At 60.2% G+C, this 57,671-nt stretch carries 46 protein-coding genes and 2 pseudogenes (1 of these 48 running past the window's edge); 17 read left to right on the top strand and 31 right to left on the bottom strand.

What is annotated here, in order from left to right:
- The 10 genes from BBB56_RS19475 to BBB56_RS19430 form a co-directional block, all read right to left on the bottom strand.
- On the bottom strand, window positions 1–956 hold the 5' portion of the coding sequence (locus tag BBB56_RS19475) for a 6-phosphofructokinase (protein WP_123802579.1). It extends 25 nt beyond the left edge of the window; only the first 956 of its 981 coding nucleotides appear in the window; its start codon is at window positions 954–956; the stop codon falls past the left edge of the window.
- Between the two features lie 471 nt (window positions 957–1,427).
- On the bottom strand, window positions 1,428–2,012 hold the full coding sequence (locus tag BBB56_RS19470; protein ID WP_123802578.1) for a YceI family protein: 585 nt from the start codon (window positions 2,010–2,012) through the stop codon (window positions 1,428–1,430).
- Window positions 2,013–2,307: 295 nt separating this feature from the next.
- On the bottom strand, window positions 2,308–4,593 hold the full coding sequence (pqqF, locus tag BBB56_RS19465; protein ID WP_123802577.1) for a pyrroloquinoline quinone biosynthesis protein PqqF: 2,286 nt from the start codon (window positions 4,591–4,593) through the stop codon (window positions 2,308–2,310).
- A gap of 2 nt (window positions 4,594–4,595) precedes the next feature.
- The gene (gene pqqE / locus BBB56_RS19460) at window positions 4,596–5,738 is read right to left on the bottom strand and encodes a pyrroloquinoline quinone biosynthesis protein PqqE (RefSeq protein ID WP_123802576.1); all 1,143 of its coding nucleotides are present in this window, start codon (window positions 5,736–5,738) and stop codon (window positions 4,596–4,598) included.
- Complete coding sequence (gene pqqD / locus BBB56_RS19455) at window positions 5,725–6,003, bottom strand: pyrroloquinoline quinone biosynthesis peptide chaperone PqqD (RefSeq protein ID WP_123802575.1); 279 nt, start codon at window positions 6,001–6,003, stop codon at window positions 5,725–5,727. Before pqqD ends, pqqE begins: the two co-directional genes overlap by 14 nt.
- A gap of 4 nt (window positions 6,004–6,007) precedes the next feature.
- Complete coding sequence (pqqC, locus tag BBB56_RS19450) at window positions 6,008–6,763, bottom strand: pyrroloquinoline-quinone synthase PqqC (protein ID WP_123802574.1); 756 nt, start codon at window positions 6,761–6,763, stop codon at window positions 6,008–6,010.
- 3 nt (window positions 6,764–6,766) lie between these two features.
- On the bottom strand, window positions 6,767–7,684 hold the full coding sequence (gene pqqB / locus BBB56_RS19445) for a pyrroloquinoline quinone biosynthesis protein PqqB (RefSeq protein WP_123802573.1): 918 nt from the start codon (window positions 7,682–7,684) through the stop codon (window positions 6,767–6,769).
- Between the two features lie 53 nt (window positions 7,685–7,737).
- Entirely contained in the window at window positions 7,738–7,809 is a 72-nt protein-coding gene (gene pqqA / locus BBB56_RS19440; RefSeq protein ID WP_010617686.1) for a pyrroloquinoline quinone precursor peptide PqqA, read from the bottom strand.
- Between the two features lie 148 nt (window positions 7,810–7,957).
- Window positions 7,958–8,977: a dipeptidase gene (locus BBB56_RS19435; protein WP_123802572.1), complete on the bottom strand. Its 1,020-nt coding sequence runs from the start codon at window positions 8,975–8,977 to the stop codon at window positions 7,958–7,960.
- Window positions 8,978–9,285: 308 nt separating this feature from the next.
- Complete coding sequence (locus tag BBB56_RS19430; RefSeq protein WP_123802571.1) at window positions 9,286–10,218, bottom strand: ABC transporter substrate-binding protein; 933 nt, start codon at window positions 10,216–10,218, stop codon at window positions 9,286–9,288.
- Window positions 10,219–10,402: 184 nt separating this feature from the next.
- Between BBB56_RS19430 and leuA the strand changes: the two genes are divergently transcribed.
- Window positions 10,403–12,115, top strand: a complete 1,713-nt coding sequence (gene leuA, locus BBB56_RS19425) for a 2-isopropylmalate synthase (RefSeq protein ID WP_123802570.1) — start codon at window positions 10,403–10,405, stop codon at window positions 12,113–12,115.
- On the opposite strand, the gene BBB56_RS19420 is transcribed toward leuA, so the two are convergent.
- Together BBB56_RS19420 and BBB56_RS19415 are read right to left on the bottom strand one after the other, a co-directional pair.
- On the bottom strand, window positions 12,036–12,818 hold the full coding sequence (locus tag BBB56_RS19420) for an AraC family transcriptional regulator (protein WP_123802569.1): 783 nt from the start codon (window positions 12,816–12,818) through the stop codon (window positions 12,036–12,038). The genes leuA and BBB56_RS19420 overlap by 80 nt on opposite strands.
- A gap of 2 nt (window positions 12,819–12,820) precedes the next feature.
- Window positions 12,821–13,684 carry an NAD(P)-dependent oxidoreductase gene (locus BBB56_RS19415; protein ID WP_123802568.1) on the bottom strand — a complete coding sequence of 288 codons (864 nt, stop codon included), beginning with the start codon at window positions 13,682–13,684 and terminating at the stop codon, window positions 12,821–12,823.
- A 250-nt stretch (window positions 13,685–13,934) separates the two neighbouring features.
- On the opposite strand from BBB56_RS19415, the gene pqqU reads away from it, so the two are divergent.
- On the top strand, window positions 13,935–16,043 hold the full coding sequence (gene pqqU / locus BBB56_RS19410; RefSeq protein ID WP_199756268.1) for a TonB-dependent receptor PqqU: 2,109 nt from the start codon (window positions 13,935–13,937) through the stop codon (window positions 16,041–16,043).
- Window positions 16,044–16,074: 31 nt separating this feature from the next.
- Here the strand turns inward: pqqU and BBB56_RS19405 are convergent, their stop codons facing one another.
- From BBB56_RS19405 to BBB56_RS19390, 4 genes are all read right to left on the bottom strand, one after another.
- Window positions 16,075–17,136, bottom strand: a complete 1,062-nt coding sequence (locus BBB56_RS19405; RefSeq protein WP_123802567.1) for an AbrB family transcriptional regulator — start codon at window positions 17,134–17,136, stop codon at window positions 16,075–16,077.
- Between the two features lies 1 nt (window position 17,137).
- Window positions 17,138–17,695, bottom strand: a complete 558-nt coding sequence (locus tag BBB56_RS19400) for an isochorismatase family protein (protein ID WP_123802566.1) — start codon at window positions 17,693–17,695, stop codon at window positions 17,138–17,140.
- 12 nt (window positions 17,696–17,707) lie between these two features.
- Window positions 17,708–18,139 carry a MarR family winged helix-turn-helix transcriptional regulator gene (locus BBB56_RS19395; protein WP_123802565.1) on the bottom strand — a complete coding sequence of 144 codons (432 nt, stop codon included), beginning with the start codon at window positions 18,137–18,139 and terminating at the stop codon, window positions 17,708–17,710.
- A 79-nt stretch (window positions 18,140–18,218) separates the two neighbouring features.
- Window positions 18,219–18,764 carry a helix-turn-helix domain-containing protein gene (locus BBB56_RS19390; RefSeq protein WP_123802564.1) on the bottom strand — a complete coding sequence of 182 codons (546 nt, stop codon included), beginning with the start codon at window positions 18,762–18,764 and terminating at the stop codon, window positions 18,219–18,221.
- A gap of 91 nt (window positions 18,765–18,855) precedes the next feature.
- On the opposite strand from BBB56_RS19390, the gene BBB56_RS19385 reads away from it, so the two are divergent.
- The 4 genes from BBB56_RS19385 (at window position 18,856) to BBB56_RS19370 (ending at window position 26,788) form a co-directional block, all read left to right on the top strand.
- Window positions 18,856–20,031 (top strand): benzoate/H(+) symporter BenE family transporter, encoded by a 1,176-nt coding sequence (locus tag BBB56_RS19385; protein WP_123802563.1) that lies wholly within the window; start codon window positions 18,856–18,858, stop codon window positions 20,029–20,031.
- 162 nt (window positions 20,032–20,193) lie between these two features.
- The gene (locus BBB56_RS23540) at window positions 20,194–21,450 is read left to right on the top strand and encodes an SrfA family protein (protein ID WP_158673949.1); all 1,257 of its coding nucleotides are present in this window, start codon (window positions 20,194–20,196) and stop codon (window positions 21,448–21,450) included.
- 2 nt (window positions 21,451–21,452) lie between these two features.
- Window positions 21,453–24,416, top strand: a complete 2,964-nt coding sequence (locus BBB56_RS19375; protein ID WP_123802562.1) for a virulence factor SrfB — start codon at window positions 21,453–21,455, stop codon at window positions 24,414–24,416.
- Entirely contained in the window at window positions 24,413–26,788 is a 2,376-nt protein-coding gene (locus tag BBB56_RS19370; RefSeq protein WP_123802561.1) for a virulence factor SrfC family protein, read from the top strand. The genes BBB56_RS19375 and BBB56_RS19370 overlap by 4 nt, the downstream gene beginning before the upstream one ends.
- Here the strand turns inward: BBB56_RS19370 and BBB56_RS19365 are convergent.
- From BBB56_RS19365 to BBB56_RS19355, 3 genes are all read right to left on the bottom strand, one after another.
- Window positions 26,785–27,054: a barstar family protein gene (locus BBB56_RS19365; protein ID WP_123802560.1), complete on the bottom strand. Its 270-nt coding sequence runs from the start codon at window positions 27,052–27,054 to the stop codon at window positions 26,785–26,787. The two genes, BBB56_RS19370 and BBB56_RS19365, sit on opposite strands and share 4 nt — an antisense overlap.
- A gap of 2 nt (window positions 27,055–27,056) precedes the next feature.
- A complete protein-coding gene (locus BBB56_RS19360) occupies window positions 27,057–27,491 on the bottom strand; it encodes a ribonuclease domain-containing protein (protein ID WP_123802559.1) in 435 nt (144 codons plus the stop codon).
- Between the two features lie 86 nt (window positions 27,492–27,577).
- Complete coding sequence (locus BBB56_RS19355) at window positions 27,578–27,922, bottom strand: helix-turn-helix domain-containing protein (RefSeq protein WP_081137479.1); 345 nt, start codon at window positions 27,920–27,922, stop codon at window positions 27,578–27,580.
- Between the two features lie 309 nt (window positions 27,923–28,231).
- Between BBB56_RS19355 and BBB56_RS19350 the strand changes: the two genes are divergently transcribed.
- The 3 genes from BBB56_RS19350 to BBB56_RS19340 all read left to right on the top strand — a co-directional run bounded on the left by BBB56_RS19350 (window position 28,232) and on the right by BBB56_RS19340 (window position 33,164).
- Entirely contained in the window at window positions 28,232–29,392 is a 1,161-nt protein-coding gene (locus tag BBB56_RS19350; protein WP_123802558.1) for an efflux RND transporter periplasmic adaptor subunit, read from the top strand.
- Between the two features lie 17 nt (window positions 29,393–29,409).
- Window positions 29,410–32,562, top strand: coding sequence for a multidrug efflux RND transporter permease subunit OqxB (oqxB, locus tag BBB56_RS19345; RefSeq protein WP_123802557.1), 3,153 nt, complete (start codon window positions 29,410–29,412; stop codon window positions 32,560–32,562).
- A 269-nt stretch (window positions 32,563–32,831) separates the two neighbouring features.
- Complete coding sequence (locus BBB56_RS19340) at window positions 32,832–33,164, top strand: TFIIB-type zinc ribbon-containing protein (RefSeq protein WP_123802556.1); 333 nt, start codon at window positions 32,832–32,834, stop codon at window positions 33,162–33,164.
- Window positions 33,165–33,214: 50 nt separating this feature from the next.
- Here BBB56_RS19340 and BBB56_RS19335 read toward each other — a convergent pair whose 3' ends face one another.
- The gene (locus BBB56_RS19335; RefSeq protein ID WP_123802555.1) at window positions 33,215–33,703 is read right to left on the bottom strand and encodes an RrF2 family transcriptional regulator; all 489 of its coding nucleotides are present in this window, start codon (window positions 33,701–33,703) and stop codon (window positions 33,215–33,217) included.
- Between the two features lie 190 nt (window positions 33,704–33,893).
- The gene (locus BBB56_RS19330; RefSeq protein ID WP_123802554.1) at window positions 33,894–35,069 is read right to left on the bottom strand and encodes an MFS transporter; all 1,176 of its coding nucleotides are present in this window, start codon (window positions 35,067–35,069) and stop codon (window positions 33,894–33,896) included.
- Window positions 35,070–35,325: 256 nt separating this feature from the next.
- On the opposite strand from BBB56_RS19330, the gene tus reads away from it, so the two are divergent.
- On the top strand, window positions 35,326–36,252 hold the full coding sequence (gene tus / locus BBB56_RS19325) for a DNA replication terminus site-binding protein (RefSeq protein WP_233593068.1): 927 nt from the start codon (window positions 35,326–35,328) through the stop codon (window positions 36,250–36,252).
- Window positions 36,253–36,303: 51 nt separating this feature from the next.
- Here the strand turns inward: tus and fumC are convergent, their stop codons facing one another.
- Window positions 36,304–37,701 (bottom strand): class II fumarate hydratase, encoded by a 1,398-nt coding sequence (gene fumC, locus BBB56_RS19320; protein WP_123802552.1) that lies wholly within the window; start codon window positions 37,699–37,701, stop codon window positions 36,304–36,306.
- Between the two features lie 192 nt (window positions 37,702–37,893).
- Here fumC and manA point away from each other — a divergent pair, with 192 nt between their 5' ends.
- On the top strand, window positions 37,894–39,069 hold the full coding sequence (gene manA / locus BBB56_RS19315) for a mannose-6-phosphate isomerase (protein ID WP_123802551.1): 1,176 nt from the start codon (window positions 37,894–37,896) through the stop codon (window positions 39,067–39,069).
- Window positions 39,070–39,201: 132 nt separating this feature from the next.
- The gene (locus tag BBB56_RS19310) at window positions 39,202–40,701 is read left to right on the top strand and encodes a YdgA family protein (RefSeq protein WP_123802550.1); all 1,500 of its coding nucleotides are present in this window, start codon (window positions 39,202–39,204) and stop codon (window positions 40,699–40,701) included.
- Between the two features lie 309 nt (window positions 40,702–41,010).
- On the opposite strand, the gene malI is transcribed toward BBB56_RS19310, so the two are convergent.
- Window positions 41,011–42,045, bottom strand: coding sequence for a Mal regulon transcriptional regulator MalI (gene malI, locus BBB56_RS19305; protein WP_123802549.1), 1,035 nt, complete (start codon window positions 42,043–42,045; stop codon window positions 41,011–41,013).
- A gap of 153 nt (window positions 42,046–42,198) precedes the next feature.
- Between malI and BBB56_RS23825 the strand changes: the two are divergent.
- Together BBB56_RS23825 and BBB56_RS19290 are read left to right on the top strand one after the other, a co-directional pair.
- A pseudogene (locus BBB56_RS23825) lies at window positions 42,199–42,518 on the top strand (PTS sugar transporter subunit IIBC); the annotation flags it as partial.
- Window positions 42,519–44,236: 1,718 nt separating this feature from the next.
- Complete coding sequence (locus BBB56_RS19290; RefSeq protein ID WP_123802548.1) at window positions 44,237–44,551, top strand: DUF5862 family protein; 315 nt, start codon at window positions 44,237–44,239, stop codon at window positions 44,549–44,551.
- A gap of 112 nt (window positions 44,552–44,663) precedes the next feature.
- On the opposite strand, the pseudogene BBB56_RS23820 reads toward BBB56_RS19290, so the two are convergent.
- A pseudogene (locus BBB56_RS23820) lies at window positions 44,664–44,851 on the bottom strand (glutathione-dependent disulfide-bond oxidoreductase); the annotation flags it as partial.
- 557 nt (window positions 44,852–45,408) lie between these two features.
- Between BBB56_RS23820 and add the strand changes: the two are divergent.
- Window positions 45,409–46,407, top strand: coding sequence for an adenosine deaminase (gene add / locus BBB56_RS19275; RefSeq protein ID WP_123802547.1), 999 nt, complete (start codon window positions 45,409–45,411; stop codon window positions 46,405–46,407).
- A gap of 60 nt (window positions 46,408–46,467) precedes the next feature.
- On the opposite strand, the gene BBB56_RS19270 is transcribed toward add, so the two are convergent.
- The 5 genes from BBB56_RS19270 to BBB56_RS19250 form a co-directional block, all read right to left on the bottom strand.
- The gene (locus tag BBB56_RS19270) at window positions 46,468–47,508 is read right to left on the bottom strand and encodes an oxidoreductase (RefSeq protein ID WP_123802546.1); all 1,041 of its coding nucleotides are present in this window, start codon (window positions 47,506–47,508) and stop codon (window positions 46,468–46,470) included.
- A gap of 77 nt (window positions 47,509–47,585) precedes the next feature.
- Window positions 47,586–48,503 carry an arabinose operon transcriptional regulator AraC gene (gene araC / locus BBB56_RS19265; RefSeq protein ID WP_123802545.1) on the bottom strand — a complete coding sequence of 306 codons (918 nt, stop codon included), beginning with the start codon at window positions 48,501–48,503 and terminating at the stop codon, window positions 47,586–47,588.
- 61 nt (window positions 48,504–48,564) lie between these two features.
- A complete protein-coding gene (gene araH / locus BBB56_RS19260) occupies window positions 48,565–49,551 on the bottom strand; it encodes an L-arabinose ABC transporter permease AraH (RefSeq protein WP_123802544.1) in 987 nt (328 codons plus the stop codon).
- Between the two features lie 14 nt (window positions 49,552–49,565).
- Window positions 49,566–51,086 (bottom strand): L-arabinose ABC transporter ATP-binding protein AraG, encoded by a 1,521-nt coding sequence (gene araG, locus BBB56_RS19255; RefSeq protein WP_123802543.1) that lies wholly within the window; start codon window positions 51,084–51,086, stop codon window positions 49,566–49,568.
- A 62-nt stretch (window positions 51,087–51,148) separates the two neighbouring features.
- The gene (locus BBB56_RS19250; RefSeq protein ID WP_123802542.1) at window positions 51,149–52,132 is read right to left on the bottom strand and encodes an arabinose ABC transporter substrate-binding protein; all 984 of its coding nucleotides are present in this window, start codon (window positions 52,130–52,132) and stop codon (window positions 51,149–51,151) included.
- A 368-nt stretch (window positions 52,133–52,500) separates the two neighbouring features.
- Here BBB56_RS19250 and BBB56_RS19245 point away from each other — a divergent pair, with 368 nt between their 5' ends.
- Entirely contained in the window at window positions 52,501–54,186 is a 1,686-nt protein-coding gene (locus BBB56_RS19245; RefSeq protein WP_123802541.1) for a ribulokinase, read from the top strand.
- Between the two features lie 11 nt (window positions 54,187–54,197).
- A complete protein-coding gene (gene araA, locus BBB56_RS19240; RefSeq protein ID WP_123802540.1) occupies window positions 54,198–55,700 on the top strand; it encodes an L-arabinose isomerase in 1,503 nt (500 codons plus the stop codon).
- Window positions 55,701–56,247: 547 nt separating this feature from the next.
- Here araA and yjfF read toward each other — a convergent pair.
- Together yjfF and BBB56_RS19230 are read right to left on the bottom strand one after the other, a co-directional pair.
- Window positions 56,248–57,234 (bottom strand): galactofuranose ABC transporter, permease protein YjfF, encoded by a 987-nt coding sequence (gene yjfF, locus BBB56_RS19235; protein ID WP_123802539.1) that lies wholly within the window; start codon window positions 57,232–57,234, stop codon window positions 56,248–56,250.
- Window positions 57,231–57,671, bottom strand: a 441-nt coding sequence (locus BBB56_RS19230; RefSeq protein WP_369409919.1) for an ABC transporter permease, incomplete at its 5' end; no start/stop codon positions are given. The genes BBB56_RS19230 and yjfF, both read right to left, overlap by 4 nt.

The following is a 57,671-nucleotide window of genomic DNA, read 5'->3' as shown; positions in this document are numbered from 1 at the left end:
AGTTTGTAATAATGCCCTTCAGTATCGACAAGCCGTTTTTTCATGCTAATAAGATCAATAGGAATAGGTTTATTGCTGCCGTTAATGATCACGGCTTTATTTCGCATGCCCGATTGAATACAACGCACCACTTCGGTCGCCATGATGGCGCCCTGATAAATCTCTTCGCAGGTGGGATCGCCATTACGCAGGCCATAGCCGATAATCGTTTTCCGCACCCGCACGCCGGTAAGAGGCTCCAGCTGTTTGATCAGGGTATCGATAGCCCCCTGAAAACCAGGTGAATACTCCCGCGTGTAGCCTTCCGAGCAGAGGATCACCACGCTGTTCTGTATCTCCAGACGCGCCCGGATGCGTTCGGCAAGCTGCGGTACCGGGATCTGGCACTCCGGGATCAGGGCGAAATCGGCATTACTTTTAATCGCTGACTGAAGCGTCAGCTCGCCGCAAAAGCCGCCCAGCAGTTCCGCCATAAAGATGCGGCCGGTGAGCGCGCGCCCGGTATTGCGCAGCTTCGCCACCTCTTTTAATACCTGCTCGCAGGCAGTGGAAAAACCAATGGTGTAATCGCTGCCGAACACATCGTTATCAATGGTCATGCCGACGCCGAAACAGTTAACGCCAAATTCGCTCAGGGTATGCAGAAATTGCAGCGACCCGTCGCCTCCCGCCATAATTAATGTGTCGATGCGCAACGCTTTCAGCTGCCGCGCAATGCGTTCATATTCACTGCGAATCAGTTTTTTTTCCGTCCGACCGGACTGAATTAGCGGAATAGCGGCCACAGAATAATCAATTAAGTCGCGCCAGGTTATTTCCTGGTGACGATTGTCAAGCAGGCCCGGAATGCCCCCGTTAAATAACACCATTTCTGCCTGAGCCAGCCGCGCGATCTGAAAGATAAAATTATTAATTCCGCTAACGTCGCCACCGCTTATCACCATGCCAATTCTCATTTTGAAAACCTCTTCGGCTTAATCAGCTTTAAGGTTATTGTTTCGGGATAAAGGGCTGGAATTTGCAATGGACATCACAGATTGCGCAGAGATTAATGAATCGAGGAGCTTGACGCCGCTGCTCAGGGAGGGTTATTTGTGAGATAAATCACAGTTAATAAAATGTGGTCGGCAATTATTTTCTTTTTGCTTTCATCGGGTTGGCAGAAAATTTCCTAAAGACGTTACTGCGGCACGCCCGATAATGCATACGCTGTCAGCATTAATACGGAATTGTGATTGCTACCTCACTTTCAGGGTATTAACGCTGACTGCACGCGCAAAGGGTTATTTCACAGGTGATAGTTCAAAGGGTGACTATCAGGCAGAGGCAGGCACATTTAGCGCCGATATTAAGCAGAAATAAGGCGGAGATAAGCGGTATGGCAATAAAAAAACGCTCTCTCCCGATAATGAGAGAGAGCGTCAGGATTATTTCGCGTAGGCTTCGGTAGAAATCGTCAGCGTGACGTCATCGCCAACGGCCGGAACATATTTATCCAGCTTAAAGTCAGAACGCTTAATGGTTCCCGTCGCGTCAAAACCAATGGCCTGTTTTTTCACCATTGGATGCTCGCCCTGCTTGTTCAGCGTCGCGTGCAGCGTTACCGGTTTGGTGATGCCCTTCAGCGTCAGATTACCTTCAACGTCAAACTTATTGTCGCCTTTGGCGACGACTTTGGTGCTGTGGAAAGTCGCAGTCGGGTATTTGGCCGTGTCAAAGTACTCCGCGCCTTTAAATTCTTTGGTCAGCGCCGCAACATGGCTGTCGATCTGCGTAATCGGCAGCGTAACGTCAACGCGCGATGCGGTTGGGTTTTCGCTGTCAAACACCAGCGTGCCTTTAGTGTCTGGAATATCCGCCGTAGGATGAGAAAAACCGAAGTGAGTCCAGGTCACAATCACTGAAGTATGCGCAGGATCAAGCTCGTAGTGCTGAGCGGCAGCCTGAGACAGGGGGGCATAGAGGGCAGTAGCGGCCAGCAGCGGCAGCGCAAGACGTTTAAAATTTTTCACATTAGGTTCCTTTTAAAAACAGCTGAATCCATATGAGTGTCGCTGAAAGGTACGCGCAGATATAGTGAAGAGTTTTGGCCTTAATTTTCAAATAAATTCAGCAATATCCTGGCGTGACTATTGCGCAATAGCCTGATGCGACAGCAACTGGCGTTGCTACGGAAAAATAAGCGGGAAAGCTTACCGCGACCGGGAGCGTCTGTGGCGGCAAAAGTCTGTTTAAAACGATTCTCCGGAGCCTGCGCTGAAAATCCGCGTTGCAGACCTGGCCTGGTACCGGGCGCCTCTTCCGGTCTCAACGGGTGCGCAGCAGGACGCCGCTGTGCCACTCGTTCAGAAGATGCGTCTGCGCCTGATGCAGCGCTGTCTGAGTCAGGGCGGCAACCGACGCCTCGTCGATATCGCGCAGTCCGCCCACCCGGCGCAGCGCCAGCTGCATCGCCGCGACCGCCTCCTGCGGAGCAGCAAGCAGCGCGTGCAGGCGCGCCCGGCAGCTTTCCAGTATTTGCGGGTCGTCCGCTATGCGTAGCTGTTGCAGAAAAGTGTGGCACTGCGCCAGCAGCGCGTCGGGCGCGATGTCAGGCGACTGAAGCGCAAAAAGAATGCCGTCGCGATCGGCACAGCGATGATAGCGGCAGCTGACCACATAGCCGATCTGCTGCTCAACACGCATGCGCTGAAAAAAACGCGGCTCCATCAGCAGCGCCAGGGCGCGCAGCGCCGCCAGCGGGACCGCCGGTGGGCAAGGCAGAAACAGCAGCAGCGCGCTGTCTTTGCCTGGATGATCGACGATCAGCTGTCTGCCCCGCCGTTCGGGCTGTTCAGGGCGACCGGCATCCCAGACTATCGGGGCCAGCCACTGCGCGACTGCGGCATACTGCTTTGCGGTTCCGCCATGCAGCGCGGCGCGCCAGCGGCCTGTCCCGGCGGTTATACTGACAGCCTGCGGCAGCTGGCGCAGCAGCTCGCGAATCGCCACATCGTCCGGCGGCGCGGCGCGCCTGTCTTTTGCCGGAAAACGTAGCGCGTCAGGCAGCGAAGCCAGCCAGGCCTCACAGCCTGAGGGTAGCTGGGCTTCCAGCTGCCAGCTGCCCTGACTTTCCCGCCAGCCCGCTGCGCCCCCCTGATGACGCAAGAGCGCAAAAAGCGGGCGCAGTTGTCGGTCGAGGCCGACCGCCGTCGCCGGGCTGAGCGCGGTGAAAAAGTCGGGCCGCAGCAGTAAGGTAGCGGGCGCGCTGTCGGCGGCGAGATGCAGCAGCGGCGCGCGGGCGTCGGGCGGCGTCAGCGCTGCGGCAGGCTGCGCCAGCGGATGAAACTGCAAGGCAGGCGGCGCGTCCTGAACGGATACCGGCCGCCAGGCGCGCAGCATCAGCCTGAATCCCTGGGTTTCGACCGGTTCGCCCTGCACGCTGGCCGCACTCCACAGCCGCGCCTGCGGCGCGTCAGCCAGCTGTCGCAGCAGCGGCATAAAACCCTCCGCGCCCGCTGGCGGGGCAAATCCAAAGGCGCGTTCGCGCAGCTGATCGAGCGGCATCAGCGCCGCAAATCGCTGCTGCGCTAAATGCAGGTAGTGACGCTGCTGCTGCGGTGACGTAGTTGCCAGCGCTCGCAGCGCATGTGAAAACCAGGCGCAGACGGCGTCAGGATGATCGGTGTCGAACTGCAACGCCAGCCAGCCTCCGGCGCGGTCCAGACAGAGCCATTTCACCTCAAGCTGCTGCGCCCAGCGGCGCTGACGCAGGCTGGCCATCGCGCCGCCAGGCGCTTCGTCCTGCAAAAATTCGCGCAGCAAAGTGACACCGTCACGAATCGCATCGATATCGCCCCTCAGATAAGCGCTGATCCAGAGCTGGCCGTGTCCCTGGGTATGCAGCGCAATATCCGCATCGGCGACGAAACCAGGAGCGGCTGCCTGCGGCTCGCGTTCCCCGCCCTGCGGCAGCGACTGGCTAACGCGCAGCGCCAGCTGCGCCAGTTCGTCCAGCGACTGCGGTCCTTGCAGCCACAGCGATATCTGTCCGGTATGAAAAAATTGCTGGTGAAACTGGTGCAGCGCCTGTTTCAGCGCCCCGCTGTCTGCGCCAAACGCCTGGCGACTGCCAATATGGAAACGCTGAAAAGCAGACGGAGCGCTGACGCGGGTAAAGAGCGCGGCTTCGCGTCGTGACGGCGTATGCTGCTGAATAAGCTGGTATTCGGCATCGATCACGGCCGATTCCTGCGCAATCGCCTCAGGCGTAAACTGCGGCGCGGCCAGCATATCCGCCAGCCGCGTCACCCCCTCGGCCAGCAGACCGGGTTCCACCTCAAAAAACCAGGCGCTGCTGCGCGTCAGCGTCGTGGCGTTCAGCCGTCCGCCCGCCGCCTGCACCCAGGGCATTAGCCGATCGTTTCCCTGATAAGCGGCGCTGTCGCTGAACAGCAGATGTTCCAGCAGATGCGCCAGTCCCGGCCAGCGTTCGGGTTCATCATGGCTACCCGCCGCAACCTGCGCCAGCGCGGCGGCCTGACGCGCGTCCGGCTGATGGATTAGCGTAACGCGCAGGCCATTCGGCAGCCGCAGCTGGCGCTGTTCAGACATGGTTAAAAGGTCCGGGTTTTGTAGATTAGCTGCGAGTTGGCGCGGTTGCGGAACTGCAGCTGACCGATCTTCACGTCGCTACACGCCGCTTCGCGTCGCGCCTCAAGGATCACCTCGTGTTGCGGCGACTTGCTGCACACCGGATCAGCATTGTCCGCGTTGCCGGTCAGCATAAAGGCCTGACAGCGGCAGCCGCCAAAGTCTTTCTCTTTCTCATCACACGAGCGGCAAGGCTCAGGCATCCAGTCGAAGCCGCGATAGCGGTTAAAGCCAAAGGAGTGATACCAGATCTCCTCCAGCGGCTGCTCCAGCACGGAAGGAAAGGCGACCGGCAGCTGGCGCGCGCTGTGACACGGCAGCGCTGTGCCTTCCGGCGTGACGCTGAGAAAAATCGCTCCCCAGCCGCCCATACAGGGCTTGGGCCGCTCTTCATAATAGTCCGGGGTGACGAACAGCAAATTAGTCAGGTTGCCGGTGCCGCTCATACGCTCGCGATAGCGGCTGACCACCGCCTCCGCCTGCGCAATCTGCTCGCGCGTGGGCAACAGCCCCTGACGGTTAAGCTGCGCCCAGCCGTAAAACTGGCAGGTCGCCAGCTCGACGTCATCCGCTTCCAGCTCGATACAGAGATCGATAATCTTGTCGATCTGGTCAATATTGTGACGGTGTAACACAAAGTTCAACACCATCGGATAGCCATGTTTCTTCACCGCGCGCGCCATCTCCAGCTTCTGCTGGAAGGCTTTTTTCGACCCGGCCAGCGCAGCGTTGAGCGTTTCGTCGCTCGCCTGAAAACTGATCTGAATATGATCCAGACCGGCGTCGGCAAAGGCGTCGAGCTTTTTCTCCGTCAGGCCGATGCCGGAGGTGATCAGATTGGTATAGAAGCCGAGGTCGCGCGCCGCGCGGATCAGCTCCGGCAGATCTTTACGCGTCAGCGGTTCGCCGCCGGAAAAACCGAGCTGGACGCTGCCCATAGCGCGCGCCTGGCGAAACACCTCAATCCACTGCTCAGTGGTCAGCTCTTTTTCCTGCTGGGCGAAATCCAGCGGATTCGAGCAGTAGGGACACTGTAGCGGGCAGCGATAGGTCAGCTCCGCCAGCAGCCAGAGCGGCGGATTAACGGCAGGTTTATTCTGGGTCACGAAACTGTATCCACTTTTGTTCATACGCCGCGCGCAGGAAATCTTTTACGTCGTCGCCGACGCCGCCCGCTTCGGGGAAGCGCGCGTCAAGCGTGGCGATAATGGCGCTCACGCTCTCTTTACCGTTCACCAGCTCAAGGATAGCGGCGGCCGTTTCATTCAGCTTCGCCATGCCTTCCGGATAGAGCACCACGTGGCTCTCCTGCGCGGCTTCCCACTGCATGCGATAGCCGCGACGGAAAACAGGAATTGCGTTGTCATTCATGATGTTATACCAGTCTTGTGCTGTGCCAGGCCGCCTGATCGGTGACCGTATGGTAAGGGGGGCGCTTCAGCTCATACGCCATGGTCATGGCGTCCAGCATCGTCCACAAAATATCGAGTTTAAATTGCAGAATTTCCAGCATCCGGTTCTGCTTCTCCACCGTATTGCAAAATTCCAGCGCCAGCGCCAGACCGTGCTCGACGTCGCGGTTCGCCTGGCTCAGACGGCTGCGGAAATAGAAGTAGCCCTCTTCTTTAATCCAGGGATAGTGCTGCGGCCAGCTGTCGAGGCGCGACTGGTGGATCTGCGGCGCGAACAGCTCGGTCAGCGAACTGCACGCCGCTTCCTGCCAGTTGGCGCGGCGCGCAAAATTAACATAGGCATCCACCGCAAAGCGCACGCCCGGCAGCACATGCCGCTCCGACAGCAGCGCGTCGCGCGTCAGCCCGACCGCTTCGCCCAGCTGAAGCCAGGCTTCGATGCCGCCATCCTGACCGTTGCTGCCGTCATGATCCAGAATGCGCTGCACCCACTTGCGGCGCGTGGCGGGATCCGGGCAGTTCGCCATGATCGCCGCGTCTTTCAGCGGAATGCTGGTCTGATAATAGAAGCGGTTCGCCACCCACCCCTGAATTTGCTCGCGCGTCGCGCTGCCGTTGTGCATCGCGATATGGTAAGGATGATGGATATGGTAGTAAGCGCCTTTATCGCGCAGCGCCTGTTCAAACGCCTGCGGCGTCAGCGTCTCGGTTAGTTGCATCACTCAGCCCTGAAGGTGAATCGCCATACCGTCCCAGCTCACTTCAATGCCCTGCTGCGTCAGAAACTGACGCTGGGGCGACTGCTCGTCGAGGATCGGATTGGTGTTGTTAATATGAATAAGGATTTTGCGTTTCGCCGGCAGCGACGCCAGCAGCGCCATCAGCCCCTGCTCGTCAGAGAGCGCCAGATGGCCCATCGCCTTGCCGGTGTTGGTGCCGACGCCGGTGGCCTGTAGCTCGTCATCTTTCCAGACGGTGCCGTCAATCAACAGACAGTCGGCCTTGTGCAGCCAGGGCAGGATCACCGCGTCGGGTTCGCCGAGGCCCGGCGCGTAAAGCAGCGTCTGGCCGCTGGCGGTATGTTCGATAAACAGCGCCACATTGTGGCCCGGCAGCGGCCGGTCGCGATACGGCGAATAGGGCGGCGCATTGCTGAGAATAGGGATAGCGGTAAAGCGCAGCCTCGGACAGACGTCGACGGAGAACGGCTCCAGCGGCGCAATCGGACGGTGCTGTAGCCCGCCGTTCCAGTGTTTCAGCATGGTAAAGACAGGAAAGCCGCTGGTGAGATCGTTATGGACTTCGGGCGTGCACCACACCTGATGCGGACAGCCTTCGCGCAGGCTTAACAGTCCGGTGGTGTGATCGATCTGGCTGTCGGTAAGGATAATCGCGCCGATGGCGGTGCCGCGCAGCACGCCTTTTTTTATCAGTTCTGGCGTATGGGCGATCTGCTGGCTGATGTCCGGCGAGGCGTTGCATAACACCCAGTTTTCGCCGTCGTCGCTGAGAATAATCGAGGATTGCGTTCGCGCGCTGGCCTGAATAGTGCCGTTGCGCACGCCCTGACAGTTGGCGCAGTTACAGTTCCACTGAGGAAACCCACCGCCTGCGGCGGATCCAAGGACTTTGATAAACATAGGGGAAACCCGGCGTTGAAACAAAATGCCCGCGCAGCTGGCGGGCATGGATATTAACGGTTGGAGATGTACAGCGTCACTTCCAGACCGAGACGTAAATCAACAAATTCAGGTTTTTTCCACATAATAGTTTTCCTCTAAGGTGAATGAACAACGCGATACCGGTCAGGTATCATTACGCAAACAATCCAGTGATTATGCACGCAATTTTAAGCGGGCTGATGGTGCGCTAACGGCGTGTCAATATCAACCCGCAAATGTTAAGTAAATGAATCAGGCCTGCCAGATTTTTTGCAACAGGCGCTGCCAGTTGCGCGAGGCGAGTTTTTCCAGCCGATCCTGATCATAGCCCGCATCCCGGAAGGCCGCGAACAGCCGCGGTAATCCGGTCACGTCTTTTAACGCCTCTGGCGTGGAGATGCCGTCAAAATCAGAACCCAGTCCGACACAATCTTCCCCCATGATGGCGCTGAGTCGTTCATAGTGCCTGATGATGTCGCTCAGCGGCGTATCGCCGTCGCGCTTGCCGTCGGCGCGCAGAAAGGCGTTGCCGAAGTTAATGCCGACCATGCCGCCGCTGTCGCGAATGGCGGCAAGCTGCGCATCGGTGAGATTACGCGGCTGGGCGCAGAGCGCATGGGCATTGGAGTGTGTGGCGACCAGCGGCGAGGCAGACAGTTCGGCGGTCTGCCAGAACGCTTTCTCATTCATATGCGACACGTCGATCAGCATATTAAGGGCGTTAGCCTGCTTAATAAGCGCCTTACCCGCCTCCGTCAGCCCCGGACCGCTGTCGGGCGAGCCGGGAAAGCTTCCGGTGACGCCGGTGCCGAAGCGGTTGGGCAGATTCCAGAACGGGCCGATGCTGCGCACGCCCGCGTCGTAAAAGGCCTGAAGCTGTTCCCCTTCGGCATCCAGCGCGTCCGCGCCTTCGATATGCGCGACCAGCGCCAGCACGCCGTCCGCGCGACAGGCGGCAATGTCTGCGGCGCTGCGGCACAGGCGCGCGCGCCCCTGCGGCTCCTCGGCAATGAGTCTGAGAATGCCCAGCTGCTGCCGCATAATCTCCAGCGGCTGATAAGGCGCATCGGCAAGATGCGGCGCGATTTGAGCGATATAGGCCTGCGGCGGCACAAAAATAGCGAACAGGCCGCCGAAAAAACCGCCCTGCTGCATACGCGGAAAATCGAGGTGGCCCTGCGCAATGCCGTTGTAAAAGGCGTCGACCGGCGCGTCACGGTGATTGAGCCACAGATTGAGCAGCAGATCGTTATGGCCGTCAAAAGTTAACATCGGGGAAATAAGCGCTTAAAGAACTCAACATCGCGCTATGCTACGCGCACGTCGGGTAAACGCCAAATCAGATGGCACAAATGGTCACTCCAGGCGCGCCGGGGAACGAGCCAGCGTTGCCGTCCGCGACGATGCCAGCGCGAGGCGTCGCGTTAGCGTCCCTTCGCAAACCAGACGCGCCAGGCTCGTCTCGCATCCCCCTGGCCGCTCCGGCGCGCGCTCCTCTGCTGCTGCGCGCCTTTCCGGAGCGGCACGCTATGCGGGCAAACGCAGCGGCGATGCCTTGCCAGTGACCGCGCGTCACGGCGTTAGCTCCCCTGCGCCACCGTCAGACCGCGATAAAAGGTCGGCTTGACGTTCAGAGGTTGCTGGATCAGACCATATTTCTGATAAAAGTCTGCGGTTTCCTGCTGCTGCCGCACCGTGGCGTCATCGATGCTCTGCCAGTGCGACTGACGACGCGAGAAGGATTTTTCCGCCGCCGCGGGCGGAAAGCCGATAATCTTCGCCAGCGTCTGCGCATAGTCGCTGACGTGACTGTTCGCCCAGCGATCCGCCGCCGCCAGCCGGTTAACGTAATCCTGAAGCGCGGCGCGTTTCTCGTTGTCGCTGATAGCCGCGTCAGTGGCGGCGAGGAAGCTGTTGCCTGTCGCCAGCCCGACGCCGTTTACCAGCACGCGTCCCGTCTGCGTCACCTCCGCCAGCGCCGTATAGGGGTCCCAGGTGGCCCAGGCGTCCACTGAGTTATTGGTCAGAGCGATGCGCGCATCGGCAGGTTGCAGGAAACGCCAGCGCACATCCTTATCGCTTAAACCGGCCTGCTCCAGGGTCTTCAGCGCCTGAAAATGGCCGATGGAGCCGCGCCCGGTGGCGATACTTTTTCCTTTCAGGTCGGCAGCGGTTTTGATCGGAGAATCCGGGCGCACTAGTACCGCCAGCCCGGCGGGAACGGATTTGCTGACGGCCACCGCTTTTACCTGCGACCCGGCGGCCAGCGAAAACAGCAGCGGCGCATCGCCGATAATGCCCGCATCCACCGCGCCCGCGTTGAGCGCCTCCGCCAGCGGCGCGGCGGCGGGAAATTCCGCCCACTCGATGCGGTAGCTCAGGTTGTCAAGCTGATGCGCCGACTCCATTTCGGCGCGCATATTGCCCTTTTGATCGGCAATACGCAGCGTAACGGCCTGCGCGGACGATACGCCGGCCAGCGCCAGCGCAATGCAAACAGCGTGATATTTCATTCGGCTTCCTCTCAGCGCAAAAAAACCAGAGTAAACCGGACGCGGAAAATCGCCGATGCCGATTGCGCATGACCATTGTCGTCGAGCGCATAACGCTGTCGCTTTTGCGTCATCGGTTGTCAGCTTTGCGGGCGCGCAGCGGGCGGGCGACGCGGCAGACTGAACAGATTAATCAGGAGGTTCTATGTTGACGCAACCCGCAGAGAAGTACCGCGCTTTTCCCGTTATCGCCCTGCCCGATCGCCAGTGGCCGGATCGCCAGCTTACTGGCGCGCCGCGCTGGCTCTCAACCGATTTACGCGACGGCAATCAGGCGCTGGCCGAACCCATGGACGCCGAGCGCAAGCTGGCGTTCTGGGATCTGCTGCTGGCCTGCGGCTTTAAAGAGATTGAAGTCGCCTTTCCCGCCGCCTCGCAGACGGATTTTGACTTTGTGCGCCTGCTGATTGAGCAGCGGCGCATCCCTGAGGATGTGACGATCCAGGTGCTGACACAGGCGCGCGAAGCGCTGATCGCCCGGACGTTTGAGGCGTTGCAGGGCGCGCCGCGCGCGATTCTGCACCTGTACAATGCGACGGCGCTGCTGTTTCGCGAAAGAGTATTCGGTCAGAGCAAAGCGGAGATTATTGCGCTGGCCTGCGCGGGCGCGCGTCAGATCCGCGACGGCTGCGCCGCGCGTCCGGAAACGCACTGGACCTTTGAGTATTCGCCAGAAACCTTTTGCTTTACCGAGCCGGACTTTGCGCTGGCGATCTGCGAGGCGGTCGCGGAGGTGTGGCAGCCCTGCGCCGCGCGGCCGATGATCGTTAATCTGCCGGCCACCGTCGAGGTCAATACCCCCAACGTCTATGCCGATCAGATCGAATACTTCTGCCGTCGCTTCAGCCGTCGCGATGCAGTCTGTATCAGCGTGCATCCGCATAACGATCGCGGCACCGGCACCGCCTGCGCCGAACTGGCGCTGCTGGCGGGCGCCGGACGCGTAGAGGGCTGCCTGTTCGGCAACGGCGAGCGCACCGGCAATGTAGATATTGTCACCCTGGCGCTTAATCTCTACAGCCAGGGCATCAGCCCGCAGCTCGACTTCAGCGACATCGGCAAGGTGATCGAGGTGGTCACCCGCTGCAACCAGCTGCCGGTGCATCCCCGCCATCCCTATGCGGGCGAGCTGGTCTTTACCGCCTTTTCCGGCTCGCATCAGGATGCCATTCGCAAGGGCTTCGCTGTCCGCCAGCAGCAGCAGGAGACCATCTGGCAGATGCCCTATCTGCCGCTCGATCCCGCCGACATCGGCTGTAGCTATGAGGCGGTGATCCGCGTCAACAGCCAGTCGGGCAAGAGCGGCGCCGCCTGGCTGCTGGAGCAACATCACGGCCTGACGCTGCCGCGCGCGCTGATGCAGGATTTTAGCCTGCGCGTGCAGCAGGAAACGGACCGTCACGGCAGGGAGATGACGCAGCGCGCTGTCTGGCAGCTTTTTTGTCTGCACTACGGCATAGAACAGCCCGCACTGAAGCTGCTGAAAGCGGAAAGCCGCAGCGACGGCGATCTGACGCAGCTGGAGGCCAGCCTGGCCGTGAACGGCGGCGCGCGCCGCCTGCGCGGCAGCGGCAACGGTCTGCTGTCAGCGGCGGTGGCAGCGCTGCGGCAAGCCACTGGGCGCAGCCTGACGATTGCGGATTATCATGAGTATACGCTGGGCAAACGCAGCGACAGCCGCTCGGTCGCGTATGTGTGCTGCCTGAATGGCCAGGGCGAACGCGCCTGGGGCGTGAGCATCGACAGCGACATCGCCCGCGCCTCGCTCCAGGCGTTGCTTAACGCAGCGTCCGCTTTTCTGCCTGCGGAAAATAGGTTGCCGGCGTCACGCCCAGCAGACGACGAAACATCGCGCTAAAGGCGCTGGGACTGTCATAGCCCAGATCGAGCGCCACGCGCAGCACTGACTCGCCCTGCGCCAGTCGCGTCAGGGCGATGGCCAGACGCGCGCGCCGGACCCAGTCGCTGAAATGCAGTCCGGTCTCACGCAAAAAATGGCGCGCCAGCGTGCGGCCAGAGAGATTTAACCGACGCGCCGCGCCCTCCAGCGTCCAGCTGTCGCCTGGCGACTGCTGGATGGCGCGACAAAGGTGTTGCAGGCGCGCGCTCTGCGGCTCCGGCAGGCTAAAGGGCAGCACGTCCATACTGCGCAGCTCATCCAGAATCAGCTCATAAATGCGCTCGCTGCGGCTGCCGGGGGCATAGATTTCCGGCAGCGGCAGCGACGTTACAATCAGCTCGCGCAGCAGCGGCGAAATCTGCACCACCTGACAACCGGCTGGCAGATCCGCTCGCGCCAGCGGATCGACGAACAGCGTTCGCGCCGCCACTTTACCGGTGATATGAAGCGCGTGGCGGGTAAAGGCAGGCAGCCAGACGCCCCGGCTCGGCGGCACAATCCAGCTGCCCTGCGCGGTATCGACGCGCACTACGCCGCTCAGGGTATGGATCAGCTGCGCGCAGCTGTGGTGATGCCAGGGTTCGCTGTCGCCGTGCGCATAATCATGCGCATAAGGCACCAGCGGCCGGGTGGTAAAATCAAACGCCAGCCGCGCCGACACGATTACGCCTTCAGATACTGATAGACCGACGCCAGATCCTGCTCGCCATAGCCCGCGTCTACCGCCTGCTGCCACAGTTCAGCGATATGCTCCAGCGCGGGAAGCTTCGCGTCGCCCTTTGCGTCCAGCGCCAGCTTCGCGTCTTTCAGCGCCCAGAGCAGATGCATCTGCGGGGTAAAATCGCCGCTGGCGATCGTGGCGAGCTTCACCTTTGCATAGGGCGCAGCCAGCGGGCCGCCATCCAGCACCTGCCACAGATCGTCGGGAGTGAAGCCGAAGGTTTCCGCAAGGCGCGTGCTTTCGGCCAGGCTCTGCATCAGACCAATCAGCCAGCTGTTGACCACCAGCTTCATGCGGGAGGATTTTCCCGCCTCGCCCAGCCACTGCGTGCCTTTGCCGATGGCGGCGAAAACGGTTTCGGCCCCCTGCGCGCGCGTCTGGTCGCCGCTGGCCATCACCAGAATTTGCGCGTTTTCGGCCGGCGCTTTGGTGCCGGAAACCGGGGCGTCGATAAACACCACGTCGGCGCGCTGTTCGGCAAACCAGGCGATCAGCGCATCGGTTTTCTCTACGCCGATGGTGCCCATCTGCGCCACAGTTGCGCCCTGCTTCAGCGCCTCTTTCACCTGATGCAGCGTATGTTCTGTGGTTTCGCCGTCGGACAGCATGGCAATCACCACGTCAGCAGACTCGACCGCCTGCTCCGGCGTGTCGGCCAGGCGCAGGCCTGACTGCAGCAGATCCTCGCCGCGCGCGCGCGTGCGGTTCCAGCCGTAAACGGTAAAGCCCTTTTTCAGCAGGTTGGCGGCAAAAGCGTGTCCCATTGCACCCAGACCTAATACGGCGACTGTTGGTTGTTGACTCATACGTATTCCTTTCTGTTGTCGTGACGGGCTGATATATGCGGCGTGACGCCAGACGCATCCGGCAAACTAAGCGATTAAGACTGAAGGGAAAGTCGGCAAAAATCCAGTGAGGAAAAACATTTTTCGCCCCTGAATTTCGCTTTAATCGACCTTATTATTTACGCTTTTCAAATAATCGTAAAAAACCGTAACATATGCGCACTATGTTCCGTCTGGTTCATTTCTCTCTTTTTACTACGGTCTTTCATTTATGAAAATTGCATCTCTGCGTCAGATCAGCGCGCTGCTGCCCGCGATGCTGCCGCTGCCGCTGCTGGCGGCTGACGACACCGGCAGCACCCTGGTGGTCAGCGCCGCTCCCGCGCCGTCCGGCCTGTCTGAGCTGGATACCCCCGCCGCCGTTAGCGTGGTCAGCGGCGACGACATGCGCCAGGCCGCGCCCCGCGTCAATCTGTCGGAAAACCTGGGCAGCGTGCCGGGGCTGCAAATCCAGAACCGGCAAAATTACGCCCAGGATCTCCAGCTGTCGGTGCGCGGCTTTGGTTCGCGCTCTACCTACGGCGTGCGCGGGCTGCGCATGTACGTTGACGGCATACCCGCCACCATGCCTGACGGCCAGGGGCAAACCTCCAATATCGACATTGGCTCGGTTGACCATATCGACGTGCTACGCGGCCCGTTTTCCGCTCTGTACGGCAACGCCTCAGGCGGCGTGATCAATGTAGAGACCCAGACGGGCCAGCAGCCGCCGACGCTGGAAGCGAGCAGCTGGTACGGCAGCTACGGCAGCTGGCGCAACAGCGTCAAGGCCACCGGGGCGACCGGCGACGGCACCCAGGCGGGCGACGTCAACTACAGCGTCTCCGCCTCGCGCTTTACCACCCACGGCTACCGCGACCACAGCGAAGCGCAGAAGAATCTGGGCAACGCAAAGCTGGGCGTGCGCCTTAACGACGTCAGCACCCTGACGCTGCTGTTTAACAGCGTGCATATTGAGGCGCAGGATCCGGGCGGTCTGACGCCGGATCAGTGGCGCGACAATCCGCGTCAGGTGGTAAGCAACGTGACGCTTTACAACACGCGCAAAACCGTCGATCAGACCCAGGGCGGCCTGCGTTATCAGCGCCAGATAAGCGAAAACGACGATCTGAGCGTGATGATGTATGCCGGTATCCGTGAAACCACGCAGTATCAGTCCATTCCCGCCAGCGTGCAGGCCAACCCGAAGCATCCGGGCGGCGTTATCGACCTGACGCGTCGCTATCAGGGCATCGATACCCGCTGGACCCACCGCGACACCCTGTTCAGCGTGCCGGTGACACTGACCGGAGGACTCGACTACGAAACTATGACCGAGCGGCGCAAAGGCTTCGAGAACTTCACCGCGACCGAATACGGCGAGAAAGGAAATCTGCGCCGCAACGAACGCAACCTGATGTGGAACCTGGACCCCTATCTGCAAACCGCCTGGCAGCTGACCGACAAATGGTCGCTGGACGCCGGTCTGCGCTACAGCACGGTGAACTTCGACTCGAACGACTATTACGTTACCGCCGGCAACGGGGACGACAGCGGCGAGGCGCGCTATCACAAATGGCTGCCCGCCGCCTCGCTCAAATACGCTATCGACAGCGGCTGGAACGCCTACCTCTCTGCCGGGCGCGGCTTTGAAACGCCCACCATTAACGAGCTGTCCTACCGCGCCGACGGTGAAACCGGCCTGAACAGCGACCTGAAGCCGGCAACCAGCGATACCGTTGAAATCGGCAGCAAAAAACGCATCGGCAACGGGCTAATCACCGCCGCGCTGTTCCAGACCGACACCAAAAACGAGATAGTCACCGACACCAGCCTCGGCGGCCGCACCACCTATAAGAACGCCGGAGAAACGCGCCGCCGGGGGCTGGAGCTGGGTATCGATCAGCAGTTTGCCGCCGACTGGCGCGTCAAAGCCGCCTGGACGCTGCTCGACGCGCGCTATCGCAGCAACGCCTGCGGTAACGAGAGCTGCAATGGCAACCGTATTCCCGGCATTGCGCGCAATATGTTTTATACCGGACTGGCGTATGCGCCGGAACAGGGCTTTTATGCCGGCGCGGAGATGCGCTACATGAGCAACATCGCCGCCGACGATGAAAATGACGTTAAAGCCCCCTCCTATACCGTGGCGGCGCTTAACAGCGGCTATAAATGGCAGGTAGAGAACTGGACGCTGGATCTGTTTGGCCGCGTCGATAACCTGTTCGATCGGGAGTATGTCGGCTCGGTGATTGTCAACGAAGGCAACGGCCGCTATTTCGAACCCGCGCCGGGGCGCAATTACAGCGTCGGGCTGACCATGAGCTACGCATTCCAGTAAGCGCGATACCCCGGCCCGACGCCGGGGTTTTTTATTGCCCGCGCCGCGCCATCCAGTTAGCGATCCAGCGCGACAATATCGGGCCAGTAAACATCACCACGATAAAGCGCCCGGTCTGCATCGCCATCACAAAAGGCATGTTGACGTTGCTGGAGGCGGCGATAATAGCCACCGAATCCGCTCCGCCCGGACTGGTAGCCAGATAGGCCGTCAGCGGATCGATTCCGGCGAACTCGACCAGCAAAAAAGCAAAGCCGCCGCAGATAGCCACCAGCGTCAACACCGACAGCAGGACGCGGGGAAAGGCGTGCGCCGCATAGCGGATGATGTCGGCGCTAAAGCGCAGGCCGATGCCCCAGCCCACAAAGGCGTAGGCCAGCGCCAGCAGCCACTTCGGCAGGGTCAGCGTCACCCAACCGACATCCTGAACCACCGAGGCGACAATCAGCGTCATCAGCATCGGGCCGGCGGAAATCCGCAGCAGACGCGCCGCCAGTACGCCTGCGGCAATGGTCAGTAAGGTAAAGAAAAATGAGGCTGGCGCAAAAGGGGCAAACAGATCGAGCGCGGGCGATGCGCCGCCGCTGGCTCCGGTCCACAGGCGCGTGACCAGGGTCGCGACCAGCGCCACCACCATCACGCGCAGATACTGCATAAAGGCGACAAGGCGCACGTCCGCGCCAAAGCTCTCCGCCATCAGGGTCATCGCGGTCGCCGCGCCGGGCGAGGATCCCCAGATCGCCGTCGAGCCTGGCAGCACGCGAAAATAAGCCAGCAGGCCGCCCAGCGCCAGGCTGGCGACAATCACCGAGCCGACGCACAGCACAAACAGCGGCCAGTCGCGGGCAATTTCATGGAATATCGAGGCGGGAATGGCCGAGGCGATCATTGCGCCCACCGTTGCCTGGGCGCAGTTGAACAGCGGCCGCGACAGTTTCAGCGAACGGCCGGAGGCCGCGAAGCCAATGCCGGCAAACATCGGGCCAAGCAGCAGCGCCGCCGGAACATGTATCCATTCCAGCAGCGCCACCAGCGCCGCCGAGCTGAAAATCAGCCCGCTCCAGCGCGCCAGCCCCGCCTGCGTCGTCGCCATCTTAGCGGGCGTTAACCAGCGCCAGCACGTCAGCGGCTGAGCCGGTCTCGCCGAGGCGCGGGAAAATCAGCCCGACGCTGTTGGTGTGGGTGTCGAGGTTAAGATCGGTCATGGCGTCGGTGGCCAGCGTGACGTTGTAACCTAATTCATAGGCCTGGCGCGCGGTGGACTCCACGCCGATGCTGGTGGCGATGCCGCACACCACGACCTGAGTAACGCCGCGCTTTTGCAGTTCGCTGTGCAGGTCAGTGTTGTGGAATGCGCCCCAGGTTTTCTTGGTCACGGTAATATCGCCCGGCTGCGGCGTCATCTCCGGCACCAGCGTGGCCCAGTCGGCGGGCAGTTCCCCGCCGTGGCGCGCCTGCTCGGTACGGCCGGGCGCAGCGCCAGCCACGTTGACCAGCACAACCGGCAGCTGGCGCGCGCGGAAGCCGTCGGCAAGCTGCGCGCACAGGTCGATAACCGGCTGCGGCTCGTGTACGACCGGCAGGCGCACAATGCCGTGTTGCAGATCGATAACAATCAGCGCGGTCTGGGTATCAAGGGTAGTCAGGGCCATAAAAAAATCCTCTCAGGATGCGTGGTCGGCAAGTCGTTGCAGTAAGGGGATCGCGCTGAGCAGCTGCTGCTGTTCGTCGGCGCTGAGCCGGGTGTCAATGGCGCGCACCAGCCAGTCGTCGCGCAGGGCGCGGTTGGCGCTAATCAGCGCGCGGGCCGCTGCGGTGGCCGTGTAGCGCGTTTTGCGTCCGTCGCTGGGATCGGCCTCGCCCTGCACCATGCCCGCCGTCAGCAGGCTGGCGACGGTGGCGCCCATCGACTGCGTGCGTACGCCTTCCGCCGCTGCCAGTTCGGTAACGGTCATTGCGCCGTCGCGCACCAGATAGCCCAGCACTGAGACCTGCGACCAGGTGAGATCGCCCGGCGGCGCCGATTCACGTAGCCGACGGCTTAGTTTGCCGACCAGCATACGCAGCGTGGCAGCCGATTCGTTCAGTTCGCTCATCGCCCTTCTCCTTACATTGCCGTCAGTATAGAGATACGAAGGTAAACTGTGTAGTTTACCTTCGTATCAATTTGTAAGGTCAGGGACGCTTCAGATAGTGGATCAGGCTGTGAAAACGCAGCGGCGTGGCGAGCGGATTGCGGTAGCTGTGCGCCACGTCGGCCTCAAACTGCAACGCCTCGCCCGCCTGCAGGCGACGCCAGACGCCGCGCAGTCCGAGCAGCAGTTCGCCTTCAATAACCACGACCTGTTCAACGCAGCCCGGCTCATGCGGCGAAGAGTCGCTTTGCGCGCCTGCCGCCAGCTCGACCGCCAGCAGATCGAAACGCAGCTGCGCGTCGTAAGGCAGTAACGGCCTGACCGTCATCTGAGCGTTAGGCTGGCTGAAACGCGCCTCTTCACCGGCCGACGTGGCGTTGCTGTGAATAAAAAAGGAAAAAGGAACGTTAAAGCCGGTGGCGATTTTCCACAGCGTCGCCACCGTCGGGCTGGATTCGCCGCGCTCGATCTGGCCGAGCATCGCCTTACTAACGCCCGTGCGCTCAGCGGCCAGCGTCAGGCTCCAGCCGTTCGCCTGGCGCAGCTGTTTCAGCGCGTCGCTGAGGTGCTGATGCAGATTTTCCATTGTGCTCTCCTGAAGTAATGGCGGCAGTTTAGCACTTGAGCGCTATAGCGCACACTGTTAGACTGTGCGCTATAACGCACAAGGGGGTTTTATGCACACCAGTACGGCGCCATCCGCCTTCTCTTTTCCCGTGCTTGTCTCTGGTTTCGTTGCGGTGCTGGTAGGCTACAGCAGCTCGGCGGCGATTATTTTTCAGGCGGCGCAGGCCGCAGGCGCGTCTCCCGCCCAGATCGGCGGCTGGCTGTCGATGCTGGGTATCGCCATGGGCGTCTGTTCGCTGGGGTTATCTCTGTGGACGCGAATGCCGATCCTGTGCGCCTGGTCGACGCCCGGCGCGGCTTTGCTGGCGACCAGTCTGCACGGTCTCTCTCTTCAGGAAACAGTGGGGGTCTTTATCTTCGCCAATGCCCTTATTGTACTGAGCGGCGTCACCGGACTCTTTGCACGACTAATGAATGTTATCCCGCCTGCGCTGGCGTCGGCGATGCTTGCAGGCATCCTGCTGCGTTTCGGGCTGGACGCCTTTGCCGGCCTGCAAAGCGATTTTGCGCTGTGCGGCGCGATGTGTCTTGCCTGGCTGCTGGCCCGGCGCTGGCTGGCGCGCTATGCCATTCTGGCGACGCTGGTAGCAGGCGTGGCGATCGCGCTGGCGCGGCACGCCATCCATTTCCCGGCGAACTACACGAGCTTTGTCATGCCGCAGGGGATCGTGCCGCACTTTAGCTTTACCGCGCTGCTCGGCGTCGGGCTGCCCTTTTTTCTGGTCACGATGGCGTCGCAGAATGCGCCGGGCATCGCCACCTTACAGGCGCATGGCTATCAGCCGCCGGTTTCGGCGCTGATCGGCTGGACCGGCGGCGTCGCTCTGCTGCTGTCGCCGTTCGGCGGTTTTTCGGTCTGCATTGCCGCCATCACCGCCGCCATCTGTATGGGCGAAGACGTTGACGCCGACCCGCGCCGCCGCTGGATGGCCGCCGCGCTGGCAGGCGTTTTTTATCTGCTGGCCGGTCTCTCCGGCGCGCTGATCGCCACGCTGTTTGTGGCGCTGCCCGCGCCGCTGATCGCCACGCTGGCCGGACTGGCGCTGCTGACGACTCTCAGCGGCAGCCTGACGCGCGCGCTGGCGGAGCCGGATACGCGCGATACCGCCGTGATCACCTTTCTAATCACCGCCTCCGGCATTTCTCTGCTCGGCATCGGCGCAGCCTTCTGGGGGCTGGTCGGGGGACTGGCTGCCCATCTGATGCTGACGCCGCGCGCCGCGTAATCCTCTGCGCGCGCGGCAGATTTTATTTTGCAGCGCGCGAAAAAAGCCCTTAATCACCGTTTTTTCCGCCGTTTGATTTGCCCTTGCTCCGCCTAATATCACTCCAATCGCCGATAACACACGATTTTCTGCCTCAGAATCCGACCGATAAGGGCCTTACAGGTGGCAAAAACTTTTCTGCGCAGCGGCACTCTCGACGCCGTGCTGGCGCTGGGTGAAAACGGCCAGCCGGTCTACGCATCCGCCCTGCAAATACGGGAAACCCTGCGTCTGCGTCGTCAGAGCGCGCTGGCAAACTGCCTGGCTATTCCGCAGCCCAACGAACGCGGCGACCGCCTCGACTGGTACGCGCCGTTCAGCGGCAAAGTCAAATCCTGGCTCAGCGCCAGCGACTATGAGCGCCGTCAGGCGCTGGATGAGCTGACGGCGACGCAGCAGGAGATGCAGGCAATCAGCACGCGCGCGCGCGAGGCTGACAATCCCGCGATGCGCCTGTTTGGCGCGCTGCTGGCGAAAAGCCTGCACTTTCCCGATCGTCAGTATGTCTATCTGGTGGATGGCAAACCGGTTATTACCTTCTGGGGCTTTGTCGATGCGCAGGCGCGCCTGAACGACGACGCCTTCGCCTGTCTGCGCGACACGCTGGAAGATCCCCTGCCGACGCTGCTGCCGGAGCCGCTGCCGGAGCCGGTCGTCGTCGAGCCGTCGCTGGAGATGCCGCTTATCGCCGCCGAACCCGAACCGCAGCCTGAACCTGAACCCGAAGCGCCTGCAATCGCGTCCGCCGCGCCGCGCCGCGCGTTTCGCCTGTGGTATCTGGCGCCAGCCGCGCTGGCGGCGGCCGCCGCAGGCGCTTTCTGGCTGCATCAGCCGCAGCCTGCCGCGCCGACGCCAACGGCGCCCGCTGCGGCTGTCGCCCCGCCCGCTGCGCTGATCGCCGCGCAGAAGCTTGCCGCGACCCTGCCCCAGACGCCGGCCAGCGTGGCCTCGCCTGCTGAGGCGCCTGTCCCTGCCGCGCCGCCCGCCGCGCCCGTCACAGCGGAACCGCTGAAGATGAGCATGGACGATGTGCGCAACGGCAGGATCGGCGTGGTGGATGGCCGCTGGCGCGTGGTGATGCAAAACTCTCTGCCGGGCGGCGCGTCGCCGGTGCTGCGCTATGAACTCAGCGCAGGCAAAGGCAGCGCCACGGTGACGCAGGGCAACAGCCTGCGCTGTAGCGCCGACGAGGTCACGGCGGCCATGCTCGGCAGCGGACAGCTGTCGATTCGCAGCCGCTACACCGCAAAATGCAGCGACGGCTCGCGCTACCCTATGCCGCAGCTGGTATGTAAACCGGGAGACGGCGTCGCCGTGTGCGACGCGCTGTTCAGCGATAAAAAATCCTTCCCGATGACGATTAAGCGTGAGAGTAAGTAACCATGTTAGCTCCCCTGATCGATGACAAACAAAAAATCACGCTGATCGAAGACAGCGGCGTGCAGTTTCTCGACTTTGGCCTGCGCATCGCCGCCGGACAGGCGCGCCGTCAGTTTGTGCGCCAGACGGCGAACGGCCCGCTGCTGCGTCTGAACGTAGACGGCAACAGCGGGAAGTTTTTGCTCTATCCGCAGGACGGCGGCGCGCCGGAAGTGGTGCGCCCGGAATCCGACGTGGCGCTGGCCGACTCCCTGAGGCTGCTGGGCGACTGCTGGCTGCCGCTGCCGATGCTGCGCTGCGCCAGCGGACGCCGTTTTATCGGCGGCCCGGAAAACTGGGCGCGCCTGCGCCTGACCGCGCTGCCTCAGGCGGATGCGGCAGGCAATACGCACCGCGTGACGCTGGCGTTTGATACGCGCTGCGTGCCTGAAGAACAAGGCGGCGAACAGCTTGGTCTCCACCCCGCCGACGCGCAAAACGGCGTCGCCTTTTCCCTCGCCTGGCACAACTATGAGCTGGGGGAATTTCTCGATCACACCTGGGTTGACGGCTGGCTGCGCGAAGCCTTTAGCGATCGCGTCGACGATCGCCGCGAGCAGGCTATCGCCCAGGCGCTGCGCGAGTTCGAATATCAGGCGCACTACCTCAATCTGCTGGAGCTGCTCGGCGAGCAGCTCCAGCTTAGCGACATTTACCTTCAGGCGGCGACCCAGCAGACGCCCGCCGTTAACGTGGACATTATTCTCGACGTCGGCAACTCGCATACCTGCGGCATTCTGGTAGAAGATCACCCGGAAGAGAGCAATGGCCTGAAGCAAACCTATGAGCTTCAGCTGCGCGATCTGTCGCAGCCTCACCAGGTCTACAACGAACTGTTCGACAGCCGCCTGGAGTTTGCGCAAGCGCACTTCGGCAAGGCGAACTTTTCGCTGGAGAGCGGCCGCGAAAACGCCTTTATGTGGCCTTCGCTGACGCGCGTGGGGCGTGAAGCCAGCCGCCTGGCGCTTCAGCGCGCCGGTCTGGACGGCAGCACGGGCCTCTCCAGCCCGCGCCGCTATCTGTGGGATGAAGCGCGCTATCAGCCAGGCTGGCGTTTCAACCAGCCGCACGGCAGCAGCGAACCGCAGGCGAACGCCGCGCCCTTTACCTTTTTGCTGAACGATGAAGGCGAGCCGCTGCACGCCCTGCCGCCGGAGGATCGCCTGCCGGTGTTCTCGGCGCACTACAGCCGCAGCTCGCTGATGACCTTTATGCTGTGCGAGCTGCTGGCGCAGGCGCTGATGCAGATGAACAGCGCGGCGCAGCGTCAGCGCATGCCGCAGAGCCACGCGCCGCGTCAGCTGCGCCACGTGATTCTTACGCTGCCGTCGGCGATGCCCAAGCCGGAGCGCGAAATTTTCCGGCGTCGCATGCAGGAGGCGATCGCGCTGGTATGGAAAGCCGAAGGCTGGCACGCCCCTGACGCGCCCTTCAGCGCCGATGCGCCGCCCGCCTGCCGCAAGCCGGTGCCGGACGTGCAGATGGAGTGGGACGAAGCCACCTGCGGCCAGATGGTCTGGCTGTTCAACGAAACCCAGGTTAATTTTGCCGGGCGCGCTCAGGACTTCTTCAGCAGCACCGCGCGTCCGGACCGCCCGCGCGAAGCGGACGAAGTGCCGGGCAAAAGTCTGCGTATCGCCTCGATCGATATCGGCGGCGGCACCACCGATCTGGCCATCACCCACTATCGCCTCGACGACGGCCAGGGCAATAACGTCAAGATCACCCCGCGCCTGCTGTTCCGTGAAGGATTCAAAGTGGCGGGCGACGATATTCTGCTGGACGTGATCCAGCTGTGGATCCTGCCTGCGCTACAGCAGAGCCTGCAAAAAGCGGGTCTCGCGCTGGCCGAGCCGCTGCTGAACAAGCTGTTCGGACACGACAGCCGCCTTGATGGCCAGGCCACGCTGCGCCAGCAGGCCACGCTACAGCTGTTTATTCCACTGGCGCAGGCGGTGCTGGAGCGCTACGAGAACTGGGACCCGCTGGAGAGCCATGCCGAAATCAACGCCCTGTTCGGCGAACTGGTTGAGCATCGTCCGGCCGACGCGGTGCTGGCGTTTATCAACGGTGAAATCCAGCGCGCGCTGGGCGGCGAAAGCCGTTTCGATCTGCTGGCGGTGCCGCTGATCGTCAGCCTGGCGCAGCTGCACGCCGAGTTTATGCAGCATCGCATGGCGATTATTCCGGCGCTGCGTTCGATGTGCGAAGTGGTGTCGCTTTATCAGTGCGACGTGCTGCTGCTGACCGGACGCCCGTCGCGCTTCCCCGGCATTCAGGCGCTGGTGCGCCATCTGCAACCGCTGCCGGGCAGCCGCATTCTTTCGCTGGAGGGCTATCACACCAGCGACTGGTATCCGTTCAACAAACATGGCCGCATCGATAACCCGAAATCCACGGCGGCGGTGGGCGCGATGCTCTGCCTGCTGGCGCTGGACCTGCGCCTCAGCAGCTTCTGGTTCCGCGCGGGCGATTTTGAGCCCTACTCAACCATCCGCTATCTTGGCGTGCTGGATGAGAACCAGGCGCTGACCGACGATAATCTCTGCTACAGCGACATCGATCTCGACGATCAGGGCTTCGCGCTGGATCGCAAAAGCAGCTTCCGCATTCGCGGCAATGTCTGCCTGGGATTCCGTCAGCTGGATAACGATCGCTGGCCCGCCTCGCCGCTCTACAGCCTGACGCTGAACGACGCCCGGCTGGCGCGTAAAGTCGCCGGAGAGAGCGTACTGCGCGTCAAGCTGGCGGTCGCGCCTGGCCCGGCGCTGCCCGGTCCGGAGCGGCTGGTGCTGAGCGACGCGCGGCTGGATGACGGCACGCGCGTGCCGCTGGAGCAGCTGAGCCTGAAGCTGAATACTCTCTCACCGACGGGCAACGCCAACGCCCAGTACTGGATCGACAGCGGAAGCCTGTGTAAACGATGAGAACTGTAAAACCGCGCCAGCCGCAGACGCTGGCAAAACGTCTTGCTCTGTTGCAGGACGCACTAAACGCCAGCCTTAACTGGATTGACGATCATCGCGCCGCGTCTCCTCGCCTGGCGCTGGAGGCGGAAACCGTTACCCGTCAGCTGCGCCGCGCCCGCGCGCAGAGCGATGCGCTGGCGCACCAGGTCGCGCGTCCGGTCACCCTGGCGCTGTTCGGCCAGTCGCAGGCGGGCAAAGCCTGGCTGCTGAGCGAAATGGTCGCCGATGCGCAGGGCCAGATGCTGACGCGCCTCGGCGAGAAAACCCTCAATCTGTTTCAGCATATCAACCCCGGCAATCTCGATTTCGCCACGGCGACCCGCTACGCCCATCAGCGTGAACCGCTGTCCGGGCAGTGGCCGGTTGAGCTGGTGCTGTTGAGCGAGGTCGAAATTTTGCGCCTGGTGCTGAGCTGTCGCATCGCGGGTTCCCAGCCGGAAAGCGCGCAGCTTGACCAGCAGCTGCAACGTTTGCAGCGCCAGCGGCTCGCTACCCCGGCCGGCGGTCTCGACAGCGATGCGCTGGTTACGCTGTGGGCCTGGAGCCGCCGCCATCACGGCCATGATTCACGCCTTGACCGCCACTTCTGGCCGCAGGCGGTGGAACTGGCGCCCGCGCTCAGCGTAGACGATCGGGTGCAGCTGTTTGCCCTGCTGTGGCCCGCGCAGCCGGAGCTGAGCGACGTGCTGCGTCATCTGCTGCATCTGCGCCATCAGCTGCGCAGCGCCAGCCGCGTGCTGGCGCCGCTCAGCCTGCTGGTCGATGACGCGCAGCTGCCCAGTGAACAGCTGATTGCGCCCGCCAGCGAGCAGGATCGCCAGCTGCTGGTGGAAGTGTGTCCCCTTAACGGCAACCGCATCGGCAAGCCTCAGACAGTGCCGCTCGGCTGGCTGGCGCTGCTGACGCTGGAGCTGGTGATCCCGCTCAGCTCGACGCCACGCACCGCCCTGTACGACGATGCCGATATGCTGGATTTGCCCGCGCCGGGCGCGCCCGTCGAGGCGGTGGCGCAGGAGGATCGTCAGCGGCTGGAGCAGCAGGATCCGCTGCGCGCGCTGCTGCTGGAGCAGAAACGCGCCCTGCTCCCCGGCCTGTACGCCGCGCGCCAGGGCATCGATTTAATGCTGATCTGTACCGCCGCCAGCCAGCGTCAGGACGCCGATGTCGCCAGCCGCGCGCTGCGCGAGTGGCAGCTGCATCAGCCGGTGCGGGAAAACGGCGAAAAACCGCGTCTGATCTGGGCCATTACCCCCTACGATGCGCGCCATCAGCAGATCAACGTGGATGAAGCCGTGCAGCGCCAGATAGGTCAGCCCGGCCAGCGCTGGGGATCGATGCTGGCGCTCGATCGCGCCGGGGTGGATCGCATGGCGGAATGGCTTCAGGAAGAGATGCAGCCGGATGCGCGCCGCGAGCGGCTGGTCGGCGAGCTGCGCGCCTTGCAGCACAGCGTGCTGGAGCGTCGACTGCTGCCCTGGACCGAGGCCCAGGCCAGCGACGAGCAGGCTGCCCGCAAGCAAAATATCGCCGACTCGCTGCTGAAGTGTCTGCAACACCGCACAGGCCTGCACGGCGAACTGCTGGAGCGTTTGCAGCCGCCGCGTGACGCGCTGCGTCAGCTCTGGCTCAGCCAGCACGACGCGCCGGCGGCCATGACTGCCCGCCACGCGGACGCCCCCGCACAGCATTTCGGCGTCGGCTTTGAGTTCGATCTGTTTAGCGACGCGCCGCTGACCGAGCCGGCCAGCGTACAGCATCACGTCAGCGCCGCAGGCCAGAGCTTTGCGCGCCAGGTGATGGCGCTGTGGCTCGATCATCTGCGCGAGCTGCCGGAAAACCGCAGCCTGCTGACGTTGCTGAATGTGGATCGCGCCACGCTGGAGTGGCTGGTCGAGGAGCTGATCGCGGCCAGCTTCCGTCTGGATATGCTGGCTAAGCTGGAGCAGGCGCTGCACGAGCCGGACGTTCAGTCCGTCACCCACGCGTCCCGCGCCGACCGTCAGGTTTCCCGCGCGATGACGGTGCTGGGGGATTTTGTCGCCTGGCTGGGCTTTTTACAGCGTGATGAGGCCGAACGGCCGCCGAGCCGCGTCAATCGCGGTCAGCCGATTTTCGCGCGGCCTCCTGCGCCGAGCGTCAACTTCTCCAGCGGAAAACGCCTGACGCGCCTCTCCGCCGCGCCCGCAAATCATACGGCCTACTACATTTATGACTGGCTGGTCGGGCTGAATAGCCTGATCCTGGAGAACAACGGGTACGCCGGCGGTCGTGATGTCGCGCCGGCCGCGCGTGACGCGTTAGCGCTTATCCTGGCCCCGCTGCGCAGCTAATCCCACGTCAGGCGCAGGTCGCCCTCCAGCGCCTGCGCCGCCTCTTCCAGCAGCGCCAGCACGGCGCCAAATTCGTCGCTGTTATGCAGCTCTGCCGCATGACGCAGACGGATGCGCGCCGGCAGCGCCATGCCGCCGGTCAGCCAGTCCCACAGCGCATCCAGGTTATTGCCGAAGGCAAACGGGCAGTGACTCTGCTGCGCCAGCGTCTGATAGAGCGCGTGGCGATCCGTCAGACGGTGAAAATCAAGCGTAATCGTCAGCATGATCAGGGCACCTGCTTAAAGCTGCGGTAGTGATCGGTGGTGATATAGACCAGCCCGTCCGAGGAGTAGACCAGCCGATCGGCCTCGCGGTGGCCGCAGCGATAGTTAACGTCCGCCTCATACCACAAGCGTCCGCTGCGCTGCGGCAGGCGCTTCTCACGGTTGCCAAACCGATCGCCGCCAATCGCCTTGCCCGGCAACACGTCGCACAGATTGCCTTTGGCCGGGTCCCAGCCGCGGCGGCGCGCGTCGTTTTTGCTGATGTAATAAGAGGGCAATTGCTGATTTTGCAGCAGATAACGCGTCACGGCACGCGCATCGGTTAACGAACGGATATCGCTGGCGTCGGACGAAGGTTGAGGGTTCAGATGGGGTTTAATTCCGGCCCAGGCGGCCGCAAGCACGATGATCAGTGCAATCCAGAGTTTTTTCGACATGATGGCATCCCAGACAACAGGACGCTGATGATACCAGCTTTATCGGGCAGATACAGCGCGGGCCAGCATAGCTGGCCCTGCGGGGATCACTGCATCACTTGCATCTGCGCGCCGTGACGACGCCATGCGCCAGGGGCGACGCCATACTGACGTTTAAAGCTGCGGTTAAAGGACTGCTGTGAATCGAAGCCCAGCGAAATCGCGACGTTGAGGATCGGTTCATTGGTGGTGGTCAGTCGATCCGCTGATTTTTTTAGCTTCTTCATGCGAATGTACTCACCCAGCGGATAACCGGTGTGCTCTTTAAACATGCGTTGCAGGTGCCATTTGGAATAGCCTGCGCGCTCCGATACGGTGTCCAGATCCAGACGTGCTTCAATATTGTTATCAATCCAGTCGATTAGATCGTGAATAAATGCGTCGCTCATCATCCCATTCTCTCCCGTCGCCGTTGCGAACAGTATCAGTATCAGTTGCAATTACACTTTAAGGGTGACTGACTTTGCCATTTAATGCAAGTTGAATTGATACATTAAATGCCGCACTCGCCGTAAGGTCATTGTTTATTCCCGCTGCGTCTGCGTCTCGCTCAGCCAAAACCGCACATAAAGTGTATCAGATATTCTTGCAGTTGCCGGATGCACGAGCCTACACTCCTCGCGATAAATTGCAATCTTAAAAGTTGCAAAAATTGGCCCGCGCTTGTGGGCTGTTTTTTAACGCTATGCGGAATAATAAAAATGAACAGACAAACGAAGTGGGTTCGTCAGGGTTCAACCCTTCTGGGCGCGGTGCTGCTGACCAGCATACTGAGCGGATGTGACAGAGGTGTGGCGCAAAACGCCCCGCCGCCGCCGCCTCAGGTCAGCGTCGCCGATGTGGTGGTGAAGCCGGTTAGCCAGTGGGACAGTTTTAACGGACGCATCGAGGCGGTGCAGAGCGTGCAGCTGCGCCCGCGCGTTTCCGGCTATATCGATGCGGTGAACTATCGCGAAGGCGACGAGGTGAAAAAAGGCCAGGTGCTGTTCACCATCGACGACCGCACCTATCGCGCTGCGCTGGAGCAGGCGAAGGCCGAACTGGCGCGCGCGCGCAGCCAGGCCGCGCTGGCGCGCAGCGAGTCGGCGCGCACCGAGAAACTGATCGGCACCCAGGCGATTTCGCGCGAGCAGTGGGAACAGCGCCGCTCCGCCGCCAGCCAGGCGCAGGCCGACGTGCTCGCCGCCGAAGCCGCCGTCGATATGGCGCAGCTTAATCTCGACTTTACCCGCGTGACCGCGCCGATCGACGGACGCGCCAGCCGCGCCATGATCACCGCGGGTAATCTGGTGACGGCCGGTGACAGCGCCAGCGTCCTGACTACGCTGGTGTCGCAGGATCGCATGTATGTCTATTTTGACGTCGATGAAACCACGTTCCTTCACTATCAGGCTATGGCGCGCCAGGGCCAGCAGCGCGGCTCGCTGCCGGTTGAGATCGGCCTTGCCGGTGAAAAGGGCTATCCGCACCGCGGCACCGTCGATTTTACCGACAATCAGCTCGCCGCCAGCACCGGCACTATTCGGATGCGCGCCCTGCTCGATAACCAGCAGCGTCAGTTTACGCCGGGTCTCTTCTCCCGCGTACGCCTGCCGGGCAGCGCGGAGTTTCAGGCGCTGTTGATTGACGATAAAGCCGTCCTGACCGATCAGGATCGTAAGTATGTGTATGTGGTGGACAAAGACGGCAAAGCGCAGCGCCGCGATATTCAGCCAGGCGCGCTGGCCGACGGCTTGCGCATTGTAAAAAGCGGATTGCAGTCAGGCGATCGGGTAATCATTGACGGCCTGCAAAAAGTCTTTATGCCCGGAATGCCGGTAACGGCACAGCAGGTCGCGATGCGCGCGGCTAACGCCAACTAACTGAGGCTACTGCCGCTATGGATTTCTCCCGCTTTTTTATCGACCGGCCTATTTTCGCCGCCGTACTGTCGATTTTAATTTTTGTCACCGGCCTGATCGCCATTCCCCTGTTGCCGATCAGCGAATATCCCGACGTGGTGCCGCCGAGCGTGCAGGTGCGCGCCGAATATCCTGGCGCTAACCCCAAGGTGATCGCCGACTCGGTTGCCACGCCGCTGGAAGAAGCGATCAACGGCGTGGAAAACATGATGTATATGAAGTCGGTTGCCGGTTCTGACGGCGTGCTGGTCACCACCGTGACCTTCCGTCCGGGCACCGATCCCGATCAGGCGCAGGTACAGGTGCAGAACCGCGTCGCGCAGGCGGAAGCGCGCCTGCCGGAGGATGTGCGTCGTCTCGGCATCACCACCCAGAAAATGTCGCCCACGCTGACGCTGGTGGTACATATGTTCTCGCCGCACGGCAAGTATGACTCGCTCTACCTGCGCAACTACGCCACGCTGAAGGTCAAAGATGAGCTGGCCCGCCTGCCGGGCGTGGGTCAGATCCAGATTTTCGGCGCGGGCGAATATGCCATGCGCGTCTGGCTCGATCCCAATAAGGTGGCCGCGCGCGGCCTGACCGCCAGCGATGTCGTGACGGCGATGCAGGAGCAGAACGTACAGGTTTCCGCCGGTCAGCTTGGCGCGGAGCCGCTGAAAAACCAGTCTGATTTTCTGCTGTCGATTAACACCGCAGGTCGTCTTGAGAATGAGCAGCAGTTCGGCAATATCATTCTGAAAACCTCTGCTGACGGCTCGCTGGTGCGGCTGCGCGACGTGGCGCGCATCGAGATGGGTTCAGGCAGCTACGCCCTGCGCTCGCAGCTTAACAATAAAGATGCGGTCGGTATCGGTATCTTCCAGGCGCCGGGCGCCAACGCTATCGATTTGTCCAACGCCGTGCGCGCCAAAATGGACGAGCTGGCAACGCGTTTCCCGGATGATGTGAAGTGGGCCGCGCCTTACGATCCGACCGTGTTTGTGCGCGATTCCATCAGCGCCGTGGTGCACACCCTGCTGGAAGCGGTGGCGCTGGTGGTGCTGGTCGTGATCCTGTTTTTGCAGACCTGGCGCGCCTCGATTATTCCGCTGCTGGCCGTGCCGGTATCGGTGGTCGGGACCTTTAGCGTGCTCTACCTGCTCGGCTTCTCGCTGAACACCCTGAGCCTGTTTGGGCTGGTGCTGGCCATCGGCATCGTTGTGGACGACGCCATTGTCGTGGTGGAAAACGTCGAGCGTAATATTTCGCTGGGGCTGTCGCCGCAGGCGGCGGCGCATCAGGCGATGCGCGAGGTTTCGGGACCCATTATCGCGATCGCGCTGGTTCTGTGCGCGGTGTTTGTGCCGATGGCGTTTCTTTCTGGCGTCACCGGTCAGTTTTACAAACAGTTCGCGGTGACTATCGCGATTTCAACGGTGATTTCCGCCATCAACTCGCTGACGCTCTCTCCTGCGCTGGCGGCGAAGCTGCTGAAGGATCACCACGCGCCCAAAGATATTCCGACGCGCATTATCGACCGCCTGCTCGGCTGGCTGTTCCGTCCGTTTAACCGCTTCTTTAACAGCAGCGCGCACGGCTACGAGGGGCTGGTCGGCAAAACCCTGCGTCGCCGCGGCGCGGTGTTTGCTGTGTATGTGCTGCTGCTGGCGGGCGCGGGCTTTATGTTCCACGCCGTGCCGGGCGGTTTTATCCCGACGCAGGACAAGCTCTATCTGATTGGCGGCGTGAAGATGCCGGAAGGCTCTTCGCTGGAGCGTACCGATGAAATGATCCGCAAAATGAGCGAGATCGGCATGAGCACCGAAGGCGTCGCCTATTCCGTCGCCTTCCCCGGCCTGAATGCGTTGCAGTTCACCAACACGCCGAACACGGGCACGGTGTTCTTCGGGCTGAAGCCATTCAGCGAACGTAAGCACAGCGCTGCGGAGATTAACGCGGAAATCAATGCGAAAATCGCCCAGCTGCAACAGGGTTTCGGCTTCTCCATTATGCCGCCGCCCATCCTCGGTCTGGGCCAGGGCTCCGGCTATTCGCTCTACGTGCAGGATCGCGCAGGACTCGGCTACGGGGCGTTACAGACGGCGATCAACACGCTGTCTGGCGCAGTAATGCAGACGCCGGGTATGCAATATCCGATTTCGTCCTACCAGGCGAATGTGCCGCAGCTCGATGTGCAGGTTGATCGCGATAAAGCGAAGGCTCAGGGCGTGTCGCTGACCGATCTGTTCAGCACGCTGCAAACCTATCTCGGCTCATCCTACGTAAACGATTTCAACCGCTTTGGCCGCACCTGGCGCGTGATGGCGCAGGCCGACGGCGAGTTCCGCGACAGCCTGGAGGATATTGCGAATCTGCGTACCCGCAACGATCGCGGCGAAATGGTGCCGATTGGCAGTATGGTGCATATCACTACCACCTATGGGCCAGATCCGGTGATTCGCTATAACGGCTATCCGGCAGCGGATTTGATTGGCGATGCCGACCCGCGCGTCCTCTCTTCGGCGCAGGCGATGACCCAGCTGGAAGCGATGTCCGGTCAGCTGTTGCCAAACGGCATGAATATCGAATGGACCGATCTCAGCTACCAGCAGGCGACGCAGGGCAACACCGCTTTTATCGTCTTCCCGGTGGCGGTGCTGCTGGCCTTTCTGGTGCTGGCGGCGCTCTATGAGAGCTGGACGCTGCCGCTGGCGGTGATCCTGATCGTGCCGGTGACGATGCTGTCAGCGCTGGTCGGCGTCTGGCTGACCGGCGGCGATAACAACGTGTTCGTTCAGGTGGGTCTGGTGGTGCTGATGGGGCTGGCGTGTAAGAACGCGATTTTAATCGTTGAGTTTGCGCGTGAGCTGGAGATACAGGGTAAAGGCATTGTGGAGGCGGCGCTGGAAGCCTGTCGCCTGCGTTTACGTCCTATCGTGATGACCTCTATCGCCTTTATCGCCGGTACCGTACCGCTGATTCTGGGTGAAGGCGCGGGCGCAGAGGTGCGCGGCGTCACCGGCATCACCGTGTTCGCCGGTATGCTGGGCGTAACGCTGTTTGGTCTGTTCCTGACGCCGGTGTTCTATGTCACGCTGCGTAAGCTGGTAACGCGCAAGGCGCCCAAAGAGGCGTTGCAGACAGCGTAACCGTAACTAACAGAAGGCGGTCAATGACCGCTTTCTGCCAACACATTAACATGTTTTATAAAAAGGCCGCCTTTGCGGCTTTTTTATTCCCGACAGTGCGGCTCGCCTCATTCTATGGGTAAAAACTTCGCTTAGGGTATAACGCCCGCTATTCGCCGCCTGGCGTGCTATAGCAAAAGGAACTATTGAAATCGCCTTTATTTTATGCGATTGATATTTAGGTAAAATATTATAATTGTGGAAGATTTTTTTTATCTAAGGAGAGAGAAATGGCATTAATTAACTGCCCCGAATGCAACGCGCAAATCAGCGATTCCGCCTTTAAATGTCCGTCGTGCGCACACCAGGTGAGAAAGCCGAAGCGAAGCCTGTTTGGCAAAATAGTGAAGGCAGTATTTATTATCTTTAATATTTTTATGCTCTATTCTGTTTTCACAGGAATGGGGGCGAGCGGAGAGGTTATCAATAATGCCGCCTCTGATGCAGAGCGCGCTGGGGCTGCGCTGGGTGCAGGCATGGGGGCGATGATGCTGGGTATCCTGTGGGTGGTAGGCGATATTATCATCGGAATGCTGGTATTCCTGACGCGCCCTAAATCATAGCCGCGCCTCTCGCTAAGCGGGGCGTCAGCAGAGGAAATGACAAAGCCGCATCAGCGGCTTTTTTTACACAGGTCTTCAATCGCTTCAGGCTCCAGCACTGGCGCACATTCGGTTTCGTTGCCCTTCTTCAGCTCTTCGAGGGCATCAGCAACGGTGCGTTTTTCCAGCACTTCCAGCGAAGCCTGCTCGGCTTCATCGGCAATGGATTTAAAGTACCAGCAGAGGTTGGCGCTCACCAGACAGCGCGGCGCAACGTCCGGGCGCGATGCCCAGAGCTTTTTATCTTCAATCACGGAAGTATAAATATCGCGCAGCGTGATCTCGCTGGCCGGACGACCGAGGTGAATTGAACCAGTGCGGCCCAGCGTCGAAACGATAATGCCGTCGCGGGTCAGAGGAACCATCAGCTTGCGGATGAAACTGGGATTCGCTTCAAGACCGTAGGCCAGAATGGCGCTGGTCGAGCGTTTACCCATTTGCTCCGCCATCGCTACGCTAAGAACCATCTGCAAAGCTGTCGGGAAGCGGTAATCAAGCATTTCATTATCCTGAGTTGCGGTGCATCTTATTGTTTTATTGCCGCGTAAGTGAACAATCAGTGAGCAATAAATATAACAAACACTGTTACTTTTTAGAAGCGAGGCTGTCACGCCACGGCACGTATTCATTAAAACCTGAGCGTTAACAGCACAAGCTGTTCAGCCCCGTCAACCCCTGCCCAGGCTGGGCTTACGCGGGTGTTGCCGACAGTTGCCGCTTCAGCAAAATCACCAGCGCCACGTTAAGCAGCGCCAGCGCGCAGAGTAGCCACAGCGTGGCTGCCGGACCCAGCGTTGCGAATACATAGCCGCCAGCCAGCGGCGTCAGCGCCTGTCCGATAAGCGCCGGCCGGGCCATCCGGCCAACCACAACGGCATAGGCTTCTGGTTTGACCATAGCCAGCGGTAAAGTTCCCCGCACAATGGCTCGTAACCCATTTCCCGCGCCGTACAGCACCATGCTCAGCAGCGCAAACTGAGGAAAGAGCGCCAGAAGCAGCAGCCCGATCGCGACCAGCCCGACGGAAAAGAAAGCCGTCCAGATGGGATGACCGCGCTTAAACGCCACGTCGACCAGGCGCGAGCCGACCTGGCAAGGTCCCATAATGGCGCTGATCGCCAGCGCAGAGGCGAGCGTATAGCCGCTGGCCTGAAGCAAGGTAATCAGCTGTACCGAGATGGCCGTCATGATAACCGACGCCAGCGTAAAAATGGCGCACAGCAGCCAAAAGCGCGACGGCGCGAGATCGCTTTGCTGCGCGCTGGCAGACGCGGCGGCTGGCCGAGGGGTTAAAGCCGCGCCGGGCAGCGCATAGTAATAAGCAGGCAGCACCAGCAGCGTCAGCATAGCCGCAATCGCGAAGCAGGCGCCGCGCCATTCAAGCAGATGGATCAGTAACGCGGTGCCGGGCCATACCAGCGTGGTGCAAAAGCCGGAGATAAGCGTAATGCCGGTAATGGCGCTGCGAGCCTGCCCGCCGTAGCGCGTGCCGAGCGTCGCGAAAAGCGCGTCATACAGACCCATCGCCATGCCAACCCCGATAATCACCCACGCGGCAAGAAAGAGCGGCAGCGAGTGGCTGAGACCCATGATAACCAGTCCAGCCGCCATCACCGCCCCGCTCCATGCCAGCAGCACTCTGCCGCCGGTGCGCGCGATGATGCGTCCGCTGAGCGGAGCCAGCAATCCTGAAACCAGGATACCGACAGAGAGCGCGGCATAAATCCACTGCTGCGACCAGCCGGTTTCCGCGCTAATCGGGTTCGCCATAACGGCCATCAGATAGAAGGATCCGCCCCAGGAGAGTATTTGCACCAGCCCCAGCACCACTACGGCGACTACGCCTGGTTTCGTCTGTTGATCCACATTTATCACCGTTTTATACCGATAGCGTGTTTTATAACATGTTATGCAATAAGGGAAAAACCGAAACGCTCAGTGTGATTCACGCGGTGCAGCGGAAATACACAGCAGTCCAGGTAGCCCCTGCTTTTTTGCTGTTACGCTGGCCGGTCGCACGGTTTTATCAGGATTCTCTTTAGGTATGTTGTAACTAATGAGGAAGCTTGCGGCAGCCGCGCCACTCTGCCACATTAGGTATGTTGTAACTATGGAGGCCGCTATGCGTTATGATTTGATTTCTGACCTTCACGACTGCGCCAACAGTCTTGAACGCGCGCTGGGCGAGATGCGCGAAATGATCCTGGCGCAGCCGCTGCTGATCGCGCGCGTATTCTCGCTGCCGCCAGTTGAAAAAGGTCATGAACACGATGCCGTTACCGAAATCGCCGTTGAGCAGCACCTGGGCGAAGCCGCGCGCGATATGGCGCTGGCCCACTTCTGCCGGCTGTTCATGCAACACCAGTCAGAAAAGCTGAGCACCAAAGCCGCCGTGCGCCTGCCCGGCGCAATCTGCATCGAAGCCAGCGGCGAGCAGGAAACTGCCCTGACTGACCAGATTACCCTGGTCAATCAATACAAGGCGCGGCTGGAGCAAATTATCACCGTGGAGTCAGGGCTGCCGAGCGAGGCGCGCTTTGAGTTCGTCCACCAGCACCTGCGCGGGCTGATTACGCTCAATGCCTATCGCACCATTACCCTGCTCCAGGCGCCGGACAGTCTGCGCTTCGGCTGGGCCAACAAGCATGTGATTAAAAATGTGAAGCGCGAAGAGATTATCGCTCAGCTGGAAAAAAGCCTGAGCGCAAACCGCGCGCAGGCCCCCTGGACGCGCGAACAGTGGGCGGAGAAAGTGCAGGAGGAGCTGGAAAGCGTCCGCGCCCTGCCCGCCAGCGCGCGGCTGAAGATTAAACGTCCCGTAAAAGTGCAGCCGATCGCGCGCGTCTGGCGCGCCGATGAGAAAAAACAGACGCAGCTTGCCTGCCCGTCGCCGGTTATCGTGCTGTGCCGCGACCGGACGCAGGTGCCTGTGCTGGGCGAGCTGCTGAACTATAACGCCGACAAGATTCAGCATCGCTATAAGCCAGCGGCTGAGCCGCTTAATCTGCTGATCCCACGGCTGCATCTGTGGGTTGACTGTCCGATTTAAAATAATTAAGGCCAGCAGCGCTGGCCTTATCTGGTCTGGCGAAAGCTTCGCTTACGCCTTCATGCTGCCGACCATCTCTTCAGGACGCACCCAGGCATCAAACTCTTCTGCGGTCAGATAGCCGAGCTTCAGCGCCGAGTCTTTCAGCGTCAGTCCCTCTTTATGGGCTTTTTTGGCGATTTCCGCCGCTTTGTCATAGCCGATGTGGGTATTGAGCGCCGTGACCAGCATCAGTGATTCGTTAAGCAGCTGGCTGATACGGTCGCGGTTCGGCTCAATGCCGATGGCGCAGTGGTGGTTAAAGCTGTCGATACCGTCCGCCAGCAGGCGCACCGACTGCAGGAAGTTGTGGATCACCATCGGGCGGAACACGTTCAGCTCAAAGTTACCCGACGCCCCGCCGATATTGATCGCCACGTCGTTTCCCATCACCTGACAGCAGAGCATGGTCAGCGCTTCGCACTGGGTCGGATTGACCTTGCCCGGCATAATAGAACTGCCTGGCTCGTTCTCTGGAATAGACAGCTCGCCGATGCCGCAGCGCGGCCCTGACGCCAGCCAGCGCACGTCGTTGGCGATTTTCATCAGCGAGGCGGCCAGCCCTTTCAGCGCGCCGTGGGCGTGCACCAGCGCATCCGTCGTCGCCAGCGCTTCGAATTTGTTCGGCGCGGTCACGAACGGCTGCCCTGTCAGGTCAGCCAGCGCCTGCGCCACGCGCACCGCATATTCAGGATGGGTGTTGAGACCCGTGCCTACCGCGGTGCCGCCCAGCGCCAGCTCGGCGACGTGAGGAATGCTCTGTTCAATATGTTTGAGGTTGTGCTCCAGCATCGCGACCCAGCCGGAAATTTCCTGGCCTAACGTTAGCGGCGTCGCGTCCTGTAGGTGAGTACGGCCGATTTTAACGATGTCTTTAAAGGCGCTGGACTTCTCGCTGAGCGTCTGCTTCAGCACCTCAATCTGCGGTATCAGCTTCTCACGCAGTGCGATAACCGCCGCCACATGCATCGCCGTCGGAAAGACGTCATTGGAGCTTTGACTTTTGTTAACGTCGTCGTTGGGATGCACCAGGCGAGACATGCCGCGCTCGCCGCCCAGAATTTCACTGGCGCGATTCGCCAGCACCTCATTCATGTTCATATTGGTCTGGGTGCCGGAGCCGGTCTGCCAGATCGCCAGCGGAAACTCGCCGCTGTGCTGATCCGCCAGCACCTCATCGGCGGCTTTGATAATCGCCTCTGCGCGCTCGGCGGGCAGCAGGCCAAGATCGCGGTTAACAGAGGCGGCGGCGCGCTTGGTCTGCGCGAGCGCATACACCAGTTCGGTGGGCATTTTTTCTGTCGAGATACGGAAGTGTTCCAGCGAGCGCTGCGTTTGCGCGCCCCATAACTTGTCTGCGGGTACATCGATCGGCCCCATGGAATCTTTTTCGATGCGACTGGCTGCCATGTCTACGTCTCCTTTAGCACAGGTTGTGGTGATGGTTGGTCCGGCGTGGGTTGACGCCGGACACGCAAAATTCTCATATACAAGAATTTAACATTATGCGAGCCAGACGCCTTGTTTGCACTTGATATGTATTATTTACCCAAATTTCTGTTTTAATAGGCGTAATAACTTCCCGTGATTTAAGGGTTAATCATGCAAAAGTTGGTCAATTCGATACAGAATTACGCATGGGGCAGCAGAAACGCCTTAACCGAACTTTACGGCGTCGCCAATCCTTCCGGTACGCCGATGGCGGAGCTGTGGATGGGCGCGCATCCAAAAAGTCCATCGCAGATCGCGTTCAGGGGTGAACGCCGGTCACTGCGTGAGGTCATTGATGGCGCGCCGGAGGCGATGCTGGGTTATGCCGTCGCCAAACGCTTCGGCGAATTGCCTTTTCTGTTTAAGGTGCTGTGTGCCGAGCAGCCGCTGTCGATTCAGGTGCATCCCAGCAAAAACGCCGCTGAAGAGGGTTTCTCGCGGGAAAATGCCGCAGGGATTCCGTTAAATGCGGCGGAGCGCAACTACAAAGACGCCAACCATAAGCCGGAGCTGGTCTATGCGCTCACCCCTTTTCAGGCGATGAACGGCTTCCGCGAATTATCTGACATCGTCTCGCTGTTGCAGCCGGTCGCCGGCGCGCATCCGCAGATCGCGCATTTCTTACAGCGCCCCGACAGCGATAATCTGGCGAAACTCTTTGCCAGCCTGCTGTCGCTTCAGGGCGAGGAGAAATCGCTGGCGCTGGATATTCTGCAAGCCGCAGTTAACGCGCGCGAAGGCCAGCCCTGGGAAACCATTAAGGCCATCGCGCAGGTTTATCCCGACGACAGCGGCCTGTTTTCACCTCTGCTGCTGAACGTCATCACGCTACAGCCGGGCGAAGCGATGTTCCTCTATGCGGAAACGCCGCACGCCTATCTGAAGGGCGTGGCGCTGGAGGTGATGGCCAATTCAGACAACGTGCTGCGCGCCGGACTGACGCCGAAGTACATTGATATTCCCGAACTGCTGGCCAACGTGAAGTTTGTGTCAAAACCGGCATCGCAGCTGCTTACCCAGCCGCAACAGCAGGCGCGCGCGCAGGTCTTTCCGATCCCGGTAGACGATTTCGCTTTCGCTATTCATCATCTGGACAACGAACCTCAGCCTCTGGCGCAGGAGAGCGCGGCGATCCTGTTTTGCGTAGAGGGCGAAGCCAGGCTGACGCTGGACCAGCAGCAGCTGACGCTCAAACCAGGCGAATCCTGCTTTGTGCCTGCCAGCGACGGTACGCTGAAAGCCACGGGTAGCGGTCGTCTGGCGCGCGTTTACAATGCGTTGCGCTGATTCGGCTGACGAATCTGGCCCTAACTGCTATCATTTCAATCTATTAGCAAAAAACGCCTGCGGGCGTTTTTCTTCACTCGCCGGGCGTCGGACAGCGGCGTAAACGGACACAAGGATAAGGACGACTCAGCAATGAAAAAGACCAACGTTGCCGTAGGTGTGATTATCGCCCTGGGCGTAATCTGGACCGGCGCGGCATGGTTTACCGGTAAACAGCTGGAAAGCCATATGGATGAACTGGTGCAGAACGCCAATACCCAGATCAACGCTTACGCGCCTGACAGCCGACTGAAAGTCAGCTATCAGGACTATCAGCGCGGCATCTTCAGCAGTAAAGCGAAACTGGTAGTGCAGGCCAGCTCGCAGACCGAAGATAACGCCTTTCTGAAACCGGGCCAGAGCATCATCCTGAATGAAACCATCGATCACGGTCCCTTTCCCTTTGCCCAGCTGCGCCGCGCTAACCTGATACCCAGCATGGCGTCGGTGCATACCGAACTGGAAAATACCGACGCGCTGAAGACCCTTTTCGCTCTGACCGACAATCAGTCCCCGCTGAATGCAGACACCCGCATTGGCTACAGCGGCGCGACCGACACCGCCCTGCACTTTTTGCCGGTTAATTACCTGAATGCGCAAAGCGGCCAGCGTCTTGCCACCAACGGCGGGACGCTGAACATTAGCGCCGACAGCAAAGGCGATAAGGTATCGGTAGACAGCGACATCGACAGCGTGGCCATCACCACGAAGAACGAGATGGGCGTGCCGGTGCTGTTCACCGCCAATGGCGTGAAGCTGAGCGGAAATACCCATCTGACGCCGGAAGGCGTTCGCATCGGCGATCAAAAAGTCGAACTGGAGAAACTCAATGCCAGCCTTAACGGCAAAGATGCGCTGACGCTGCAAAAGCTTAACGGCACCTCGTCGTTTGATAATAAGTCGGGCAAGATCAGCGGCAATATTGATTACCATGTCGATAACGTCAACCTGCAAGGTCACGACTTCGGCGAAGCGAAGCTGAGCATGAAGCTGGCCCAGTTTGATGCCCAGGCGGTGAAAACCTTCTCAGACAACTACAATGCTCAGATGCAGGATTTGCTGAACCAGCAGGGTCTGGCAAACGATCCGATTCGCTATCAGGCAGGGGTCAATGCCATTCTGATGAACAACCTGCCGACGCTGCTCAAAGGTTCGCCGATGGTAAGCATCGCGCCGCTGAGCTGGAAAAACGACAAGGGTGAAAGCACCTTCAACCTTACCGCCAACTTTAACGATCCGGCCACCGTTACCGGGCAGCCGCAAAATCTGGCGGGCATGGTCGATCGCGTGCTGAAATCGCTGTCAGCGAAGCTGGTGATTAATATGCCAATGGCGACCGAGGTGATGCGCAACGTGGGTCTGGCCGAAGGCTATACCAGCGATGACGCGGAAAAACTGGCGGATCAGCAGGTGAAAGGCCTGGCGGCAATGGGACAGATGTTCCGTCTGACCCAGCAGCAGGACAAAAACATTATCACCAGCCTGCAATACAGCGGCGGTCAGGTAAACATGAACGGCGACACCATGGCGCTGGAGCAGTTTATGTCGCGTTATATGCTCGGCCTGCCCACCAGCGAGGGAATGCCGCAGTAAGCGACGGCTCTGAACCCGCAACCCTGAGGCTGGTCACCTGGCGTGACCAGCCATCATCACCCCATCGACTTCTTGCCGACAGGCCCGCAACCCGTTTCATTCGCGTGATGCGTTCAGCCTGCTGCCTGCCGACCCGCCGTCAGCCTCTGCCGCCAGGTGCGCAGCGCGTCTCCTTCGCGCGATACGTCCAGCCCGCAATCCGCTCACCGATCGTCGCCCTGCGCTGCTTAGCCGCCGCGATACCGGGAACAAGCCAACTGTCGCGTTCCAGCCGCCGTCGGTCAGAGAGCGAGGCGGTTCAAAACATCGTCACGGCGTCCCGCTGCTGGCGATAAGCTGCGGCGGCATAATGATATGCTGGCTGGGCGCTTTCGGCGTCTTCAGGCGTAGCAGCATGCGCGCTGCCGCGGCGCGACCGATTTCCCGCGCCGGGCTACAGATAAAAGTCAGCGGCGAATCGCTCAGAGTCATCTGTAACTCATCGCTAAATCCTACCAGCGCCATTTGCTGAGCGTCATCGCTGTCAACCGCGCCTTTACCCAGCGTGCGGCCGCTGCGCAGCAGGGCGAAGTAGCTTCCCAGCGCGGTCGTCGCATCGCTGGCGATAATCGCCGTCAGGCGAGGATAGCGCTGAAGCAGGCGCATGGTTGCGCTGGCCGCCGCATTCTGGCTGCCGTCGCTCTCAATAATCCACTCCGGCTTAAAGGGCAATCCATGCTGCATCAGCGTGGCGCAGTAGCCGCCGATGCGTTCGGCACGCGTCAGCGACGCGCCGCTGCCGCCCAGCCAGGCAATATGCTGATGCCCCTGACGAATCAGCGACTCTGTCGCCATACGCGCGCCCAGCGCATTATCCGGCCGAAAACTGTCCGCGCCTTCAAGGTAGCTGGCGCGCGACGCGCAGATCAGCGGCAGCCCCAGCTCTGAGGCTCGCCTCGCCAGCGCCGTTGCGCTTCCCGCATCGCCGCCCAGCACAATGCCATCCACGCCCTGCGTTACCAGCGAGTCAAAGCAGCGCATCAGATGCTGCCCCTGCTGGCCGCTTTGCGTAAGAAACACCATCTTGCCCTGCGCTTCCAGCGCCTCGCTCAGCCCGGCGGTCATTTCAGCGTAAAACCGCTGGCTCAGATCGCGCACGATCAAACCGATCACGCCGCTGTTGCCCCCGCGCAGGGCTGAGGCAGACCGGTTGCGTACATAGCCCAGCTGTTCAATCGCCTGGTTCACCCGATCGGCAGTCGCTGACGAGATACGCCCTTTGCCTGAGAGCACCAGCGACACGGTGGTGACTGACACGCCGGCAGCGTCGGCGACGTCGTTAATAGTGATTTTTTGCTGCGTCATACATTACATCCGGTTCAAAAGGTCGCTTTGTTTATCATACAGGTAAAACGTTATACCTGTAGCCACTCTCGCGTCTGGCGTGCGAAGACATTGTGAGGAATCGCCCAACGTAATCAGGTAAAACGTTTTATCATTATTTTATCTGTTTTACCGCTGCCTTCTTTTCAAGGGGAAAATTTATCCCCTTCACAGCCTCGCCTGTCGCTCTGGGAGTTTTTCAGAGTCCTGGCAAGCCCTTTGTGTTGCCGGTTGCCCTGCTTTCGTTTTGCGGCCTTATGCCGGGTATCGGCAGCTCGCTGAGCCGCCGCGACGTGTTAACGCTGACTCCGCTGCTGGACCATCCCCCGCAGCAATTCCTGTTGACCTGAATGGCGGCGACGGGCGCTTTCGCCTTTCATTTCCTGCCGGTAATGTTCGCCTTGCGATTCCTCTCTGGCATGACGCGCGGCAATACAGGGGTGGCCGCCTTTGCCTGCGCAGTGTCGATATGAGCAAAGTGAACACGCCGCGCTGAAGGCTAATGGCGCGATTGGCGTGATTCCTCTCAGCCCGGTCACGCTTAAGGAGTCCTGGTTCCGCAGGTTCCTTCAGCAAAAGAAGAGCCAGCGACGCTGATAAATGTGACAGTGTAACATTGAGCGCGCTTATCTGATGTTGACGGCGTTATTGACCAGCGCGGCAGCTACTGCACGCAGTATGATTTTGTCGTGGATCGCTTTGCAGAAGCCGACCTGCTGCCCTTTACCATTTCAGATATGGATTTCGCTCGCGGCCGCCATCCGCGCGGCGCGGCAACAGCGGCTCGATCACAGCGTGTTCGGCTACAGACGCTGGCCGCATAGCGACTTTCTGTCAATGATCGGCCACTGGATGCAGACGCGATTTAACAGCACGCCGGGCCCGCAGTCGCCGGTACAGGTTCCCTGGCGATCTATATGGTGGCGCAGATGCTGCGCCGCTGGGCCGCGCCCGGCGATGAAGTGCTGATCTCCCCTGCCTGTGACGCTTTTACGCCCTGCTGCCCCGCAATCAAGGTCGCGTGCTGGCTCAGCCGCTACAGCTCAGCGCCAGCGCCAGGCGTTGCGACAGGCAGGCGCGAGAGCAGCAGCTTGCCCGCCCGGCCTGTAAGTTGATGCTACTGTGCCGCCCGCACAATCCCTCCGGCAAAGCCTGGACCCGCGCGAGGCTGGAGCAGCCGGCTTATTGTGCAAACGCCCTAAGGTTAAGGGCATCAGCAATGAGAGCCACAGGGACAGGGTTCTGGAGCCTTCTGTTGTGCATTTGCCCTGGAGTGAAGCTGTCGAAACTAATTACGCGCTTTTCACCTCGGCCTCGAAAAGCTTTAACACGCTGGCGCTGACGGGCATCTGCAGAGACCGGATAGCATGGCGCGCATAGCGTTGAATTGATCTGAATAAACGGCGGTGCCAGGCCGCCTGAACGATTTTATTTTTTTGCGGATTGCGAAGCATTTCCGCTGATAATTAATAAATATCCCCTCCCCGCTCCGCACCAATAAAATGCATTTTGAGTTAATATTTAAATAAAGCTGCGTGTAATAGTGTGGGATTTATTTCCTGATAAAAATAGCCATTTGAGGATTTAAATATTAATTTTTAATCATGAAATATTTCCTTTTAATATCTGACTCTCTTGCCCCAGAGAGATAATTGACCACGCCTTTTTCCAAAAATGGATGTTATTACGATTTTTTTAAGCAGGGCGTTACAGTATCTTATCATCCCGTTAAGAGTTATCCCTGTTTAAATAAAGTGACAATAAAATTACATCTTTTAAAAGGTGAATAGTGAGAACGTTAAGGAAGTGCGAAATCAGTGTTGTAAGCGGTGGCGATGCTGCAACTTCTGATGAGGTTAACACCTTTTCGAAGCTATCGTCTGAGGCGCGCTGGATGGGTTGATAACAGGGATAACTGTTGGTGAATGTTAAAGCCGCAGCGCGATATCAGGCATTCTGTTCCAGGCTGGGGTTATTTTGGGTGGGATCATTGATCCAATCACTGGCGCCATAATGGGCGCAATGACAGGCAGAGAGGCCGTCGCCGCATATATGGCTGATACCAGAAAACAATATTTCAGCTAACCAGGCGTCATGCCATATTTTCTTCATTATTTTTTATGAAGTGGTAGTAAGTTGTAATAGTGATATTTTAAATAAAAGGAGTTTAATTATGCGTGAATTGACTTTAATTGAAATGGAAACCGTAAGCGGCGGTGCAGACATGGTCAGCAGTCTGGCTGATGCGTTTGAAGGCGCGGTTTGGGGGCTGCTTGATGGCACGATGACATGCGTCGTGGTTGGCGGTAGCGCCAGCCGTAGTGCCTTCCTGGGGCCTATCGCTCAGGGCATAGGCGTTATTCTGGGCGTTATTCTCGGTCCGGTAATTGGCACTACAATGGGAGCGCTTTGGGGTAAAGACACCGTTAGCGCATTCTGGAGTGATTTCCGCCAAAATTACGGCACTAACGGCACATTGCTGCTCTAATTTTCTAGTGAAGTATTATCCCCTTAGGGATTAAACAGCGTTAATTTACCTTGCGGCCGCGGATCACCGTCGGCCGTTCTGCGATTTACTGCGCCCAGCGCACCACGTTTTGGTAGAGCAGAATATTGCCTGACTCAAACACGCGCAGCGGCGTCACTGATGGTCGCTCAGCGCCGGAATTTTTGAGTTGGGATTGGGCTCAACCAAGCCGCTGCCGAACTGGTCGCCGTCGCCAGGGCGGGTTAGCCAGGCGTCTTACGCGGCCTCTTTTACGCCCCCCAGCAACTCTTCCAGCAGAATGATCGTCAGCGATCCTGCCGATCGACAGGCATGCCTGACGCAGATAAGGCCGCTGACGGTCTCTCCTCACCGGCTATCTTCGCGGTGGCGGCGCATCCAGGCTGGCCGCGCTGCGCGTCTGTCTGCGCGCCAGCCACCAGCAGGTTGGCCAACGGCCAAACCACGCCTTCCCAGTTCTTAACTGTCAGCCGCCGCAGTCCACTTATCTGGCGTGGGTCGGCCTTAACCCGCTGGGTATAGCTGGGTATAGATGAAGACGCGCTGCAAAAACAGCTTATTCAGCAGCAGAAAGTCGCGATGATGCCCGATTCAACCTGTGACGAATCGAGCCGGGGCTTTCTGCGCCTGAACCTGGGCTGACCGCGCAGCAAGCTGGACGACGGTCTGAGCTGTCTCCGTGCGGCGCGCCATGCTCTCAGCGGATAAAACAGGCAGCTGCGGCTGCCCTTTCGCTTAATATCCCGTCAGATGCAGCGCGGGTTGCGCAAACTTCTCGCTATGTTGCGCAAGATGTTTCTATAATGTTCTGCACTTTTATCCCTGTCAGAGAGTGCAGCATGTTTGATCCCAGCCTTCCCGTTACCGATATTCACCGCCACCTTGACGGCAACATCCGCGCGCAAACCATTCTGGACTTAGGCCGCCAGTTTAATCTTGCCCTGCCCGCGTCAACGCTGGATGCGCTGCGTCCCCACGTTCAGGTGGTTGAGAATCAGCCCGACCTGGTGAGCTTTCTGAACAAGCTGGACTGGGGCGTTAAAGTGCTGGGCGATCTTGACGCCTGCCGCCGCGTCGCGCTGGAGAATGTGGAAGATGCGGCTCGCGCCGGCATTCACTATGCCGAGCTGCGCTTTTCGCCGGGCTATATGGCCATGACCCACCATCTGCCGATCGCGGGCGTGGTTGAAGCCGTTATCGACGGTATTAAGGTCGGCTGCCAGAAATATAATATTGATGTGCGCCTGATTGGCATTATGAGCCGCACCTTTGGTGAAGAGGCCTGCCTGCGCGAACTGGAAGGCCTGCTGGCGCACCGCGATCACATCACGGCGGTTGACCTGGCGGGCGATGAGCTGGGCTTCCCCGGCAGCGAGTTCCTCAGCCACTTTAACCAGGCGCGCGATGCCGGTTTCCGCGTTACCGTGCATGCCGGTGAAGCGGCTGGCCCGGAGAGTATCTGGCAGGCGATCCGCGAGCTGGGCGCTGAGCGTATCGGCCACGGCGTCAAAGCGATTGAAGACCGCGCGCTGATGGATTTCCTTGCCGAGCACCGCATCGGCATTGAATCCTGTCTGACCTCCAATATTCAGACCAGCACCGTGTCGTCGCTGGCGCACCATCCGCTGAAGCAGTTTCTGGAGCATGGCATTCTGGCAACCATCAACACGGACGATCCGGCGGTTCAGGGCATCGAGCTGGCGCACGAATACCAGCACGCCGCGCCAGCCGCCGGGCTGAGCGCCGCGCAGATTCGTCAGGCGCAGGAGAACGGTCTGGCTATCGCCTTCCTGAGCGATGCGGAGAGAACCGCGATCCGCAACCGCGTTCAGGCGTAAATAAAGCCGCATCAGCGGCTTTCTCACCAAAAGGTCGGCCTGCGCAGCCGACCTTTTGCGTTATTTCAGCGACAGCGTCTGGCGCTTGTCCGCTGATTGCAGGCCCAGTTCAATCAGTTCCATCACCTGAATCGCCTCTTGCGCCGTGACCGGATTGTTGCCGCGACCGCTAATGGCATCGCGCACGGCCGCATAATAGGCGGGATAGTTGCCCGGCTGGGTCATCAGCGTCTCTTCTTTAACGCCGTCGCCTTCCGCCAGCGTGAGCACGCCGTCGCGCATGTCGTAGCCCCACTCTTCATTCGGCGGGAAATCGCCTGCCTTCAGTCGGTCTTCCTGCGGATCCAGACCATACTTCACGTAGCTGCCGCGCGTGCCGTGTACCACATAACGCGGCGACTCGGCGGCGACCAGCATGCTGGCATGTAAAACGATGCGGCGCTGCGGATAGGTCAGCGTGGCGTGGAAGTAGTCCGTGGTCTGCGCGCCGGGACGCATCTCGGCCATATCGACATTGATGGCCACGGGCGCGCCAAAGAGCTGAAGCGCCTGATCGAGCAGATGGGGTCCCAGATCGTACCAGATGCCGCTGCCCGGACCTTTCATTTCGCGCCAGCGCTGACGAACTTCAGGGCGGAAACGGTCGAAGTGCGATTCGAAATAGCGCACTTCGCCCAGCGTGCCGTCGTTCAGCAGCTGCTTCAGCGTGAGAAAATCGCTGTCCCAGCGGCGGTTGTGAAACACGGAAAGCAGCAGACCTTTGGCTTTCGCCAGCGCATCCAGCTCGCGAGCCTGTGACAACGTCACGGTAAAGGGCTTATCCACTACCACATGCTTACCGGCGTTGAGCGCGGCTTTCGCCAGCGGAAAGTGGGTGTCGTTGGGCGTCGGGATAACAATCAGTTGCAGAGAGGGATCGTCTAATAGCGCCTGAGGATCGGCCACTACCGCTACCTGCGGCCAGTCGGCGTGCACTTTCGCTGCGTCACTACTGGAGACAGCGGCCAGTTCGACGTCTGGCGTACCGGCAATCAGCGGCGCGTGAAACGTCTTACTGGCGAAGCCATACCCCATTAATCCAACACGAAGTTTGTCGCTCATTCTTACTCCTCTTATTCATCTACCCGACAGATTTAAGACTATAGCGCCGGTCTGAACAAGCAGGATTCCCCCGAAAATCAGGAAATAGCACGCTGCGCCATAGGCCAGCCCGGTTCGGCGAGCATTGTATCCTGCGCATCCTGATTGCGACGGCGAAAGTCGCTGGGGCTGATGCCGACCCGTTTACGAAACACGCGCGAGAAATAGAGCTGATCGTCGTAGCCCACCTCGCGTCCTACGCTGGCGATAGGCTCCTGCGTGGTTTGCAGCAGCAGTCTGGCGCGGATAATGCGCTGGTCTTCGCGCCAGCGCAGCAGATTAACGCCCATCTGTTCGCGAAACAGATGCGCCAGCCGCGACGGCGATAAGCAGACATGGCGCGCCACCTCTTCGATTTTGACTTCGCTGGCTAAATGGTTGGTCACATACTGGCAGGCTTCAATAATGCGCGGATCGCGGACCTGCTGATGGCTACGGGGATCTTCCTCCACGGCGCGCAGCAGCAGACGCTCCAGCAGATTCATCGCCAGTTCTTCCGCAAAGCGGCGGCCGGAGTTGTGGGTTTGCTCAATACTGGCGAACAGTCGGTCAAACTCGGCGCGCAGCGTGTCGTTGAGACGTAGCCGCCCGACGCCTTCACGGGCGTCCTGCCACTGTAGCCAGTCGTTCCAGTAGGCGCGCGGTCGAAAGTAAACCCAGCGGTGATGCCATTCCGGGCTGTCCGGGGCGCGGCCATAGTAGTGTGCGGTTTTGGGCTGGAACAGCAGCATATCGCCCGGCAGACAGTCAAACCCCTTTTCGCCGTCAAATACCCGCCCTTTCCCTTTGATGGTGAGATTAAGGATAAAGCCCTTCATCCCCTGGGGGCGGTCAATGAAAAAATCGAGCGGGCCGTCGGCGGAAATCGGCGTCAGCCCGGCGACCAGCCAGGCGTTAAAGGGATAACCGGGCAACAGAGGATTTTGCTGCGCCGCTGTGGATTCACGGTGGTACATAACGTCCTCACGCAGTCAGGATGAATGGGTACGCGGCGCCATGCGCCGCGTCTTGTCGCCGTCAGGCTTTATGCTTTTGTTTATAGCGGTCGAAAATCACCGCCGCTAACAGTATCAGACCACGCACCACGTACTGTGAGAATGGCGAGATATTCAATAAATTCATGGCATTTTCAACGGTTCCCAGGATCAATACGCCCGCGACGACGTAGGAGATCTTGCCAATCCCGCCCTTCAGCGACACGCCGCCCAGCACGCAGGCGGAGATCACCACCAGCTCATAGCCCAGCGAAGTCATCGGCTGACCGCTGGTCATGCGCGAGGCAAGGATGATGCCCGCCGCAGCCGAAACCAGCCCGGAGAGAATAAAGATAATAATGCGGGTGCGAACCACCGGTACGCCCGCCAGTCGCGCCGCCTCCTCATTACCGCCAATAGCCAGCGTGTTTCGACCAAAGGTGGTCTTGTTCAGCAGGAAGCCGAAAATCAGCATAGTGGCGATGGTCAGCCAGATCGGCGCAGGCACGCCGAGCCAGTTAGCGAAGCCGAGGGTAAAGAAGCGCTCGTCTTCAATGCCCACCGCCTTACCGTCTGAGAAGATATAGGCCAGACCGCGCACAATCTGCATGGTCGCCAGCGTGGTGATCAGGGCGTTAATTTTCAGGCGCGCAATGACGAAGCCGTTCACAAAGCCCGTCGCGACCCCTATCAGCAGACCGGCAAACACGCCAATCCACAGACTTTCCGTCATATTGATAACCACGGCGGTAACGACCCCCGCGCAGGCGATTACCGAGGCTATCGACAGGTCAAAGTCGCCGGAGGCAAGGCAAAACAGCATGCCGCACGCCACCATACCGGACATCGACATCGCCAGCCCCAGCCCTTTCATATTGATAAAGGAGCCAAAGTTAGGCACGAAAACGGCGCAGGCGATAAACAGCAGCGCGAACACCACCAGCATGCCGAAGTTATCCCAGATACGCCCAAAGCGCAGGCCGCTGCGCTGCTGAACCGGTGGCGTACCTGATGTTGTGGATGAAGACATAATATTTTCCTCTGTCAGGCCACTGCGGCCGCTTGGGTGGTTTTGGGCATCGCCAGGCTCAGCGTCTGCTGCTCCGTGGCTTCGTCATGCAGCAGTTCGCCAGCGATAGCGCCTTCACGCATCACCACGATGCGATCGGCAAGGCCCATCACCTCTGGCAAATCGCTGGAGGCAAACAGCACCGCAATACCCTTGCTCGCCAGCTGGTAGATCAGGTTATAGATTTCATGTTTCGCGCCGACATCGATACCGCGCGTTGGCTCATCCAGCAGGATCACTTTCATCTCTTCCGACAGCCAGCGGCCCAGAATCGCCTTTTGCTGGTTGCCGCCCGAAAGGTTCATGATCAGCTGTTCCGCATGGGGCGTTTTGATATTGAGCGAACGGATATGGGTGTCCGCGTTCTGCGTTTCCCAGTGATTCTTTATCAGACAGCCTGCGGTGAGATTGTGACGCCGGGCGCTGATATTGATGTTGTCGCGCACCGAGTGCACCGGAATGATGCCTTCGGATTTGCGATCTTCCGGGCAGAGCATCACGCCTGCGCGAATCGCATCGATCGGCTCGCGTAGCTTCAGCACCTCGCCATCAAGCAGAATGCGGCCGCCGCGCAGGCGGGTCGCGCCGAACACGCCTTTCATCAGCTCGCTGCGTCCGGCGCCGACCAGCCCGAACAGGCCGACAATTTCACCGGCGCGCACCTCCAGCGAGATGGGGTGACGCACGCCCTTCGCTTCAACCTTCTCCAGCACCAGGCGCACCGGCCCATGAGGACGCGGCGCATAGCCGTAAATATCGCCGAGGTTGCGTCCCACCATCGCCTGCACCAGATCGTCGTGATGGGTATTGGCCATATCGGTAAAGGTGCGCACAAAGCGCCCGTCTTTAAACACGGTGATGGCGTCGCTCAGGGCGAAGATCTCCTCCATGCGGTGCGACACGTACAGCACCACGCGCCCTTCCGCGCGCAGCTGGCGAATTACCCGGAACAGATTGTCGATCTCGCGCGCCGACAGCGAACTGGTTGGCTCGTCAAAGGCAATGATACGGGCGTTGCGCGCCAGCGCTTTGGCAATCTCCACCATTTGCCACTGGCCGAGCGACAGGTACTTCAGCGGCATATCGGGATCGATGTCCATGCCGAGATTTTTCAGCTGCAGGCCCGCCTCGTAGCGCAGCAGCTTGTGGTTTACCAGACCCCGCTTGTGAGGAATCTGGCCGAGATAGATGTTCTCCGCCACGCTCATCTCAGGCACCAGATGCAGCTCCTGATAAATAATGGCGACGCCGGCGTCCAGCGCGTCGCTGGTGCTCTGGAAACTGACCGGCTGACCCTTGATGCGGATTTCGCCGCCGCTGGGCTGATAGCTGCCGCTGAGGATCTTCAGCAGCGTCGATTTACCCGCGCCGTTCTCGCCCATCAGGGCGTGCACTTCGCCGCCGCGACACGCAAATGAAATATCCTGTAGTGCCTTAACGCCTGGAAAGGTTTTACTGATGCCATGAAACGACAGAAAGGTTGGCTCGCTATTCATGGTGACTCCTCTGGGTTGACCGATAAGGTGCCGCCGCTCACGCAGCGGCACGGTACGCGGGTTTACATCAACCCTTTTTTCGCCAGTTCGGTTTTGAAGTTATCGCGGGTAATCAGCACGACATCAGTTACCTCGGTAAATTTCGGCGGCTCTGTGCCTTTGCTTACCCAGTCATAAAGCATCTGGCTGCTCTTGTAGCCGTGCACATCCGGGCTGGGCAGCAGCGAGCCATAGAAGCCGGTGGCTTTGTCTTTTGACAGCTCGCTTACGGCGTCAACGCCGTTGATGCCAATGCCGATAACGTCAGCGGCCTTGAAGCCCTGGCCTTCGGTGGCGCGTACGCCGCCCAGCACGGTGTTGTCGTTCATGCCGACAATCAGCCAGTGTTTCACTTCCGGATGCTGCACCAGCAGCGAGTTGCCTGCGTCGAACGCGCCGGGAATGTCGTTAGACTTGGTTGGAACCTGATAGATTTGCGCCGCCGGGAAGCCTGCGGCTTTTAAGGCTTCCATAGAGCCGCCGGTGCGGCGACGGGCGGTGTCCAGCTCGTTGGCGGTAATCGCCATCACGCCGGTCTCTTTGACGTTCCAGCCGCGCTTCTGCATCTCTTTATACAGCTCCTGCCCCTGACGCTCGCCGATTTTGGTCGCGGCCATCATCACCAGCGGAACGCTATCCATCGGCTTGCCTTTGGCGTTAACGAACTGGTCATCGACGGCGATAACTTTCAGATCGTAACCGCGCGCTTTGGCCACGATAGCGGAACCGAGTTTGGGATCGGGGGTGCAGATAACAAAGCCTTTCGCGCCGCTGGCGGCCAGGCTGTCGATGGCGTTCAGGGTTTTCTCACCGTCGGGAACGGCAATTTTAATCACTTCAAAGCCTAATTCCTTACCGGCTTTATCGGCGAATTTCCATTCAGTCTGGAACCAGGGCTCTTCCGGCTGCTTGACCAGAAATCCCAGCTTCATGGTGTCCGCGATAGCGGAATGTGACATAACCGCTGCCAGGCCGATGGCCGCGAACGCTTTAGTGAATTTATGCATGATGCTCTCCGGAGCCAGGGTGTTTTTCCCTGCTGTTAACGAATCGGTGTAAACGCTACCAGTCAATTTTGTTTTTTGGGTACGGATGAAAATCAGCGCGTTAGCAAGATGAGTGAACAAAGGCTGTGCAAACGCTGGGCTAGTTGTAGCGGGAAAGAAGAGGAAAAATGTAGAGCGGTATCACACCCTGAAATCACGACAGATTGTTCCATATATTCAGCAATTTTAACCGCCGCTTAACTTTTGCCATGGATCACAAAATCGCTGTCCACGGCAGAAAAGTGCATATTCTCAGCGATCGGTGAATAACGTTTCCTGCGTCGCCGCCACAGGATAAAGCGACGATTATTGATAACAGGAGATGTCCGATGCGTACTGGAGCCATCACTCTGGGCCTCGACTTTGGCAGTGATTCGGTGCGTGCGCTGGCGGTAGACTGCGACAGCGGCAGCGAGCTGAAAACCGCAGTAGTAAACTATCCGCGCTGGCAGCAGGGCTTATACAGCGACCCCCATACCAATCGTTTTCGCCACCACCCGCTTGACTATATTGAGGCGATGGAACAGGCGCTGCTGAGCGTCATCAATGCGTTGACCCCGACCCAGCGTGACAGTGTCACTGGGATTGGCGTTGATACCACCGGCTCCACGCCCGCCCCCATCGATCGCGACGGCAAGGTGCTGGCGCTGCGTCCGGATTTTGCCGACAACCCCAATGCGATGTTTGTGCTGTGGAAAGATCACACCGCCATTGAGGAAGCGGAATCCATCAACCAGCTGTGCCGCAGCGGGCGCTTTACCGACTACAGCCGCTACATTGGCGGCATTTACTCCTCTGAATGGTTCTGGGCGAAAATCCTGCACGTCTCCCGCGCCGATGCGGCGGTTCGCGAGGCCGCCGTCTCCTGGGTTGAGCTGTGCGACTGGGTGCCTGCGCTGCTGAGCGGAACCACCGCCCCCGCCAGCCTGCGTCGCAGCCGCTGCGCCGCCGGGCATAAGGCGCTGTGGCATCCTGAGTGGCAGGGCCTGCCCGATCCCGACTTCCTTAACGCGCTCGATCCGCTGCTGACGCAGCAGCTTGACGCCCCGCTGTTTACCGACACCTGGACCGCCGACGTGCCGGTCGGCACGCTGAGCAGCGAGTGGGCGCAGCGCCTCGGCCTGTCGCAGAACATCACCATCGCCGGCGGCGCCTTTGACTGCCATATGGGCGCGGTTGGCGCGGGCGCGCAGCCCTATACGCTGGTGAAGGTGATCGGCACCTCTACCTGCGACATTCTGATCGCGGACGCTGAGCAGGTCGGCGATCGCGCCATTAAAGGTATCTGCGGTCAGGTGGACGGCAGCGTGATGCCGGGCGCGATTGGCTGTGAAGCGGGTCAGTCGGCGTTCGGCGATATTTACGCCTGGTTTAGCCGCCTGCTCGGCTGGCCGCTGCAACAGGCGGCAGCGCAGCATCCGGAACTTCAGCCGCAGTTAGCTGAGCTACAGCGCAATCTGATCCGCCAGCTGACCGAAGCCTGGGCCGCCGATCCCCAGCTGGATCATCTGCCGGTGGTGCTCGACTGGTTCAACGGTCGCCGCACGCCTGACGCCAACCAGCGCCTGAAAGGCGTTATCACCGATCTTAATCTCGGCACCGACGCCCCTGCGCTGTTCGGCGGTCTTATCGCCGCTACCGCCTTCGGCGCGCGCGCCATTATGGAGTGTTTTGAACAGCAGCAGATTCCGGTGGAGAACATCCTGACGCTGGGCGGTATTGCGCGCAAATCCCCCGCCATCATGCAGGCGTGCTGCGACGTGATGAACCGTCCGCTGGACATTGTCGCCTCGGATGAATGCTGCGCGCTGGGCGCGGCTATCTTCGCCGCGGTCGCCGCCGGGGTCTATGACTCGGTGCCAGAGGCGCAAAAAGCCATGGCCAGCCCTATCGCCGTCACGCTACAGCCTGATGCCGCGCGCGTCGCGCGCTATCAGCAGCTCTATCAACGTTATCAACTCTGGTGCGCGGCGGCAGAACCGCAGTATGCGCCGCGCCCCGTTACCCCTTATTAAGGAGCAGGTTTATGGATCAGTACAACGCTCACAGCGTGTGGTTTGTGATCGGCACACAGCATCTCTACGGCGCGGAAACTCTGCGTCAGGTTGAACAGCACGCCCGCCAGGTGGTGGACGGACTCAACGCCTCGTCGGCCCTGCCGTTAACGCTGGTGATCAAGCCGCTGGTGAAGTCGCCAGACGAGGCGCTGGCCCTGTGCCGCGACGCCAGCCACGACGACAGCTGCGTCGGCATCATTACCTGGCTGCACACCTTCTCGCCCGCCAAAATGTGGATCGGCGGTCTGAGCGTATTAACCAAACCGCTGTTGCAGTTCCATACCCAGTTCAATGCGGAGATCCCGTGGGACAGCATGGATATGGACTTTATGAACCTTAACCAGACCGCTCACGGCGGCCGCGAGTTTGGCTTTATCGGCGCGCGCATGGGTTTGCAACACAGCGTGGTGACCGGCCACTGGCAGGACGCGACCAGCCAGCAGCGTATCGGCAACTGGATGCGCGCCGCCTTCGCCAGACACGCCAGCCGGCAGCTGAAAGTGGCGCGCTTCGGCGACAATATGCGTGAAGTCGCCGTAACCGAAGGCGATAAAGTGGCGGCGCAGATTCAGTTTGGCTATGCCGTAAACGGCTGGGGCGTCGGCGATCTGGTCGAGGTGATCAATCAGGTCAGCGACGGCGATGTCAACGCGCTGGTTGACGAGTACGAGAGCCTCTATCGCTTCAGCGACGTGGCGGCGAGCGGCGGCGAAAAGCGCCAAAATGTGCTGGATGCGGCGCGCATTGAGTTAGGCCTTAAGCGTTTCCTTGACAGCGAAGGCTGCGACGCCTTTACCACTAACTTCCAGACGCTACACGGTATGACGCAGCTTCCCGGCCTGGCGGTTCAGCGTCTGATGGGCCAGGGCTACGGCTTCGCCGGCGAAGGCGACTGGAAAACCGCCGCGCTGCTGCGCATTTTCAAAATCATGGCGGGCGATCGCCCTGGCGGCACCTCCTTTATGGAGGATTACACCTACCACTTCTCGCCGGGCAACGATCTGGTGTTAGGGTCGCATATGCTGGAGGTCTGTCCTTCCATCGCCAGAGAGGAGAAGCCGCTGATTGACGTGCAGTTCCTCGGCATTGGCGGCAAGGCCGACCCGGCGCGCCTGATTTTCTCTACCCCGGCCGGACGCGCGGTCAACGCCAGCGTGATCGATATGGGCGATCGCTTCCGCCTGCTGGTGAACGTGGTGGATGCGATTGAGCAGCCGAAACCGCTGCCGAAGCTGCCGGTCGCGCGCGCGCTGTGGCACGCGCAGCCGTCACTGGCGACGGCGTCCGAAGCCTGGATTCTGGCAGGCGGCGCGCACCATACGGTGTTTAGCCAGGCGCTGACGCTGGATGATATGTATCTGTACGGTGAGATGAACGGTATTGAAGTGCTGGTGATTGATGAGCACACGCGGCTTCCGGCGTTTAAAGACGCGCTGCGCTGGAATGAGGTCTATTACCGTTCGAAACGCTAGGTCGCGGGATGCGGGTTGATAGCCATCAACGCCGACTGTTAAAGTCGGCGTTTTCTTTTAGTGAGACAGAGCTATTCGGTCGGGAGGATGGGCAGTTCCGTGAAGCCGGCGTAAATCCATCCCTGGAGTCTCGGCCTCGCCTTATGCGCCCCATCCATGAGGCTCGTCCGCAAGCGGGCCAACGCTATGCGTTGTTCAAAAACGCTCCCGGCATTTTGTCCATGGCCCGGCCGCTTCACTCTACTGCCTGTCCTCCCTCCTTTATGAAAATCTGTGCGATGTTTTAAAACAGCCATAAAAATGCTCATCCGTGGAAGGGGGTTCTGCCCGAAGAGCAAAGCGTCCGAGCCAGGATGGCGAGGCCGATCCGCATGGATGCGGGCATTCTTTGCGATCGGGCAGAACCCCCTTTCGCGCTGCACGTTCCCGCCGCCACACCGCATGTTCCCGCCGCCCCGCCGCATGTCCCGCCGCCACCGCACTGCGCATTCTCACAGCGACAAAACAAAAAAGCCGCCCGCAGGCGGCTTAACTCGCATCCAGCTGGTCAGGTCGCGATGCGCTTCACCGGCGCATTCTTCTGCCGATCCCACATCACCGTCAGCAGACGTTGCAGGGCAATAAAGGCAAACAGCAGAATCCCGATGGCAATCTTGGTCCACCAGGAACTCAGGGTGCCGTCAAAATTAATCCAGGTCTGAATCAGCCCCTGAATCAAGACGCCGAACAGCGTTCCCAGCACGGTGCCGACGCCGCCGGAGAGTAGCGTGCCGCCAATCACCACCGACGCGATGGCATCCAGCTCGACGCCCAGTCCCGCCAGCGCATAGCCCGCCGAGGTGTAGACGGAAAAAACGATACCGGCCAGCGTCGCCAGCGTGGTTGACAGCATATAGATGCGAATGGTGGTCGCCCGCGTGGAAACGCCCATTAACTGCGCTGACGTGACATTACCGCCAATGGCATAGACCTGATTACCGAACCGCGTGCGGTGCGCCAGGATAATCCCGCCTGCCACCACCACCAGCATAACCAGCGCCAGCAAACTCAGCCGCCCGCCGCCCGGCACCTTCCACGCCAGGCTGGAGAGCGTGGCATACAGCGGATGATCGATCGGGATGGAGTTTTCTGACACCAGATAGCTACAGCCGCGCAGGAAAAACATCCCGGCCAGCGTAATAATAAAGGCCGGGATCTTCAGCGCGTCAATCAGCCAGCCCATCATGGCGCCAAACAGCGCCCCCGCCAGCAGAATAATGGCAAAGGCCAGCAGCGGATGAAGATGCAGATCGCCGATGGCGCGCGCCAGAAACACGCCGGTAAAGGCAATCACCGCGCCGACCGACAAATCAATGCCGCCGGAGAGGATCACAAAGGTCATACCCACCGCGATAATGCCCAGAAAGGCGTTATCGGTAAGAATATTGCAGATCACGCGCGTCGACGCGAAGCCGGGAAACTGACTCAGGCAGAACAGATAACCCGCCACAAAAACCAGCAGCGTAATCATCAGCGGAAGATGGCGTTTAATCATGAGGAACCTCTCCGTTTTATTAACGCCAGAAAGCGCGGCGACTGGATCAACAGCACACACATCACGACGATCGCCTTCACGACCTGGTTCAGCTCCGGCGGAAAGCCGGAGAGCAGAATACCGGTATTCATCGCCTGAATAATCAGCGCGCCGATCAGCGACAGCACCAGATTGAAGCGACCGCCCATCAGCGAGGCGCCGCCGATCACCACGGCCAGAATCGCATCCAGCTCCAGCCATAATCCGGCGTTATTGGCGTCTGCGCCGCGAATATCGGCGGTGACAATCAGCCCCGCCACGGCCGCGCACAGCCCGCTAATCACATAGGTAGACATCACCACCAGCCAGCCGGTGACGCCTGCATTGCGCGCCGCGCGGCGAAAAAATACCCCCGCTTCGCTGAAAAGAACGCGCGGGGGCTTGCGCGGCCGCCACCC

The organism is Candidatus Pantoea deserta (assembly GCF_003813865.1).
Lineage (GTDB): Bacteria > Pseudomonadota > Gammaproteobacteria > Enterobacterales > Enterobacteriaceae > Pantoea > Pantoea deserta.
Note: the sequence above shows the minus strand (reverse complement) of the source record. Positions and strands in the feature narration are given on the sequence as shown.

Bases quoted from the DNA above. Each gene is read 5' to 3' on its own strand.
- BBB56_RS19360 (WP_123802559.1), bottom strand. From the start codon at position 27,491: ATGTCGAAAAAACTCTGGATTGCACTGATCATCGTGCTTGCGGCCGCC.
- manA (WP_123802551.1), top strand. From the start codon at position 37,894: ATGCAAAAGTTGGTCAATTCGATACAGAATTACGCATGGGGCAGCAGA.
- oqxB (WP_123802557.1), top strand. From the start codon at position 29,410: ATGGATTTCTCCCGCTTTTTTATCGACCGGCCTATTTTCGCCGCCGTA.
- BBB56_RS19435 (WP_123802572.1), bottom strand. From the start codon at position 8,977: ATGTTAACTTTTGACGGCCATAACGATCTGCTGCTCAATCTGTGGCTC.
- fumC (WP_123802552.1), bottom strand. From the start codon at position 37,701: ATGGCAGCCAGTCGCATCGAAAAAGATTCCATGGGGCCGATCGATGTA.
- BBB56_RS19355 (WP_081137479.1), bottom strand. From the start codon at position 27,922: ATGATGAGCGACGCATTTATTCACGATCTAATCGACTGGATTGATAAC.
- pqqU (WP_199756268.1), top strand. From the start codon at position 13,935: ATGAAAATTGCATCTCTGCGTCAGATCAGCGCGCTGCTGCCCGCGATG.
- BBB56_RS19385 (WP_123802563.1), top strand. From the start codon at position 18,856: ATGCACACCAGTACGGCGCCATCCGCCTTCTCTTTTCCCGTGCTTGTC.
- BBB56_RS19400 (WP_123802566.1), bottom strand. From the start codon at position 17,695: ATGGCCCTGACTACCCTTGATACCCAGACCGCGCTGATTGTTATCGAT.
- BBB56_RS19395 (WP_123802565.1), bottom strand. From the start codon at position 18,139: ATGAGCGAACTGAACGAATCGGCTGCCACGCTGCGTATGCTGGTCGGC.
- BBB56_RS19290 (WP_123802548.1), top strand. From the start codon at position 44,237: ATGCGTGAATTGACTTTAATTGAAATGGAAACCGTAAGCGGCGGTGCA.
- BBB56_RS19310 (WP_123802550.1), top strand. From the start codon at position 39,202: ATGAAAAAGACCAACGTTGCCGTAGGTGTGATTATCGCCCTGGGCGTA.
- BBB56_RS19390 (WP_123802564.1), bottom strand. From the start codon at position 18,764: ATGGAAAATCTGCATCAGCACCTCAGCGACGCGCTGAAACAGCTGCGC.
- BBB56_RS19270 (WP_123802546.1), bottom strand. From the start codon at position 47,508: ATGAGCGACAAACTTCGTGTTGGATTAATGGGGTATGGCTTCGCCAGT.
- BBB56_RS19335 (WP_123802555.1), bottom strand. From the start codon at position 33,703: ATGCTTGATTACCGCTTCCCGACAGCTTTGCAGATGGTTCTTAGCGTA.
- BBB56_RS19350 (WP_123802558.1), top strand. From the start codon at position 28,232: ATGAACAGACAAACGAAGTGGGTTCGTCAGGGTTCAACCCTTCTGGGC.
- BBB56_RS19370 (WP_123802561.1), top strand. From the start codon at position 24,413: ATGAGAACTGTAAAACCGCGCCAGCCGCAGACGCTGGCAAAACGTCTT.
- araA (WP_123802540.1), top strand. From the start codon at position 54,198: ATGGATCAGTACAACGCTCACAGCGTGTGGTTTGTGATCGGCACACAG.
- araG (WP_123802543.1), bottom strand. From the start codon at position 51,086: ATGAATAGCGAGCCAACCTTTCTGTCGTTTCATGGCATCAGTAAAACC.
- BBB56_RS19415 (WP_123802568.1), bottom strand. From the start codon at position 13,684: ATGAGTCAACAACCAACAGTCGCCGTATTAGGTCTGGGTGCAATGGGA.
- tus (WP_233593068.1), top strand. From the start codon at position 35,326: ATGCGTTATGATTTGATTTCTGACCTTCACGACTGCGCCAACAGTCTT.
- BBB56_RS19430 (WP_123802571.1), bottom strand. From the start codon at position 10,218: ATGAAATATCACGCTGTTTGCATTGCGCTGGCGCTGGCCGGCGTATCG.
- BBB56_RS19245 (WP_123802541.1), top strand. From the start codon at position 52,501: ATGCGTACTGGAGCCATCACTCTGGGCCTCGACTTTGGCAGTGATTCG.
- pqqC (WP_123802574.1), bottom strand. From the start codon at position 6,763: ATGCAACTAACCGAGACGCTGACGCCGCAGGCGTTTGAACAGGCGCTG.
- BBB56_RS19375 (WP_123802562.1), top strand. From the start codon at position 21,453: ATGTTAGCTCCCCTGATCGATGACAAACAAAAAATCACGCTGATCGAA.
- BBB56_RS19340 (WP_123802556.1), top strand. From the start codon at position 32,832: ATGGCATTAATTAACTGCCCCGAATGCAACGCGCAAATCAGCGATTCC.
- pqqD (WP_123802575.1), bottom strand. From the start codon at position 6,003: ATGAATGACAACGCAATTCCTGTTTTCCGTCGCGGCTATCGCATGCAG.
- malI (WP_123802549.1), bottom strand. From the start codon at position 42,045: ATGACGCAGCAAAAAATCACTATTAACGACGTCGCCGACGCTGCCGGC.
- araC (WP_123802545.1), bottom strand. From the start codon at position 48,503: ATGTACCACCGTGAATCCACAGCGGCGCAGCAAAATCCTCTGTTGCCC.
- BBB56_RS19405 (WP_123802567.1), bottom strand. From the start codon at position 17,136: ATGGCGACGACGCAGGCGGGGCTGGCGCGCTGGAGCGGGCTGATTTTC.
- BBB56_RS19365 (WP_123802560.1), bottom strand. From the start codon at position 27,054: ATGCTGACGATTACGCTTGATTTTCACCGTCTGACGGATCGCCACGCG.
- araH (WP_123802544.1), bottom strand. From the start codon at position 49,551: ATGTCTTCATCCACAACATCAGGTACGCCACCGGTTCAGCAGCGCAGC.
- pqqF (WP_123802577.1), bottom strand. From the start codon at position 4,593: ATGTCTGAACAGCGCCAGCTGCGGCTGCCGAATGGCCTGCGCGTTACG.
- yjfF (WP_123802539.1), bottom strand. From the start codon at position 57,234: ATGATTAAACGCCATCTTCCGCTGATGATTACGCTGCTGGTTTTTGTG.
- BBB56_RS19250 (WP_123802542.1), bottom strand. From the start codon at position 52,132: ATGCATAAATTCACTAAAGCGTTCGCGGCCATCGGCCTGGCAGCGGTT.
- pqqB (WP_123802573.1), bottom strand. From the start codon at position 7,684: ATGTTTATCAAAGTCCTTGGATCCGCCGCAGGCGGTGGGTTTCCTCAG.
- leuA (WP_123802570.1), top strand. From the start codon at position 10,403: ATGTTGACGCAACCCGCAGAGAAGTACCGCGCTTTTCCCGTTATCGCC.
- add (WP_123802547.1), top strand. From the start codon at position 45,409: ATGTTTGATCCCAGCCTTCCCGTTACCGATATTCACCGCCACCTTGAC.